General features: G+C 61.4%; 44 protein-coding genes. 35 read left to right on the forward strand and 9 right to left on the reverse strand.

Annotated features, from left to right (window positions below; translation table 11 throughout):
• Window positions 1-286: 286 nt before the first annotated feature.
• The 5 genes from IAE77_RS18525 to IAE77_RS18545 form a co-directional block, all read right to left on the reverse strand.
• The gene (locus IAE77_RS18525; protein WP_294229682.1) at window positions 287-1,690 is read right to left on the reverse strand and encodes a Gfo/Idh/MocA family oxidoreductase; all 1,404 of its coding nucleotides are present in this window, start codon (window positions 1,688-1,690) and stop codon (window positions 287-289) included.
• 120 nt (window positions 1,691-1,810) lie between these two features.
• Window positions 1,811-2,518: an HAD hydrolase-like protein gene (locus IAE77_RS18530; protein ID WP_294229685.1), complete on the reverse strand. Its 708-nt coding sequence runs from the start codon at window positions 2,516-2,518 to the stop codon at window positions 1,811-1,813.
• Window positions 2,515-2,952: a GNAT family acetyltransferase gene (locus IAE77_RS18535; protein ID WP_294229687.1), complete on the reverse strand. Its 438-nt coding sequence runs from the start codon at window positions 2,950-2,952 to the stop codon at window positions 2,515-2,517. The genes IAE77_RS18530 and IAE77_RS18535 overlap by 4 nt, the downstream gene beginning before the upstream one ends.
• Window positions 2,949-3,311, reverse strand: coding sequence for a nuclear transport factor 2 family protein (locus IAE77_RS18540; protein WP_294229688.1), 363 nt, complete (start codon window positions 3,309-3,311; stop codon window positions 2,949-2,951). Before IAE77_RS18540 ends, IAE77_RS18535 begins: the two co-directional genes overlap by 4 nt.
• An 87-nt stretch (window positions 3,312-3,398) precedes the next feature.
• The gene (locus IAE77_RS18545) at window positions 3,399-5,411 is read right to left on the reverse strand and encodes an alpha/beta hydrolase domain-containing protein (protein ID WP_294229691.1); all 2,013 of its coding nucleotides are present in this window, start codon (window positions 5,409-5,411) and stop codon (window positions 3,399-3,401) included.
• Window positions 5,412-5,562: 151 nt separating this feature from the next.
• Here IAE77_RS18545 and IAE77_RS18550 point away from each other — a divergent pair, with 151 nt between their 5' ends.
• The 8 genes from IAE77_RS18550 (at window position 5,563) to IAE77_RS18585 (ending at window position 18,744) form a co-directional block, all read left to right on the forward strand.
• Window positions 5,563-7,740, forward strand: a complete 2,178-nt coding sequence (locus IAE77_RS18550; RefSeq protein ID WP_294229693.1) for a PPC domain-containing protein — start codon at window positions 5,563-5,565, stop codon at window positions 7,738-7,740.
• 134 nt (window positions 7,741-7,874) lie between these two features.
• A complete protein-coding gene (locus IAE77_RS18555; RefSeq protein WP_294229696.1) occupies window positions 7,875-11,042 on the forward strand; it encodes a PSD1 and planctomycete cytochrome C domain-containing protein in 3,168 nt (1,055 codons plus the stop codon).
• Between the two features lie 96 nt (window positions 11,043-11,138).
• On the forward strand, window positions 11,139-12,599 hold the full coding sequence (locus IAE77_RS18560; protein ID WP_294229698.1) for a DUF1501 domain-containing protein: 1,461 nt from the start codon (window positions 11,139-11,141) through the stop codon (window positions 12,597-12,599).
• Complete coding sequence (locus tag IAE77_RS18565; RefSeq protein WP_294229700.1) at window positions 12,596-13,279, forward strand: hypothetical protein; 684 nt, start codon at window positions 12,596-12,598, stop codon at window positions 13,277-13,279. Before IAE77_RS18560 ends, IAE77_RS18565 begins: the two co-directional genes overlap by 4 nt.
• A 56-nt stretch (window positions 13,280-13,335) precedes the next feature.
• Window positions 13,336-13,668 (forward strand): hypothetical protein, encoded by a 333-nt coding sequence (locus IAE77_RS18570; RefSeq protein ID WP_294229703.1) that lies wholly within the window; start codon window positions 13,336-13,338, stop codon window positions 13,666-13,668.
• The gene (locus IAE77_RS18575) at window positions 13,650-14,198 is read left to right on the forward strand and encodes a DUF6036 family nucleotidyltransferase (protein WP_294229706.1); all 549 of its coding nucleotides are present in this window, start codon (window positions 13,650-13,652) and stop codon (window positions 14,196-14,198) included. The genes IAE77_RS18570 and IAE77_RS18575 overlap by 19 nt, the downstream gene beginning before the upstream one ends.
• Before the next feature lie 119 nt (window positions 14,199-14,317).
• Window positions 14,318-17,305, forward strand: a complete 2,988-nt coding sequence (locus tag IAE77_RS18580; protein WP_294229710.1) for a PSD1 and planctomycete cytochrome C domain-containing protein — start codon at window positions 14,318-14,320, stop codon at window positions 17,303-17,305.
• On the forward strand, window positions 17,302-18,744 hold the full coding sequence (locus IAE77_RS18585) for a DUF1501 domain-containing protein (RefSeq protein WP_294229713.1): 1,443 nt from the start codon (window positions 17,302-17,304) through the stop codon (window positions 18,742-18,744). Before IAE77_RS18580 ends, IAE77_RS18585 begins: the two co-directional genes overlap by 4 nt.
• A gap of 88 nt (window positions 18,745-18,832) precedes the next feature.
• Here IAE77_RS18585 and IAE77_RS18590 read toward each other — a convergent pair whose 3' ends face one another.
• The 3 genes from IAE77_RS18590 to IAE77_RS18600 all read right to left on the reverse strand — a co-directional run bounded on the left by IAE77_RS18590 (window position 18,833) and on the right by IAE77_RS18600 (window position 24,017).
• On the reverse strand, window positions 18,833-19,801 hold the full coding sequence (locus IAE77_RS18590; RefSeq protein WP_294229717.1) for a hypothetical protein: 969 nt from the start codon (window positions 19,799-19,801) through the stop codon (window positions 18,833-18,835).
• A gap of 108 nt (window positions 19,802-19,909) precedes the next feature.
• On the reverse strand, window positions 19,910-23,182 hold the full coding sequence (locus IAE77_RS18595) for a protein kinase (RefSeq protein ID WP_294229720.1): 3,273 nt from the start codon (window positions 23,180-23,182) through the stop codon (window positions 19,910-19,912).
• A 121-nt stretch (window positions 23,183-23,303) separates the two neighbouring features.
• Window positions 23,304-24,017 carry a sigma-70 family RNA polymerase sigma factor gene (locus IAE77_RS18600; RefSeq protein WP_294229723.1) on the reverse strand — a complete coding sequence of 238 codons (714 nt, stop codon included), beginning with the start codon at window positions 24,015-24,017 and terminating at the stop codon, window positions 23,304-23,306.
• A 225-nt stretch (window positions 24,018-24,242) separates the two neighbouring features.
• Between IAE77_RS18600 and IAE77_RS18605 the strand changes: the two genes are divergently transcribed.
• The 11 genes from IAE77_RS18605 (at window position 24,243) to IAE77_RS18655 (ending at window position 36,238) form a co-directional block, all read left to right on the forward strand.
• Complete coding sequence (locus IAE77_RS18605; RefSeq protein WP_294229725.1) at window positions 24,243-25,439, forward strand: Gfo/Idh/MocA family oxidoreductase; 1,197 nt, start codon at window positions 24,243-24,245, stop codon at window positions 25,437-25,439.
• A 72-nt stretch (window positions 25,440-25,511) separates the two neighbouring features.
• The gene (locus tag IAE77_RS18610) at window positions 25,512-26,444 is read left to right on the forward strand and encodes a hypothetical protein (protein ID WP_294229728.1); all 933 of its coding nucleotides are present in this window, start codon (window positions 25,512-25,514) and stop codon (window positions 26,442-26,444) included.
• Window positions 26,441-26,641, forward strand: a complete 201-nt coding sequence (locus IAE77_RS18615; protein WP_294229731.1) for a hypothetical protein — start codon at window positions 26,441-26,443, stop codon at window positions 26,639-26,641. The genes IAE77_RS18610 and IAE77_RS18615 overlap by 4 nt, the downstream gene beginning before the upstream one ends.
• A 102-nt stretch (window positions 26,642-26,743) precedes the next feature.
• Window positions 26,744-27,586 carry a sugar phosphate isomerase/epimerase family protein gene (locus tag IAE77_RS18620; RefSeq protein ID WP_294229734.1) on the forward strand — a complete coding sequence of 281 codons (843 nt, stop codon included), beginning with the start codon at window positions 26,744-26,746 and terminating at the stop codon, window positions 27,584-27,586.
• 98 nt (window positions 27,587-27,684) lie between these two features.
• Window positions 27,685-28,347, forward strand: coding sequence for a pyridoxamine 5'-phosphate oxidase (pdxH, locus tag IAE77_RS18625; RefSeq protein WP_294229739.1), 663 nt, complete (start codon window positions 27,685-27,687; stop codon window positions 28,345-28,347).
• Between the two features lie 89 nt (window positions 28,348-28,436).
• Complete coding sequence (locus IAE77_RS18630) at window positions 28,437-30,707, forward strand: c-type cytochrome domain-containing protein (RefSeq protein ID WP_294229741.1); 2,271 nt, start codon at window positions 28,437-28,439, stop codon at window positions 30,705-30,707.
• Between the two features lie 43 nt (window positions 30,708-30,750).
• Window positions 30,751-32,046 carry a S41 family peptidase gene (locus tag IAE77_RS18635; protein WP_294229744.1) on the forward strand — a complete coding sequence of 432 codons (1,296 nt, stop codon included), beginning with the start codon at window positions 30,751-30,753 and terminating at the stop codon, window positions 32,044-32,046.
• 54 nt (window positions 32,047-32,100) lie between these two features.
• Window positions 32,101-33,525 carry a DUF1501 domain-containing protein gene (locus IAE77_RS18640; RefSeq protein ID WP_294229747.1) on the forward strand — a complete coding sequence of 475 codons (1,425 nt, stop codon included), beginning with the start codon at window positions 32,101-32,103 and terminating at the stop codon, window positions 33,523-33,525.
• Window positions 33,526-33,566: 41 nt separating this feature from the next.
• The gene (locus IAE77_RS18645) at window positions 33,567-34,943 is read left to right on the forward strand and encodes a hypothetical protein (RefSeq protein WP_294229749.1); all 1,377 of its coding nucleotides are present in this window, start codon (window positions 33,567-33,569) and stop codon (window positions 34,941-34,943) included.
• Window positions 34,944-34,997: 54 nt separating this feature from the next.
• The gene (locus tag IAE77_RS18650; protein WP_294229752.1) at window positions 34,998-35,390 is read left to right on the forward strand and encodes a RidA family protein; all 393 of its coding nucleotides are present in this window, start codon (window positions 34,998-35,000) and stop codon (window positions 35,388-35,390) included.
• Window positions 35,391-35,395: 5 nt separating this feature from the next.
• Window positions 35,396-36,238: a M15 family metallopeptidase gene (locus tag IAE77_RS18655; RefSeq protein WP_294229754.1), complete on the forward strand. Its 843-nt coding sequence runs from the start codon at window positions 35,396-35,398 to the stop codon at window positions 36,236-36,238.
• A 19-nt stretch (window positions 36,239-36,257) separates the two neighbouring features.
• Here the strand turns inward: IAE77_RS18655 and IAE77_RS18660 are convergent, their stop codons facing one another.
• On the reverse strand, window positions 36,258-37,034 hold the full coding sequence (locus tag IAE77_RS18660; RefSeq protein ID WP_294229756.1) for an AraC family transcriptional regulator: 777 nt from the start codon (window positions 37,032-37,034) through the stop codon (window positions 36,258-36,260).
• Window positions 37,035-37,105: 71 nt separating this feature from the next.
• Between IAE77_RS18660 and IAE77_RS18665 the strand changes: the two genes are divergently transcribed.
• The 16 genes from IAE77_RS18665 to IAE77_RS18740 form a co-directional block, all read left to right on the forward strand.
• On the forward strand, window positions 37,106-38,062 hold the full coding sequence (locus IAE77_RS18665; RefSeq protein ID WP_294229760.1) for an NAD(P)-dependent oxidoreductase: 957 nt from the start codon (window positions 37,106-37,108) through the stop codon (window positions 38,060-38,062).
• A gap of 6 nt (window positions 38,063-38,068) precedes the next feature.
• A complete protein-coding gene (locus tag IAE77_RS18670; RefSeq protein WP_294229763.1) occupies window positions 38,069-38,407 on the forward strand; it encodes a hypothetical protein in 339 nt (112 codons plus the stop codon).
• Window positions 38,408-38,411: 4 nt separating this feature from the next.
• Complete coding sequence (locus IAE77_RS18675; RefSeq protein WP_294229766.1) at window positions 38,412-39,182, forward strand: SDR family oxidoreductase; 771 nt, start codon at window positions 38,412-38,414, stop codon at window positions 39,180-39,182.
• A 25-nt stretch (window positions 39,183-39,207) separates the two neighbouring features.
• Window positions 39,208-40,308, forward strand: coding sequence for a DUF4432 family protein (locus IAE77_RS18680; RefSeq protein WP_294229769.1), 1,101 nt, complete (start codon window positions 39,208-39,210; stop codon window positions 40,306-40,308).
• A 23-nt stretch (window positions 40,309-40,331) separates the two neighbouring features.
• Window positions 40,332-41,330, forward strand: coding sequence for a Gfo/Idh/MocA family oxidoreductase (locus IAE77_RS18685; protein ID WP_294229772.1), 999 nt, complete (start codon window positions 40,332-40,334; stop codon window positions 41,328-41,330).
• Window positions 41,331-41,356: 26 nt separating this feature from the next.
• Entirely contained in the window at window positions 41,357-42,463 is a 1,107-nt protein-coding gene (locus IAE77_RS18690; protein ID WP_294229775.1) for an SUMF1/EgtB/PvdO family nonheme iron enzyme, read from the forward strand.
• A gap of 22 nt (window positions 42,464-42,485) precedes the next feature.
• The gene (locus IAE77_RS18695; protein WP_294229777.1) at window positions 42,486-46,016 is read left to right on the forward strand and encodes a PVC-type heme-binding CxxCH protein; all 3,531 of its coding nucleotides are present in this window, start codon (window positions 42,486-42,488) and stop codon (window positions 46,014-46,016) included.
• A gap of 10 nt (window positions 46,017-46,026) precedes the next feature.
• A complete protein-coding gene (locus IAE77_RS18700) occupies window positions 46,027-47,076 on the forward strand; it encodes a Gfo/Idh/MocA family oxidoreductase (RefSeq protein ID WP_294229780.1) in 1,050 nt (349 codons plus the stop codon).
• Window positions 47,077-47,120: 44 nt separating this feature from the next.
• Window positions 47,121-48,479, forward strand: a complete 1,359-nt coding sequence (locus IAE77_RS18705; protein ID WP_294229782.1) for a Gfo/Idh/MocA family oxidoreductase — start codon at window positions 47,121-47,123, stop codon at window positions 48,477-48,479.
• Between the two features lie 22 nt (window positions 48,480-48,501).
• Window positions 48,502-49,254, forward strand: coding sequence for an SDR family NAD(P)-dependent oxidoreductase (locus IAE77_RS18710; protein WP_294229784.1), 753 nt, complete (start codon window positions 48,502-48,504; stop codon window positions 49,252-49,254).
• A 71-nt stretch (window positions 49,255-49,325) separates the two neighbouring features.
• Window positions 49,326-51,716 (forward strand): PVC-type heme-binding CxxCH protein, encoded by a 2,391-nt coding sequence (locus tag IAE77_RS18715; protein ID WP_294229788.1) that lies wholly within the window; start codon window positions 49,326-49,328, stop codon window positions 51,714-51,716.
• Window positions 51,717-51,766: 50 nt separating this feature from the next.
• A complete protein-coding gene (locus IAE77_RS18720; protein WP_294229791.1) occupies window positions 51,767-52,030 on the forward strand; it encodes a UPF0175 family protein in 264 nt (87 codons plus the stop codon).
• 3 nt (window positions 52,031-52,033) lie between these two features.
• Window positions 52,034-52,501 carry a DUF3368 domain-containing protein gene (locus IAE77_RS18725; RefSeq protein ID WP_294229794.1) on the forward strand — a complete coding sequence of 156 codons (468 nt, stop codon included), beginning with the start codon at window positions 52,034-52,036 and terminating at the stop codon, window positions 52,499-52,501.
• A gap of 40 nt (window positions 52,502-52,541) precedes the next feature.
• Entirely contained in the window at window positions 52,542-53,459 is a 918-nt protein-coding gene (locus IAE77_RS18730; RefSeq protein ID WP_294229796.1) for a S8 family serine peptidase, read from the forward strand.
• A 219-nt stretch (window positions 53,460-53,678) separates the two neighbouring features.
• On the forward strand, window positions 53,679-54,632 hold the full coding sequence (locus tag IAE77_RS18735) for a sialidase family protein (RefSeq protein ID WP_294229800.1): 954 nt from the start codon (window positions 53,679-53,681) through the stop codon (window positions 54,630-54,632).
• A gap of 274 nt (window positions 54,633-54,906) precedes the next feature.
• The coding region (locus tag IAE77_RS18740; protein WP_294229803.1) for a hypothetical protein at window positions 54,907-55,599 on the forward strand (693 nt) is incomplete at its 3' end.

The following is a 55,599-nucleotide window of genomic DNA, read 5'->3' on the forward strand; positions in this document are numbered from 1 at the left end:
ATCCGTTATCCAACCCGTGAGTACAACTTCTTTCTCTCGCCTTTTGAGGTTTTAAAACACTGCCTAGACGGCTCTCATACCAATGAACGAGAGCGCGATGCAGCAGCCGCGCGATGGGTTCGCGGTCGGCGGTGGTGAGAGGGGTGAAGTCGATGGTTTCGCTCATGCGATGCGTTGAGGGTTAAGGGGGAAGCAGCAGGCAGTAGAATGGGGGCAGTAGAATTTTTGCATTTCTGTTTCTGCCTCTTCAATTCTACTGCCCCATTCTACTGCCTTCAATCACGGCTCAGACGACTTCCCAGCCTTTGCGATAGGTTTCCTTAATGAATGCATCCGCAGCGGGCAAGCCTACGGCCTTCATCGCGGGCGCATCCCATTCGATGGGCTTTTGCGTGCGCAGTGAGAGCAGACCCAGCAGCGCAATCTCCGTGAGATGCGCGGCGTAGGCGAAGGGACTCGTTGCAGGCTCGCCGCCTTTGCAGGCATTGATCCAGTCGAGATGATGACCATCGGATCGTTTGAGACGCGGCTCCGGTTTCTTGAAGCCCTCGCGCAGCGCGGCGGGATACAAGCGTGGCTGTCCACCACCGCCATCACATTGGATGACGCCTTTTTCGCCGATGAACAAACAACCGCGCCTCGGCAGCCTCACATCGCCCATCGCCTCCGGAGTGGGCGGCATCAGGCCGCCGTCATACCACGTCATGCGGATCTCTGGTCGCGTGCCCGCAGCCGGGAAGGTGTAGTAAATGAGCGAGCCATGCGGCGCGATCTCGCTGTCCATCTTGCCTGCCGCATGAGCTTCGATGCGAGAGGGGACGGGCAGGTCAAAGGCACGCACCGCCGTGTTCATGTCGTGGCAGGCGAAGTCGCCGATGCCCGTGCAGCCGAAGTCCCAGAAATCACGCCACGCGACAGGGAAGTAAGCCGGATGAAACGGACGCTCCTGACGCGGCCCGAGCCACAGGTCCCAATTCAGTCCCGCAGGCACCGCTGGCGTGTCGGTGGGACGTCCGGTGAGCGTGGGATTCCATCGACCCGCACCGACCCACACATGAATCTCACGCACCGCACCGATGGCCCCCGCCTGGATGTATTCGATGGTCTCACGCGTGCCGAGCGAGGAATGCCCCTGACTACCGAGTTGCGTGGCCACGCCAGTCTCCGCAGCCACTTTCGCCACATGACGCGCCTCCCAGATGTTGTGCGTGAGCGGCTTCTCACAATAAACATGCTTCCCGGCCCGCATCGCGACCACCGAGCAATACGCATGCAAATGATCCGGCGTGGCGATGAGCACCGCGTCGATGGCTTTCTCCTTCTCCAGCATCTCGCGGAAGTCGATGTAGTCCGCGCAGCGGAAGTTCGGCGTCTTCTCCGCATAGTGTTTCTCGATCTCCGCCTTCACCGGCAGCCGACCGCCCATGCCTTTGAAGTAAAAGTTCTCCAAACTGAACGACTCCGCCGGATCAGCCACCGCGATGATCTGGCATTGATCGACCGGGAAAAGATTCCGCACATTCGAGCGCCCCTGCCCGCCCGTGCCGATGATCGCAACATTCACTTTCTCACTCGGCGGCACAAATCGCGGCCCACCCAGCACATGCCGAGGCACGATGTTGAACGTGGTCACCGCTGCGGCGGCGGTTTTGAGAAAGTGTCGGCGTGAGGAGATCGGGGCGGGATTCATGCGGTGAAACGATACGCTGGTGGTGGCAAAACTCTTCGTCTCGCGAAGCAAAGTAGCCCTCTCGCTCCGCGAGAGGTGCCGACGAAGGAGAGATGGTGGAGCATGTTCATGGGTGTCAGTTCATGTGGAGGCGGCGTGAAGGATGTCGCGCACGCGCCAAAACTCGGCTGGTCGCAGATCATCGAGCACATGCAGTGCTCCAGCTTTTCGCAGGCGCTCCTTCCGATGGCCGACACCGATGAAGGGAATCCCCAGCCGCACGCAGGCCCGTAGATCCCACAGACCGTCGCCAACATACACGGCTTCATCCAGCGATCCGCCCGCCTCGGTCACAGCGGCGCGGATGATGTCGGCACGCGAGTAGTGCTCCGAGGAAGTCACGATGGGGATGTCCTCAAACGGAACGCCAGCGGCGCGGAGCTTGAAGGTGATCGACTCACGCCAGTCACCAGTGGCAATGGCAACGCGAAGTCCCGCTGCCTTCAATTCGTGCAGCAACGCCACAGCACCCTCAACTGCCGGGAAACATGCACGGTCTTCGCTGTGCGCGGACTTCAACCGGCGCAGGAAGCCTTCGGCAACCGCCTGTTCTTTGAGAAGACGCTCCTCATATTCGATGTCCGCCAGCGCCTGATGCACGAGGGCCTTGGCAGTGACTTCTTCGATGCGGTCGTAGAACTCACTGGTCAAAGCAAAGCCTGCCACCTCCAGAAACGCCGCCTCAAAACTCGCCCAGTCGGTCGGCTCTCCGCCGATCAAGGTGCCGTCGGCATCGAAGATGATCGTGCTTCGTGGGCGTGGATCAGAAAGCAGATGCTCAGTGATCATGAGGTAATGTTTTCCTGGATGCGCTTGCCCATGCTCACCCGCTGCTCAACAGCGTAGCCGAGTGATGCATAGAAGGCCGCCACCGACTCGTTGCCAGCCACGATCTGGAGATTGATCTTCATGCATCCCCTCTCGGTCAAAGCGCGCTCGGCGTGCGACACCAACAGCGATCCAATGCCCTGCATTCGATGCTCAGGATGCACCGCCACGGAGTAGATCCAGCCGCGATGGCCGTCGTAGCCGGCCATGATGGTGCCGATGACTTGGCTCGCGTTGAGGGCGACAAAGAACAACCCATCATCGGCCGCCAATTTCTTGTCGATGACCAGCGATGGCTCGTTGTGGGCCGATTCGTAGCCGAAGACGGCATTCCACAACGCGATGACTTGATCGCGATGAACTGGGTTGTCGAAGAGTGTGATCGTGGTGTTCATGTCAGTGTCCTTTGGCCGGAGATAAATCGCGCCGTGACGATCTTCCCATGGCGCACCTCGTAAATCGCCACCAGCTCGATCTTGCCCGTGCCATCCGGGAACGTGCGGGTCACTTCCTCATGGTCGATGACCACACTTCCCGTCACGGCGCGATGAATGAGCCGCGCGTGGAGATAGGGATCGCTCAAACGCGCGGTCATGCGCTCCCTCAACTGCGCGGCACCGCTGCACAGTAACGTATCAGGATACTCAAACTGCTGCACGTCCTCCGCATACGTCGCCATCAACCCCTCGACGTCGCGGGCGTTGTAGGCATCGAGCTGGCGCTGGACGATGGATTCGGGTGTTGAGGCTGACATAGAGTGCCGAGAGTATTCGTGATTACGAATGCCTCAAGCATCTGCGGGTACCCGAGAGCCCTCAGCTCATCTTGCAGAGCAAGATGGCTACTTTGCTGACGCGCGTTCGATGATCCTCGTGACATCCTCCTCAAGCAGAAAACCCTCTGTCTGGAGTTTCTTGGCAGCATCCGTGAGTCGCGAGAGATAGTCGGCAGGCGTCGGATAGCGTTCTTCGAGGGAGGGACGCGGGTCGCCGGTCTTTTCGCGTTCGGCTTTGGTTTTGGCGAAGGGGATGAACATGCCATCCAGCGGCGAGAGCATCGTTTCGGCACCGACTTGAGGGGAGCGGAGGTTCCAGCCGGTGTAGGTGCCGAGAGGGACGGCGATCTCGGGGAGCACGATGCCGCTAGTTTCATTGCCGTCGGCATTCACGGCGGGCACGAGCGTATGGAATGGCTTGCCGATTTTTGGCGGGATGATGTCGGCGATGCCTTCGCTTTGGAAACGCGGGCCGAAGTCGAGTCGCGGAGGCTGGTAGGCATGGGTGGGCAGGTTGTGGCCGGGAATCTTCGGAAACTGCGATTTCCAGGTGTCAAAGGACACGAGCGTTTGGTCGGCGAGACGCGGGTGACGGCTCGGCGGCGGTGCTTTTCCGCTTTTCACCCACTCGACGAGATGCGTGAGCATCGCACGCAGCACGGGGCCGCGATCATCGAGCGTGTTGCGCGGTTGCTGGCAGATGCCGGGTGTGCCGTCGCTCTTGCCGAGATGTTCGGCACCGGCCACGAGATACACACGCACGTCGTCGGGCAAGGTGAGGTCAGTTTTACCTTCGACATCGGTGTGCAGCAGCGAGGCAGCGCGGCTCCAGTATTCGGTGGAGGATTGCGTGAAGAGCATGCGCGGCGTGTGGCCGGACTTCCGCGAACGAGCGAGCGAGTCGCCGGACTCGCCGGTGATGGAATCGGTTTGCGGCAGCGGAGCGAGCGGGAAGAACTCGCTGCCGGAGAGATGGCCTTCGTGCTGCGTGCCATACTCCGTGCTCATGCGGAAGCGATGGTTGAACATGCCTTTGCCGGAGCCCGCGACGTGGATCAAGGCACCGTCAAAGACGATGCGGCCCTGCTCATCGCCATTCAGGCCTTCATAGAGGAAGTGATGAATGACACGGCCCGACTGCGAGATGCCGAAGACGCAGGCTTTTTGCAGCGCGTCGGCCAGCGGATTCGTTTTGGCATCGCCGTGACGAAAGAACGCCACGCAGTCACGCATCGCGGTGAGGCCGAGACCGGTCACGCGAGGCTCTTTGGCCGTGTAAACGAGGTCGTAGAGCCAGCCAGGCCGCAAACCGGCCTTCACATAGACGTGCGTGGCATCGGGAATGAGCTTCTCATTCTCCCAACGTCCAAACGCCCACTCCTCACGCGGCACCTCAATGCCATCCACGCCGCGATGCGGCCGCATCGTGAGCGTGGCGTCGGCATTGTCGAGACTCACGGATGGAAACGCAGCGCCGATGCCCCACGGGCTCCACGAGAAGGCCCGGCTGAAGACTTTCTCCGTGCTCGTGATCTCCAGATGCGCTTTGCCGGTGATCGTCTTGACATTGTCCGTCGCGATGGGGAGACCGCACAGCAGCCGCTGCGTGTCATCCGCCTGCACCTCCCCGTTCCAACCGCACCACAGCACGGAGAAACCCTGCTTCATGAGAAAGCCATGGCCGGCATGCGCCTCCGTTTTCGGATCGTTCGTGCGCTCGCCATCGTTGAAGGTCCACAGCGCCAGCATGTTGCCGCGATTGTTCACGTCGTAGAGCAGCACGCCGTTGCCCTTGGTCGCATCGACCGGCTTCAGCAGAAAGAAGTCCGTCCAACTCTCCACCATGCCGCGAGCATTGCGCGGAGCCCGCTGGAGGTCGCTGATGCGGGCGTTGGCCCCGTTCGCGGGCTCAGTCTCGATGAACATCCGGCCCTTGAGGCGCTCGTAGGCACCCGAGGGGCCGAAGGCTTTGCCTGCGGCAAACGAGGAGCGCTCGCTGATCTCGATGCGCGTCACCTCGGCATGAGCGAGAGTGGCCAGGCTGAAAATGAGGCTGAGTCGGAAATGGCGGAACATCATGGTCAAAGGCGGCTTGTCACGGCCAAGGCAGAGAACGTCTGGCCGGCAGGAGGCTTTCCTGCGTCCAGAATTGCCTCATTTGTTTTTCGATCCCCTCGAAACCAAGGAATGGTGAAACAGATCGGCCATCTCGATGCGTAGGTTTTTAGTCATGTCCCCGCGTCTCTTCTCACTGCTCTCCGTTTTTGCCGTCTCCTGCTCTGCACTGGCGCAGCAGGTCACGTTGCCGTTGCCGCGCCTGCTCACGATCATGCCGATGGGTGGCCAGGCCGGTCAGAATGTCGAAGTCACGATCACGGGAGAAAACATCGAGGATGTGACCGAGTTGACCTTCTCAACGCCGAAGATCACGGCAAAGCCGGTCGCCGGTGCCACGAACAAGTTCACCGTCAGCATCACCGCGGATGCGCCTGTCGGCGTTTACGATGCTCGCGTTATCTCGCGGCTCGGCGTGTCTTCGACGCGGGCCTTTTCGGTGAACAAGCTGCCGGAAGTCGTTCGCGCCAAAGCAAACAACACGCTCGAAACCGCCCTGCCGCTCGCGGTGGGCTCGATCTGCAACGCGACGATGACCAAACGCGCGGTGGACTTTTATTCGTTCCAGGGTGTGAAGGGCCAGCCTGTGGCGATAGATTGTGCCGCCGTCGGCATTGATTCGCGGCTCACGCCAGTCCTCATCCTCGCGGACGGCAAAGGGGCTGATCTCAAGGTGAACCGCACCGGTGGCATGATCGACTTCACGCCTCCCGCAGACGGCACTTACATCATCAAGGTCAGCGATCTCACCTACCAGGGTGGCGAACGCCACTTCTACCGTCTTGCCTTGCAAAAAGGTCCTGCCGAGCCGCAACCGCAGACACAGATGGTCAGCGCGATGTCCTGGCCGCCAGATGGACTCGCAGCCACGGCCGCGGCCAAGGAAACCGAGCCGAACAACAAGGAGGCACAGAAGATCGCTCTGCCCGCCGACATCAGCGGCGCATTCTTTCCGGCTGCGGATGTCGATACCTATGAGTTCGCCGCAAAGAAGGGCGAGACGTGGTGGGTGGAGGTTGCCAGCGAGCGCCTTGGCCTCAACACCGATCCCTTCGTGCTCGTGCAGCAGGTGAAGGACGGCAAATTCACCGATGTCGCTGAGCTCTACGACATCGCACCGCCGATGAAGGTCACTAGCAATGGCTATAGCTACGACGGCCCTCCCTACGATGCCGGCTCGCCGGACGTGCTCGGCAAATTCGAGGTCAAAGAAGACGGCACGTACCGCCTGCAGGTGCGTGACCTGTTCGGCGGCACACGCACCGACCCACACAACATCTACCGCCTCATTGTCCGCCAGGCCGCGCCGGATTTCTCGCTCGCCGCCTGGGCTGTGCACATGACGCTGCGCAATGGTGACCGCGCCTCACTGTCCAAACCGATGGCCCTGCGCCAGGGCGATGCGCGTGCGTTTGAGGTCGTCGTGCAGCGTCGCGATGGCTTCGATGGCGAGATCGAGATATCGATGGAAGGGCTGCCGCAGGGAGTGAGCGCCACGGGTTTGAAGATCGCCAAGGGCAAGACCTACGGCCATCTCATTCTCACCGCAGATGAAAAGGCGCCGCGTGGCTTTTCGCTCGCCAAAATCACCGGCAAGGCCGTCATCGGCGGCAAAGAAGTCGTGCGGCCGGTGCGGCTCGCGAGCATGGAATGGCCGGTGAAGGACGCGAAAGGCGAAATCCCCGCCCCGCGACTCGTTGCTGACATCCCCGTCTCGATCACCGACTCCGAACAAGCGCCGCTGACCATCTCCACGGCCGAAGACAAGGTCTTCGAGGCCAAGGCGGGAGAAACGCTGAAAATCCCCCTCAAGCTGACCTGGCGGAACGAGTTCAACGGCACCTCGATCAAAGTGAAGGCCTACGGCGAAGGTTTCAGCGCCATCAAGGAGTTCGACATCCCGATGAAGGCCGCCACGCACGAACTCGCCCTCAATCTGGCTGAGTTAAAGATCGCACCGGGCGATTACACCTTCGCTCTGCAAAGTCTGGGCATCTGCAAATACCGCTACAACCCTGCCGCCGTGCCTTTGGCGGAAGCCGAACAAAAGCAAGCTGAGGCTGCGCTGGCCTCTGCGGCAGCGGAAGCAAAAAAAATCGCCGCCACCGATGCCGAAGCAGCAAAAAAAGCCGCTGAGAAGCAAAAGCAGGCCGAAGCTGCCATGACAGCAGCGACGAGCAAGATGAAGTCGATCTCCACTGCCGCGAATCCCACGGACACGGTGGAGATCCTGATCTCGCAGCCGATCCGCGTGAGCGTGAAGCCGGCGGCCGTGACCACGGCGGCAAAGTGACGCGGGCTTCGAAGGCTCGCAGACAAGATAAACGTAAGCCGGAGCAAAGCCGGTGTGGTATCCGTCCGTGGATGCGGGGATTCGCCAAACCAAAAGCCTGAATCCCCATCGCGTGTGGCGTATGTATGCCACGCATGATTCGTCCCTCCGTCCTTTTTGTCGCTCTTGCCGCTGCTGCCGCCGCGGAGGAGCCGCTCAGCTTCAATCGCGACATCCGCCCGATCCTCTCGGAGAACTGCTTCGCGTGCCACGGCTTTGATTCGAAGAAGCGCGAGGCCGAGCTGCGGCTCGACACGCCGGAAGGTGCCTACACGGCGAAGGACGGCGCGTTTCCCATCAAACCGGGCGATCTGGCGAAGAGCGAGGTCTGGCAGCGCATCATCACGACCGACGAGGACGACCTCATGCCGCCGCCGAAGTCGCACAAGAAGCTCACGCAGAAGCAGAAGGACATGTTGAAGCTCTGGATCGAGCAAGGCGCACCGTATCAGAAGCACTGGGCGTTTGAAAAGCCGCTCGAAACGTCCGGCACGAGCATCGATGCGCTGCTCGCCGCGCGTCAGGCGAAGGACAAGCTCGCCTTCGCCGATGAAGCAGACAAAGAGACGCTCATCCGCCGCGTGTCGTTCACCCTCACCGGTCTGCCGCCGACGCTGGCGGAGGTGGATGCCTATTTAAAAGACGGCAACTACGAGGCGATGGTGGACCGCTACATGAAGTCGCCGCGCTTTGGCGAGGAGATGGCGCGGCATTGGCTGGATGTGGCGCGCTACGCGGACACGCACGGCCTCCATCTCGACAACGAGCGCAACATGTGGGCCTACCGCGACTGGGTGGTGCGGGCCTTCAATGAGAACCTGCCCTTCGATCAATTCACCGTGTGGCAGATCGCGGGCGACCAGCTCCCGAATGCCACGCGCGATCAACTCATCGCCACCGGCTTCTCGCGTTGCAATGTGACCACCAGCGAAGGCGGCGCGATCGACGAGGAATACCGCCATCTTTATGCGGTGGACCGCGCGGCGACGCTCACCACCGCGTGGCTCGGCCTCACGGGCGGCTGCGCGCAGTGTCACGATCACAAATACGATCCGCTCACCACGGAGGAGTTTTATTCGCTCTACGCCTTCTTCTACAGCAGCGCCGATCCGCCGATGGACAAGAACATCAACACCACCGAGCCCTACCTGCGCCTGCCGACGCCCGAGCAGCGAAAAGCACTCGAAGTCGCGACAAAGGCCGAGGCGGATGCTCTGAAGCAGCTCGAAGACTTCATCAAAGAGGTCGCTTACACGGACCCGGCGATGGTCAAACCCTCAGCGGCGGCACAGACGACCACTCAGGTGATCTTCGATGATGAATTCGCCCTCGGTTCCGAGACACGGAATACCACGCGCAATGCCAGCGCCTGGCTGAAGGAGCCTGCGTTCAGAGCAAAGTCAGGCCAGCGGGTGTTGCAGCTCAGCAACGGCCAGTTCAGCCAAGAGACCATCACGCCGACGCTTCAGCCGATCATTTTGGGTGATTCGCCACGAGTCAGCGCCTGGGTGCGGCTTGATCCGCTAAACACGCCGGGAGTGATTAGCATTGAGCTCAATGGCCGCCGCATTCTGTGGGGCGATGCCAAGGTCTTTGAAGCGACGACCTATGGAAAAGAAGATGCCGTCACCGCCGGTCCGCTGCCAAAGCCAGGCGTGTGGACTTTGCTGAGCTTTGATCCTGCCGCGCTCGGCCTGAAAGGGGGAGGTCGCATCAGCAGCATCGCCGTGCAGCAGGTCGGTGGCACGGTCGTGTGGGATTTGTGCGCCGTCACTAGCCAGATCTCGTCGTCGGCAGATTTGCTGGCGTCGTTCACGGCTTGGTGGAAAGCGGTGAGCGCGGGCAAAAAGCAGCCGACCGAGTTGCCTGGGGCGCTGGTGGGCACTCTGATGACTGATCCCGCCAAGCTGCGCCAAACCCGCCTAGCCGCCTTGAAGGCAAAATTGCCAAAGCTGGAAGCCAATCCGACACCTGAAGCCACTGCTGCCTTTGTCAAAAAGCAGGCCGATGCCGAACAAGAAGCCAGTGCTGCTGAGGTCAAAGAACGCGAGGCTTTGTTGCACTTCTACCTCGCCCGCATCGTCCACCCGCTCTCCGATGAACACGCCAACCACCGCACAGCTTGGGAGGTGGCACGAGTCACTCGTTCCGCGGCCGATTTGGCCATTCCGGGCACCTTCATCTTCCGTGATGAAGAAAAGCCGCGCGACACCTTCATCGCCATGCGCGGCGCCTACAACAAACTCGGCGACAAAGTCGAGCCCACCACGCCCGCCGCGTTTCATCCGCTGAAGAAAACGGGTGCTCGCGCCACGCGTCTCGATCTCGCGCAGTGGCTTGTGGCTCCTGAAAACCCGATGACGGCCCGAGTGACCGTGAATCGCTTCTGGCAGCAGGTTTTCGGCATCGGTTTGGCGAAGACGAGTCACGACTTCGGCTCCCAGGGCGAGCCTCCGAGCCATCCTGAGCTGCTCGATCATCTCGCGGTCACTTTTCAAAAGAGCGGCTGGAATGTGAAACAGCTCCTCAAAGAGTTTTTGATGACCAAAGCCTTCAAACAGGCCTCGCCTGTCGAATCGAACCTCCTCAGCCTCGATCCCGAAAACCGTCTGCTCGCCCGCGGGCCGCGTGTGCGGCTCGATGCCGAGCAGATCCGCGACAATGCGCTCTTCGTCAGCGGCCTCATCAATCTCGAAATGGGAGGTCGCGGCGTGCGCACCTACCAGCCGCCGAACATCTGGGAGCCCGTCGGCTATGGCGACAGCAACACGCGCTACTACCTGCAAGACCACGGTCCGTCCCTCTATCGCCGCAGCCTTTACAGCTTCCTCAAGCGCACCGCCCCGCCGCCCTTCATGAGCAACTTCGACGCGCCCAACCGCGAGCAAAGCTGCACCCGCCGCGAACGCAGCAACACCCCGATGCAAGCCCTCCAGCTCCTCAACGACGTCCAGCACTTCGAAACCGCGCGAGCGCTCGCCGAACGCGTCATCGCCGAAGGCGGCTCAGAAGACGAAAAACGCCTCCACTGGCTCTTCCGCATCGTTTTGAGCCGCAAACCGGACGCGAAGGAGTTTTCGATGCTCACCGCCGCCTTGGCGAAACAACGGGCGCTTTATCAAAAGAACCCACAAGCCGCCGAGAAAGCGATTTCGGCCGGAGAATCCACTCCGAAGAAAGTTGCCGCACCTGCTGAAACTGCCGCGTGGACCTTGATCGCGAATTTGGTGCTCAACCTCGATGAAACAGTCACCCGCAACTAACGCCACTGACTCACCACAGAGGTCACGGAGGAACACAGAGTTCTGATCTCTGTGCCTCTCTGTGAACTCTGTGGTTAATCCCAGCTCCCTTTTCTCATGAATCCTCTCTTTAAATCCCATCTCCTCCAAACGCGCCGTCAGTTCTTCGGCCATAGCGGCCTGCGCCTTGGCGGGCTCGGTTTGACGTATGCGATGGGCCGGGAGGCTTTCGCGGCGTCCAAAACGCAGGTGCATGAGCCGTTGCCGGGGCTACCGCACTTTGCGGCGAAGGCGAAGGCGGTCATTTACCTGCACATGAACGGTGGGCCGTCGCAGCTCGATACTTGGGATTACAAACCGGGCTTGCAGCAGTGGTATGACAAGGACCTTCCCCCGAGCGTGCAGGGCGGGCAGCGGCTGACGGGCATGACGAGCAAGCAGGCGCGTTTTCCGGTGGCTCCGAGCCTTTTCAAGTTCGCGCAGCATGGGCAGTGCGGGCGCTGGGTGAGCGAGTTGTTGCCGCACACGGCGAAGCACGTCGATGACATCGCTTTGATCAAAACGGTGCACACGAACGCGATCAACCACGACCCCGCGTGCACCTTTGTGATGACCGGACGCGAGGTGCCGGGCTTTGCGAGTCTCGGCTCGTGGCTGGCCTACGGTCTCGGCAGCGAGAGCAATGATCTGCCGGCCTTTGTGGTGCTAACGCCGACGTGGAGCGCGAAGGCGATGGCTCAGGCGCTTTTCACCCGCATGTGGAGCAGCGGCTTTTTGCCGAGCCAGTTCAGCGGTGTGGCGCTGCGTGCCGTGGGCGATCCGGTGCTCTATATTCAGAATCCCGATGGCGTCTCGCCTGCCAATCGTCGTGCGATGCTCGACACGCTGGCGCAGATGAACGCGCACAGCTTTGAGAAATTCGGTGATCCGGAGATCCAGGCGCGCATCTCGCAGTATGAGATGGCCTTCCGCATGCAGACGAGCGTGCCGGAGCTCGTCGATCTGAAATCCGAGAGCCAGGCCACGCTCGACATGTATGGCCCCGAGGTGCAGAAGCCGGGCACCTTTGCCGCAAGCGCCCTCCTCGCGCGTCGTCTCGTCGAACGCGGCACGCGCGTGGTGCAGGTGCTGCATCGCGGCTGGGACCAGCACGGCAATCTGCCGAGCGACATCCGCCTCCAATGCCGCGACACCGACCAGCCCATCGGCGCTCTTTTGACTGATCTCAAACAGCGCGGCCTGCTCGACAGCACGCTCGTCATTTGGGGCGGTGAATTTGGCCGCACGGTCTATTCGCAGGGCGGTCTCTCGCAGACGAACTACGGTCGCGATCATCATCCGCGGAATTTCTGCATGTGGATGGCCGGCGGCGGCATCAAAGGCGGCACCAGCTACGGCGAGAGCGATGACTTCAGCTACAACATCGCCACCGACCCCGCGCACCTGAACGACATCAACGCCACGATCTTAAACCAGTGCGGCATCGACCACGAGCGCCTCAGCTACAAATTCCAAGGGCTGGATGCACGACTGACCGGTGTGGAGAGGCAGCATCCGATCAAGGAGATCATCGGGTGAAACTTCATATCGTCATTTTTGCCGGATTGGTCGCAGTTGCAGGCTGCGGAAGAAAACCCGCCGCTACAGCGTGGCCTCTACCCGTTGTGAGGATCGAAGATGTGCCGGCACCCGCAACGGCCTCGGTCGTCGTCAAGAAGGGCTCGAATCTGCAAACCATCGCTACTGATGCTTATGGGCACGAGGACTTCAGTGGTTTCGTTGCGAGTTTGAACGGCATACCGGATCCTGCCTTGGTAATGGCGGGCAAGACGTTGCAGACCCCTTCCCTTGCTATCGGCATTCGAGATGCCGGGCTCGATCCGCTCTATCAGCCAGCCGTCAACGTGCTTGCCAAGACCTGGATGGATATCCGGTCATTTCTGCCCGAGTATGAGAAGCAGCGCCGCGTGAGTGGCGTGCGTGATGGCGGCACCTTTGTGCTCGGCCCGTCACTGAGAGACCAGATGCTGCGCTACGCGGATTCTATCGACGCAGCCTGCCACGTGCTTGAGTATCCGCATGCCAATCACACGGCTCCCAAGAGCACCCTTGGAAAGTTTTCAGGCTGCAGCGATTCGTTGCGTCGATTTGCTGGCGGACACGCGGACAGCAATGATTACGATACTTTTCTTCTCCAGAAAGGATTCGGTCATGGGTTCACCTATTTGCTGATCTGGATCAAGGCAGGCCATCGCTGATCAATGGCGCTAAACCGGCACTTGGCAGGAAGCTTTGGAGAGATAAACTCCACCCCATGTTCAAAGAGCACGATGACACTGGCGACAAGCTGGAGCACGCTTACTTCTGCTACCTGGCAGACAAGTTTGAGCGTGAGCCAGCGCTGCTGGACATTCCCCTCGAAACCATCTCCCGCTGGAGGAAGCGTGGGTCATGGGGGCTGGATCAGCTTGCCCGATGGGAAGGATTGATTGAGGCGGCCAAGCAATCTCGTGACGGGCTGCTCAAGCTGGTAGGCATCCTGCGAGCAGATGACGAGGACACACGCTTCTTCAAAGGCTTTGATCCGTTTCCTGGCGTGCTGGGCCCATCTGAAAAAAGGCAGTTCATATGCGCGTCGAGGCACTGAAACATCTGGCGAGTTCCGCGGCCGCTCTGGCTCCCGATTCGACCATTGTGGTTTTCGGTTCCGCATCCGTTTTCGCCACTTACCCGGAACTCGGCATCGAATGCGATCTTTACCGACAAACGAAAGATGCCGACTTCATCTTTGAGCCATGGGAGCAGAGCCTTGGCAAGGCGTTGAACAACGCTGTGGGCAAAGAGAGCCTGTTCTACGACCACTTTGGCTACTACGCGGACATCATCTCTCCCGCCGCCTTTGACTGCTTCCCGCCAGACTTCCGTGATCGTTTGGTGCCGCTGGAGGGCTGCCCGAGGGTGTTTGCGCTTGATCCGCATGACATGGCGGTGGCTAAGCTGTTTGCGGGGCGGCCGAAGGATGTGAGGTTGCTGGCCTTTCTGCTGGCAACGAAGCGGCTGGATGAGCAAAAGGTTCGCAAGCTGCTCTGGGACACGCCGATGGAGGAAAAGTGGATCGTGCGAACCCATCAGGTGCTGGAGCAGGCGGTGGCGGAGGCAAGGAAACCAGCGGCGTGACACGGTCAAGATAGTCGCACTGCTGCGCAAGCACGGCTCAGCCGTGCGAAGCCTTCGGCGAGAAGGGAGTGATGCGATGAACGTATTTCATCATCGCCGTCCGCAGGCGGTGCACACCCATGAAACGATTCCTTTTCACCGGACTCCTCGCGCTCGGATTCACACATGCCGGCGCGGCCACGGTCGATTTCGCTCGCGACATCAAGCCGATCTTCAACAAGCACTGCAATGCCTGTCACGGCGGGGTGAAGCACTCGGGGGATCTCTCGCTGGTGTATCACAACAAAGTGCTGGAACCGGCGAATTCGGGCGAGTTCCCCGTCGTGCCGGGTAAGCCGGAGAAGTCGGCCATCATCGCGCGGGTGACGACCTCGGACACGGACGAGATCATGCCGCCCCCGAAGCATGGGAAGCCTTTGTTGGAGAAAGAGGTCGCTTTGCTGCGGGAGTGGATCGCTCAGGGAGCGCCGTGGGATGAGCATTGGGCCTTCATGCCGCCGAAAGAACCAGCGAAGCCCTCGCTGAAGGAGGCAAAGTGGCCGAAGCAGCCGCTGGATGCCTTCGTTTTAGCCAAACTGGAGAAGGAAGGGCTTAAACCATCGCCGGAGGCTGAGGGGAGGCAGTGGCTGCGGCGCGTGACCTTTGATCTCACGGGCCTGCCACCGACGCCGGAAGACCTGCAGGCACTCGAAGTGATGCCGTATGAGATGATTGTGGACCGTTTGCTCAAATCGCCGGCCTTTGGCGAGCGCTGGGCGAGTGTGTGGCTTGATCTCGCGCGTTACGCGGACTCGCAGGGCTATGAGGCGGACAAGCCGCGCATCATCTGGCCGTATCGCGACTGGTTGGTGCGGGCGTTCAATGCGGACATGCCTTTTGACCAGTTCACGATCAAGCAGCTCGCCGGTGATCTGCTGCCGAAGGCCACGCTGGATGACCGGATCGCCACGGCGTTTCACCGGAACACGCCGACGAACTCCGAAGGTGGCACGGATGATGAAGAGTTCCGCGTCGTGGCCGTGGTGGACCGCATCGCGACGACGTGGCGCACGTTTCAAGGCGTGACCTTCAACTGCGTGCAGTGCCACTCGCATCCTTACGATCCCTTCGAGAACACCGAGTTCTACAACTACATGGCCTTCTTCAACACGCAGAAGGACTGGGACCTGCCGGAGGACGAGCCAAAGCTGCGCGTGCCGTTGAAGGAGGCAGACTTTGCGAAGGCGCAGCAGCTTGATTCACGACTGCTCGCGCTGCGCTCTGCGAAGGTGGCAGAGATGGAAAAGCGCTCTGCGGAGTCGAAATGGTCCGCGCTGGAGCCGTGTTGCGTGCAATCCTCCGGCCAAACAAAGCTCACGACGAAAAAAGCGGCCGATGGCGTGATGGATGTCGTCGCGGAGGGCACGGTGTCGCACTACTCGGTGTTCACGATTGATGCGCCGGTGCCGAAGGGCATGAAGAAGCTCACCGCGCTGAAGATGGATGCGCTGCCGCTCGATCCGGCGAAGGCGCAAAGCAGCGCAGAGCTGGGTTTTGTAGTTTCGCTGCTGCGGGCCATTGTGGTGACGCCAGAGACGGAGAAGGCTGTTTATGCCGCGACGAATGCTCCGCCGGAAAAGGAAGTGGATGTGGCCGTGGATGCCAGCGCGAAGAAAAAAGTCTCCTCGCCGCCCGCACCGAAGGGCGTGCCAAATCCGCCTGCACAGCCCGGCGAGATCACTTTCTCCTATGCGCTCGGCGATGAGGCTGATCCGGTGTTTGACGCACAAACGACGCTGAATGCCGACAAAGGCGGCTGGGGTGCGAATCCGCGCATGACACATGCGCGACGCCTCGTGCTCATTCCCTCGAAGCCTGTCGATCTGCCGCCGGGTGCGAAGCTGCGCATCCTGATGCGTCATGATGAAGGCGGCTTCGGCTACGCGCCGCTGGTGACGAATCGCAGCCGCTTCGCCATCAGCGACAGCGATGAGTGGACGAGCTACGCGACGAGCAAGGCCTTCGCGGATCGCGAAACGGAGCTGGCGAAGCTCGAAAAAGATCGCGCAGGCATCGCGAATGCCTTGATGCCCGTTTTGCAGGAGCAGGACCGTCATTTGCGCCGCGACACGGCCGTCTTCATGCGCGGCAACTGGCTCGACAAAGGCGACCACGTCACGCCAGCTATCCCGGCGGTGTTTGGACGGCTTCCTGAGTCGAAAGAGCCGCCGCGCCTCGCTTTGGCGAAATGGATGGTTTCGTCGAAGAACCCGCTCACCGCCCGTGTGGCCGTGAATCGCGTGTGGGAGCAGCTTTTCGGCCTCGGCCTCGTTGAGACGCTGGAGGACTTCGGCAGCAGCGGGCAGGCTCCGTCGAATCAAGCGCTGCTGGATCATCTCGCGGTGCGTTTTCAATCCGAACTCGGCTGGAGCATGAAGAAGCTGCTGCGTGAGATCGTGCTCAGCGCGACTTATCGTCAAGGCGCGAAGACAACGCCCGAACTGCGCGAGCGTGATCCACGCAATCGCCTGCTCGCCCGCGGGCCACGCACGCGACTCACCGCCGAGATGGTGCGTGACAATGCGCTCGCGGTCGCCGGAGTGCTCTCGCCGAAGATGTTTGGCCCGCCGGTGATGCCTGTGCAGCCGGACGGCATCTGGCGTGCGGCCCGCAGCGGCGCGAAATGGAAAAACGCCGAGGGAGAGGATGCGCACCGCCGCTCCATCTACACCTACTGGCGTCGTTCGAGCCCGTATCCGAGCAGTTTGACCTTCGATGCGCCAGATCGCCTGCTGTGCGCCGCGCGACGATCCACCACAAACACGCCGCTCCAGGCACTCGTCACGCTGAACGATCCCGTCTTCATCGAGGCTGCTGTGGCACTCGCGAAGCGTGTCGAGCCCTGCGGCGATCTCGCCAAGCAGATCACGCTGGCCTTTGAGCTCGCCACCGGCACGAATCCCTCCTCCGCCGATCTTCGCGACCTCACCGCGCTGCACGCCGCTGCTCTCACCGAATACAAAGCCGACGCCAAACTCGCCCAACCGCTCGGCGGCACGCCAGAGCAGGCTGCGATGGCCGTCGTCGCGAACGCGATCCTCAACCTCGACACCGTCCTCACTAAATGAACGCGCTCCACCACCTCCAGCACGACACGTTGCAGCAGTTCACGCGCCGGCATTTCCTCCAGAAGTGCGGCGTCGGCCTCGGAGGCGCGTGGATCGCGCAGCAGGGCCTCGGTGCCGAGCGCGATCCCGCGAGGCCGAATGCGGCGCAGTCGCCCGCGTTGCCTGCAAAGGCGAAACGCGTGATCTACATGCACATGTCCGGTGCGCCGAGCCAGCTCGAGCTTTTCGATTACAAGCCCGTGCTGCAGAAGCTCAACGGCAAGGACTGCCCGAAGGAGTTTCTCGAAGGCAAGCGCTTCGCCTTCATCCGCGGCACGCCGAAGCTGCTGGGGCCGTATTACCCCTTCCACCAGGAGAGAAAGACCGGCCAGTGGGTGAGTGACAAGCTCCCGCACTTCGAGTCCGTCATGGACAAGGTGTGCATCATCAAGTCGATGCAGACGGACCAGTTCAACCACGCGCCTGCACAGCTCCTCGCGCTCACGGGAAGTCAGAATCTCGGCCACGCCAGCATCGGTTCGTGGTCGCTCTACGGCCTCGGCAGCGAGAGTGAAAACATGCCTGGCTTTGTCGTGCTGCTCAGCGGCGGGCAGAATCCGGACGCGGGCAAGGCCGCGTGGGGCAGCGGCTTCCTGCCGAGCGTGTATCAGGGCGTGCAGTGCCGCAGCGAGGGCGATCCCGTTTTGTATCTCTCGAACCCGCCGGGCATCAATCGCCACCTGCGCGGCGGCGTGATCGACGCGGTGAAAAAGATCAACCAGCGTGCCTACGAGCAGCTCGGTGATGTGGAGACAGTCACGCGCATCGCGCAGTATGAGATGGCCTTTCGCATGCAGATGAGCGCCAGCGAGGCCATGGACATCACGCAGGAGCCGAAGCACATCCACGAGATGTATGGCACGGAGCCGGGCAAGGAGAGCTTCGCGAACAACTGCCTGCTCGCGCGGCGTCTCATCGAGCGCGGCGTGCGCTTTGTGCAGCTCTTTGACTGGGTATGGGACCACCACAGCGGCCTCGACGATGCCTTCCCGAAAAAGTGCCAGCAGGTGGACAAGCCGATGACCGCGCTGCTGCACGATCTGGAGCAGCGCGGCCTGCTGGAGGACACGCTCGTGGTGTGGGGCGGTGAGTTTGGCCGCACGCCGATGCAGGAAAACCGTGGCGGCGTCGCCGCGAAGTCCCCGGGCCGCGATCACCATGTCGATGCCTATTCCATCTGGATGGCCGGTGGTGGCATCAAAGGCGGCATCAGCCACGGCGAGACCGACGAAATCGGCTACAACGCCGTGCTAGACAAAGTGCAGGCCCGCGATCTCCACGCCACCATCCTCCACCAACTCGGCCTCGATCACCTCAAGCTCACCTACCCCTATCAAGGCCTCAACCAGCGCATCGTCGGCGTGAAGCCGTGCCGGGTGCTGAAGGAGATCCTGGCGTGATGTCGCTCAATCACCTCTTTTGTGCACCGTAGAGGTGGAAAGAACGCAGAGATCTTCTTTGGGCGGGCAGAACAACGCCACCGCGGCTTCATGGTGGCGAGGGCAACCATTCCGCGATCAGTTCATACAGCCCAAGGTCGTAGGCCTTGAGTTCATCATGGGTGTTGATCTGGTTGTGGATGCCGTTGGTTGGAATGGCTTCGAGGTTTGCATTGAACCAGCTCTGTACACCTTCGGCCCAGTATTCTTTGTGGTCCGTGGCGGCGTAAGTGCCCTTCCAGAGATCCGCCGCCATGGCCTCTTTGTAGGCCTTTTGCAGCTTTTGATCGAAACGTGAGTCCATGTCGTTGATGGCCATCAGGTGCAACGTGTGCGCGAACTCGTGCAGGAAGATGTTTTCTCCTTTGTAGCGGTCTCCGGGCAGTTTCAGGAGATTCTCCTCGGCCCCGGAGGTGGCCGGGCGTGCCGAGGTGGCCCCCACGCCACGTGCCCGCTTGTCCCAGTAGTCCTTGGGCGTGAGATCGCTGTGCTCAGGGATGTCGGTGGTCACTTCCGTGCTGGCCATGATGGCAGCCCTCACCTTGTTCTTCGCCAGGGTTTTGAGCATCTTGGGCTGCTTTGCCACCATCATGAGGATGATCTTTCGAGCCTCCAGCAGGGCGGCATCCGGCACCTTGCCGGAACTGACCACCGGAAAGTCCTCCACCATCACGCACTTCGCATAGAAGTCGGAGAGATTGAGGCGCTTGGGCACAGGAATGATCTCCGCTTCACCAGCCGTGGAGGGTATCTGGGAGGAAGTCGCGGGCGTTGAGGGCTTCCAGGTTTTCAGGTAGGCCTGATCCTCGACTGACAGCGTGCTGATGGCGACGGTGAACTGCTTTCGATCCGTTCGTTCTATGACGACCTTGTCACCGGTGATGGTGACCACCTTGGCTTTGATGACAATGCCAGCGGCATTCTTGAAATCACGCATGGTGTCCTGAGCCTGAGCTGCCGAGACGGCAAAGCCGAACAGGAAGGTGAGCGCGAAGTGAAGGATGGAATGACTTTTCACAGGGGCGGTTGGTGAAGGAGGATAACTATCCGATCTAACGCGAGAAGTCAGGCGATGTGTCAGTGGGTGAGCGGTTGGAGCTGGGGATATGAAACCGCCGTTTCTGCCTCAACGCCACATCTCCCGCAGAACCGGCTGGTTGCTGCGCAGGGGGTGATGCGACTGGTAGAGCTTCAGGCGTTTTTTGGATTCATTGGTCTCCTCGCTGTCCTTGGGAAGCGAGTCGAGATGGCGTTGTTCGAGCCTGATGGCTTCAGCGTAGGCCTGCGCCTCCGCATGAGCCGCAGCGTGAACAACAAGGACGCGATACATTGTGCCGTTGTCATCCCCGATTACGAGCCTAGCCAGTTGAAGAGCTTTTTGCCCGTCACGGATCGACGCATCAGGGCAGGTGGCCAACAGCCAGGCGAGGTCGAGAAAGTGCAAGGTGTAACCTGGAGTCGCCTGCATTCCCTTCTCATAGTCAGCGAGTGCGGCGCGATAATCTCCCTTGGCGTGGTGGGCACGTCCGCGAAGGTCAAAGTTCACTCCTTCTGGCGAGGACTTCACGGCGATGTCCAGATCAGCGATGGCTTCATCGTATCTGCCCATTTCATACAACGCCATGCTGCGAGCACGGCGAATGTTCTCGTTGGAAGGGGCAAGCCGCAAGGCTTCCTGGTAGCCTGTGAGTGCTTTCTCATATTGTTTGAGAGCTGCGCAGGCATTTGCCCGGTTCAGATGAAATCCCATCTCGCCTGGATGAATCTTGATCGCCTCATCATAGACATGGATTGCTTCCTCATAGTCGCCTCTGTCCCATTTGGCATTAGCCGCCTGGAGGAACTCTTTTTTCGTCTTTGGCGACCCTGAGAGCTTGTTGATCAGCTCGTATTCAAAGGACAAATCAGCGAATCGGCCATCTCCAATCTTTGTATTGGTCACAGTCAATACGCCCATCAGCCCGCGAGACGTTCTGAACAGGCATGACACCGGCCACTGGCCCTGAATGAGCGTCTTCTCGTCATTGGAAACCACCAGATCACTTGCCAGTTCCCGTGCGCGATCGGCGGAGAACCTCCATCGTAGGTCGGTGTCAGACCAAGCACTGAAAGCGCATTGATGGGGGCGGATGTAAAGCGTGTCAGCCTCTACGCGGACGCTGAAATCAAATCCACCTGCCGCATTGGCTTTTTCAAGGTCTGCCTTGATCTCCTCGTCCTTGGCTGCTCCTGCCTGACGGACTTCGAACACCTTGTTTCCTGCAAACTGGAAGTGCGGCTTTATTCCGGTTGCTGAGATACGGAGTGTTTTGCGGTTAGGGTCGCTAAACACAGGTTCGCTCTTTGAGTGCACCGTTGGATCTGTTGGCTCGCCTGAGCGATTCTCCACCTCCTTTGGCCGGGCTGTCGGCTGCGAATCGGAGTTCATTGAGGCCTGGGTGGCTACTTCGGCAGGCGTGAACCCAGCGCGGAAGGGGCCATGGATTTGGATCTTGCCATCACTGGTTAGCATCATCCTTGTTTCCCCAGGCTGGGCTACGAGTTGCTTGCCGGGGCCAGATGTGAGGCTCGGCAACTGGGTGAATAGGAGCTTGCCAGACTGGGCATTCCAACGGGCGTCGCCGCTGCTGACATGGGTTGGCTTGCCGTCAATGATAGGCTGCCCCTGATAGGTAACTGGGCCTGATGCTTCGATGTCGCCATTGGGCTTTCGCTCCACCCGATCCGCGAACAGAAAGCCTCTATCGAGAATCTCTACCGACTGACGACCTGTCCGAGGGGTAGGGGGAGCTGGCTCTCGTGCTGCAGGTTGTTCCATCACCGCCACCACAGCTTTCTCCTTTTGCATGGAATCGCTTCCAGCGGGAGCCCTGGAAGTGTCTGGCACTTTAGACTGCTTCGACCACTCGACATGAACCGCATTGGGCACAGGTGGCAACAAAGACGCCACGCCGCGGATGATGAAGAACAACGTAGCTACAATGATCAGGCTCCTAGTAATAATCGGCCACCAGCCACGCGGTTTGGCATTTGGTGGAGGCATTGCGGTTGTTTGTAGCAGGCTGGGATTAAGTCCCAACTTTCGGAGGATCAAGGCACTCCACATGAGCCAGACCGCGCCAGCCAGTGCAACGACGCTGGCTGGGAGCCAATAGGTATTCACGCTGCCCCTAATGGCACTTCTGACCACCATCTCTGCCTTTCCAGCCCCGGTGTAAAACATCGTCACTGCCCCAAGCGCACAAAGTCTGAACCAGCATTTGAACCACTGGACACTGCCTGTCGCCGCCCAAGATGCCGCATGTTTTCGCGCGAGGAGGAGGCCCGACCATTTCTCCAAGAACGCTCTAGATGGCCTCAATATCCAATACGCCAGCACCAGCACAATACCGCTGCCGAGCCATTCCTCCCAGCAAGGGCGAAGCCCATAAACCACAGCCCACACGATTGCGAACCACCACGGAGCAAGCAGAGCCATCGCTGCTTTGTTGGCGGTGATGACGTTCGAGGGCGCAGGAGCAGATTGATTGGAGTCAGCGGCCGCCGCCTCCACCTGCGTGCGAAACTCCGCCGCCGTGGCGAATCGCAGCTCGGGTGTCTTCTCCAAGGCTTTGAGCACGATCTCATCAATGCGGATGTCCACCTGCACGCGTTTCGAGGGCGGGGTGATGTCTTCCTTTGGACGCTCGCCAGTCAGCATTTCGTAAAGCACCACGCCGAGGCTGTATATGTCCGCGCGATGATCGGCGGTGCCGTTGGCTTGCTCGGGGGCCGCGTAGTCGGGGGTGCCGAGCGGGAACGTAGCCCGACTTTCCAAAGTCGGGTCTTCTACGGCCGAGGGAACGAACTCGGAAGTTCGTTCTACGATCTTCGCGATGCCGAAGTCGGCGATCTTTACCGTGCCCGCTTTGTCGATGAGCAGGTTCTCCGGCTTGATGTCGCGGTGGACGATGCCGTGGTCGTGGGCGCATTGCAGGGCTTCACAGACGGGCGGCACGATGCTGAGCGCTTCCTTCGGTGTGAGTCGCTTGGTTTGGAGCAATTGGCGGAGGTTCACGCCATCCACGAACTCCATGAGCAGGTAGTAGAAGCCGCCCGCCTGCCCGAAGTCATGTACACCGACGATATTCGGGTGATTCAGCACCGCGAGTGCATGAGCTTCCTTTTCAAACCGCGCGGCAAACTGCGGATCGTCCGCACGCTCCGGCGCGAGCAGTTTCAGAGCGACGAGGCGATTCAGCGACTTCTGCCGTGCCTTGTAAACCACGCCCATGCCGCCGCGGCCGAGGCATTCGAGGATTTCGAGCTGCGGGAAGCGGGGAGCGAGTTCTTCGGGCGTGAGCGGCGGTGCCGCAGGCGTGGCATCGTCAGGCTGGGTGGGCTGCATCAGCTCAGCCATGAGGTCTTTGGCCGAGAGCCCCTCCAGCAGGCCCTGAGGGCGTGCGGTGGAGTCCGTGGTGGTGGAAGAATCGCTCATGCCTGTGTTCTGATGAATCGACGGCGAATGCTTACACCCATTTTTATCCACCGAGTGCCTCAAAGAGGATTTGCATCTCGTCGGTCACGCTGACGTCATCCTCCAGAGTGCCGGCAATTTCCGTCTTCATGCACTGGCGGAGCTGCTTTTTCATGCGGTGCAAAGCCACACGGAAGGCTTCAATGCTCATCCCACAGGCCGTCGCCGCCGACCCCTGATCTCCGTAGGCCGAGTCTCCGGTGAGGAACGGCCGTGCCTGGTCAAAAAAGCGCACTTTGCCTCCCGACAGACATTCCGCACGCAGGGCCTCCAGGCTGCGCTCCAGCACCGTGAGCGCCCATTGACGGTCAAAAGCGGCATCAGGTGAGATCACGCTGCCGTCGCAAAACTCGGCCACGCTTTCCTCATCCATGGAGATGGTCTGCAAGCCTGCGCCCCGCTTCAAACTAAGCTGCATCTCCCGCTGGCGTGAGACAAAGTGCTTCACGGAACCGAGCAGATAGGAGCGAAACCGCCCCCGCTCCCGGTCCGCCGAGTCCATGCTGCCTCCTTGGAGCATCATGGCAAAAAACGCATGGCTCATGTCCCGCGCCGCGTCCGCATCCCGCAGCACATGACGGAGGTAAGCCACCACCGGCTCGTAGTAGGCATCGCAAAGGTCCGCGAGCGCCCGCCGCCCATCTTCCGAGTCCGCCTTGGCAAGGCAGACCCGCGTCCATCGGGTGGTGTGAAACGGCGAGGGCGGAGAGACGGGCATGGTGTGTCGGCTGATGCTGCCACAGATGCCTGACGTTTTGCACGGGAAACGTGACAGCAAAGTTTGCCGCCGCAGAAAGTCATCGGACGGATGGCACCAGCTTGGAGTCAAACTGAGAGCATCTGGTGGAAAAGACTGCATTGCTTGTCTTTTGCGATGCCGCGGCTGGAAGGGCGGGAAACCGGCGTTTTCTGCGCTGTCATCGTCAACCTAACGGACCCCAACATGAACACCCGCCGCCACTTCATGACTGGCCTCGCCGCCGTCTCCGCCATTCATGCGCGGACTGCGCTCGGCTCGCAGGCGAACAGCCGCGTCAAAGTCGGCCTCATCGGCTGCGGGCAGCGTGGGAACCTCATCGCGAACCTGTTTCGTCAAAACGGCTACTGCGAGGTCGCGGCGGCGGCGGATTACTTTCCTGATCGTGCCGAGGCCATCGCGAAGGAGCATCAATTTGGCCCGGAGCACACGCACAGCGGCCTGAAGTGCGCGGAGAACCTCATCGCGAAGGGCGGTGTGGATGCCGTGGCCATCATCAGCCCGCCGTGGTTTCATCCCGAGCAGGCAAAAGCCGCCGTGGAGGCCGGATTGCACGTCTATCTCGCCAAACCGATGGCTGTCGATGTGCCGGGCTGCCAGTCCGTCGAGGCGAGTGCTGCGAAAGCGAAAGAAAAGGGCCTCACCTTCCTCATCGACTTCCAGACGCGCACCGATCCGCATTTCATCGAGTGCATGCGCCGCGTGCATTCCGGTGTGATGGGCAGACTGGGGCACGGCGAGTCCTCGTATCACGCCGGACGCCTCGGCGCGAAGGGCGATGACAAGACCGCCGAGGGCCGCCTGCTGAACTGGGTCTTCCACAAAAACCTCTCAGGGGACATCATCGTGGAGCAAAACATCCACACGCTCGATGTCTTGAACTGGGCCATGAACAACGCCGCGCCCACCCGCGTCTCCGGCATGGCAGCTCGGCTCATCCGCACGGATGTCGGCGACAACAGCGACACCTACTCGCTCGTCTATGAATACCCCGGCGATATCGGCATCACCTTCAGCAGCCGCCAGTTTGAAAGCCGCAGCGGCGCACCCGGCGGCATCGTGAACCGCATGCACTATGAAAACGGTGCCCTGCTCACCGAATACGGCGGTCTCACCATGATCCGCGGGCCGAAGGAGGTGTATTACGCCGGTGGCAAAAGCCCCGGCATCTACAAGGATGGCATCATCGCAAACATCGCCACCTTCCAAAAGGCCATCGCGGCCAAGGACACCTCGAACAGCACCATCACGCCGAGCATTCGCAGCAATCTCATCGCCATCATGGGCCGCCTCACCGCCGAGCGGAAGACACCCGTCACCTGGGATGAACTCATGGCAAGCCCCGCGATGCCTGCGCCGGACCTGGGAGGTTTGCAGACGTAGTCCACGGCAGGCGGTTTGCATCCACTCCGGTGGGAATGTTGAACCTCCTCCTCGACTGCTCTAGTCTGCCGCATGGGCCAGTTTGAAATCATCGAGTTTTATCTCAGCCTCGTGCGCCGGGCGCAGGAGCGCGGCATCTGCTGCGCCATCACCAGCGGCATGGCCTGTGTCGCCTATGAGGTGGCGGATGCGACGAAGGACTGCGACCTGCTTTGCGATCCCGACATGGACCCGGCTTTTCTGGAGCTGCTCGCGGACAGCCCGCTCGGCGATTCTCCATGCCAGTACCGCGGCAATATCAGCCCACCGCTGGATGCCCGCTGGCATCGTGGCGGCTGGACGAGCCACTTCGAATGGCCAGGCACGGAGGCGTATCTGGATGTCTTCGGCATCGCACCACGCGCCCGCAGCCCGTGGCAGCAGGAGATGCAGCCGCCCTACGCCCACCCGCATGTCGTGGCGGACATGAAGCGCACCACCCGGGACAAGGACTGGCCGTTCATTTCCGCGCTCGGAGTCAAACTCGTCGAAAGCGGCGATCCTCGCGGCTGGCTGCACATTTATGATGAGGAGAGAATGAAGGATTTGAGGGCCAGACATCCCGACATCCCGGAATCGTTTCTCAAAGCACGTCCTTTGCTGCGGCTGTTGTTGGAGGATGCCTCTGCGCTGGCTCCTGCGCTCAGAATCGAGCGTCTATTCTGGGAGCAGTTGTCAAAACGACGTGTGAAGGAGTATGAGCATGCTTTGCGTCCCTATTTGGTCGCCGTCAGAAGAGCCTTGGTCGGGAAACAACTGTCCCTGATGGAAGACCACGCCTTGAGGGTGGCGTGCGCCGAGGAGCATCTCCCGCAGCGTCCGCTCAGCGCCTCTGCCCTCGATCACATGATCGCAGAGGCCCGCGAGGAGGCCGTGCGGTGGATGAATCCCGGATTGGAACGCTGGCTGCCGGATGTGATTCCGAATTTCTCTTTGCTCATTCCGGGACTACATTCCGTGCCATGAACTCAGTCCGTGAATCAGCTTCCAAACTAGATCCCTCCGTCTTCGAGGAGCACCTCCGCCGCCAGTTCGGCGACGAGATCGCCCGTGTGAGCAAGCTGCCGCTCATGGAGCGCTACCGCTACGTCGCCTGGATGATCGACAACGGGCGCAAGCATGGCGTGAAAAACAGCCGCGTGCCCCGCGGCGTCACGGAGTGAGGCCTCTTCACGCCGGCAGCATACAGAACAGCAACAGGAGGCCACCTTTCTGCCAGCCGCTCCGATGAAGCGGCTCCGCCACGCGCGTTTGAAGTCATCATCATGAAACGCCGCCGCTTTCTCCAAACCACCGCCGCACTCGCCGCCTGCGCCGCACAGGGGGCGGACAAGCCACGCATCCGCTTTGGGGCGTGCGATTGGACACTGAAACTCGCCACGAATCCCGACTCGCTCGATCTCGCCAAACGCATCGGCCTTGATGGCGTGCAGGTGGACTACGGCAGCGAACCCACCAGCAACGGCCTGCTGCCGCTCTTTGATGAGGCTTTGCAGGATCGCCTGCTGCAACGCGCCGCGGACACCGGCGTCGCCATTCCATCGCTCGCCATGGGCGTGCTGAACAAACACGGTCTGAAAAACTCGCCCGAGGCGCTGCGCTGGACGCTCGAAGGCGTGAAGGTGGTCAGGCGCATGAAGACGCCCGTCGTGCTGCTCGCCTTCTTCGGCAATGGCGACCTCCGCAACGACGACGCGGGCACTCAGGCCGTCGTTGCCGCGCTGAAAAAGCTCGCGCCGCTCGCTGCGGATGCCGGGATCACCTACGGCATCGAGTCGTGGTTGAAGGTGGATGCCTTGGAGCGCATCCTCGACGCGGTGAAGTCGCCCTTCATCCAGGTCTATTACGACGTCGGCAACATGCAGAAGGAAGGCGAGGACTATGCCGCCGCCATCCGCCGACTCGGTCGCGAGCGCATCTGCGAGACGCACGCCAAGGACTACGCCGACCTCTATGGCAAAGGCAGCACCGACTTCATCCAGGTGCGCGATGCTTTGCGGGACATCGATTACACCGGCTGGATGCATCTCGAAGGTGTCAAAGTCCCCAACGGCATCGAACAAGACATCGGCTACGATTTGAAATACCTGCGCGGTGTCTTCGGCTGATGGATGGCCGGACTCTCCCATTGGATCGAATTTTAGACAGCTGACCTCTGCACATGATTTGCGCGGCGTGGCTGCCGCGCTTCATTCAGCGTCCATACATGAGCAGCCCAGACACTCCATCCTCCGATCTTCCTGACATGCGCCGGCATTACACCCGCGCGATCCTCACACGGGAGTCGCTGCTTGCGGATCCCATCGTGCAGTTCGAGGCCTGGCTGAAGGACGCGGTGGATGAAAAGGTGATTGAACCGAATGCAATGACCCTGGCGACCGCATCACCCGATGGCCGTCCGCTGGTGCGCACGGTGCTGCTGAAGGCGCTCGACCAGCGGGGTTTCGTGTTCTTCACCAATCTCGAAAGCCGCAAAGCCGCGCATATCACGGCGAATCCGCACGTCTCGATGGTGTTTCCATGGCTAGCGCTGGAGCGGCAGGTCATCATCACCGGCACGGCGTCGCGCATTTCGACCGCGGAAACGCTGAAGTACTTCCTCAGCCGCCCGCGTGACAGCCAGATCGCCGCCTGGGCCTCGGCGCAGAGTCGCGCCATCTCGTCACGCAAGGTGCTGGAAATGGAGTGGGCGAAGATCAAGGCGAAGTTCAGCGCTGGCGAGGTGCCGCTGCCGTCCTTCTGGGGCGGTTTCCGCGTGGAACCGGCGACAATCGAGTTCTGGCAGGGCGGACCGCACCGGTTGCACGACCGGTTTCAATACACACGCGATGGGGACGGCGGGTGGAGTGTCGAGCGTCTCGCGCCATGAATTGACTGCTTGGAATGACGACACTGGCAGCGTTGGGCTGAATGGTTTCTGGATCTGGGACCGTAGGTTTCACTGATCCCGTTTCTCCAGTGAAAAAGCTCCTCCAGACCGCCCTTCTCATCAGCCCGGCCTTCGTTCTGGCCGACGATCTCGAGTTCTATCGCGATGTTTACCCCTTCCTGAAAGGGAACTGCATTTCGTGCCACAACAAGACGACCACGAAGGCCGATCTGAACATGGAGACGCCGGAACTGATGATCAAAGGCGGTGAGTCGGGGCCGTCGATCATCCCGGGCAAAAGCGCCGAGAGCCTGATCGTGGCCGCGTCGTTGCATGCGAAGGACATGGAGATGCCGCCGCCGAACAACAAATCGGGCGCGGTGAATCTCACGCCCGAGCAGATTGAAACGCTGAAGCTCTGGATCGACCAGGGAGCGAAAAGCACGAAGCCGCAGGAACGCACCATTGTGCTGCAGGCCTTTTCGGCGAGCGTCGATCCCATCTACTGCCTCGCCATTTCGAAGGATGGTCGTTACGCGGCCTGTGGGCGCTCAAATCGCATCTTTGTCTATGATCTCGCCACGCGTCAGCTGGTCGCGCAGGTCGGCGATCCAGCGGAGAAAAACGGAGCGGCACACCGTGCATTGGTGCAGTCGCTTTCCTTCAGCCCTGATGGCACGCGGCTCGCGAGCGGCAGCTATCGCGAAGTGAAGCTGTGGAAGCTCGACATGGCAAAACCGGCGGCGAATGCCCCGAAATCGTCGTCGTCACCAGCCAGCCCTGATTTGGTCAAGAAGATCGCAACAGCGGGCAAGGTGGTCATCTTGAGCAGTGCGATGTCGGCAGATGGCAAACAGGTCGCCATTGGCTGTGACGATGGCTCCGTGCGCATCTGGGATGTGGCGACGGTGAAGCCCGTGATCGAACTGCGCGGGAGTCTGGCCGCAGCAAAGAAGATGGCGGAATTTGACTGGACCATCGCAGCACAAACGCTGGAGCAGTCGTTTCAGAAGAGTGAGATCGCCCGGATCGAGTCCCAGGACAAGGCGCTCGACATCCTGCTTGGCAAGGCAAAGGAAGCCATCACCACGATGAGCAAAGTGCTGCCCGAGAAGCAGAAAGCCGTGCCGCCAACCACCGAGGCGAAGAACACCGCGCAAAAGGCAGTCGATGAATTGACCGCAAAACTTGCCGGCAAGAAGGACGTGGCCGTCGAGAAGGAACTCAAGACCGCGCAGGACAAGCTGATCACGGTCAAGATGACGGAGGTTTCCGCCCTGGCCGCCGTTTCCGCTGCCGAGAGCAACGTGAAGGATGCCGAAGACGATGTGAAACGCATCACGGCTTCAAAGGCGGCCAATGCAAAGGCTGTGGCGGCCGCCAATGCGGCCATCGCTGCTGCCAAGGCTGCCCAGGACAAGGCTGCGGCGGAACTCGTGGCATTGAAGCAGTCGCTGACCAAAAGCTCCGTCAAACCTGTCGCCGTGAGCTTCTCAGGCGCCTCCCAGCGGGTGGCCTCGATGTTTGAAGACGGCACGCTTCGCGTTTGGGCGGCGGCGACTGGCACACCGATCGAGGAGAGCGGAGCAAGCACGGCCACGACGACGATCACCTCCTCGCCCGATGGAACTTTCACCGCCAGCAAGTCAGTCACGCAAACGGCCGGCACGGCACCGCGGTGGACCCTGGAGCGCAAAATCGATCAAAAGGGTCTGTTTGCCGACCGTGTGAACGCCGTGCGTTTCAGCCCGGACGGGAAGACGCTCGCGACCGGCGGCGGCGAACTGTCACGCAGCGGGGACATCATTTTCTTCGACGTTGCGACCGGAAAAACCACGCAGACGTGGAAAGAGAAGCACAGCGACGTGGTGCTTTGCCTCGATTTCTCGCCCGACGGCAAGAAGCTGGCGTCCGGAGCCGCAGACAAGATCGTGCGCGTCTCGGAGACGGCCACGGGGAAGCAGTTGAACCTGCTCGAGGGCCACACGCATCACGTCACCAGCGTGGCTTTCCGCAATGACGGACGCGTGCTGGCCACCGCAGGCGCTGAAGGCACCGTGGTGACCTGGGACATGATCATTGGCGAGCGCAAGAAGAAGATCGAAGGCTGGACGAAGGAAGTGACCTCGCTGCAATTCATCGGCGCGACGAACCAGATCATCACCTCCGCTGGCGACAACCGCGTCCGCATCGTCAACGACGAGGGCACCGAGATCCGCAACATCACCGACCTCCCTGACTACATGCAGGCCGCCGTCAGCACACCAAATGGCGGCATGCTGATCGCCGGTGGCGAAGACAGCCTGCTGCGCGTGTGGGATGCCACAGGCAAGGCAGTGGCCTCGTTTGGCGCGAAGTAGGCCGCGCTCGACAATCCGGCGGCGTTCATGCTAAAACGGCGGCATGAACGGGCGAACGATTCTCTCTTGCTTGACCGCCATGGTGCTGGCGGGATCTCCTGTGCTCACCGCGGCACCCTACGTGGAGGACGTCGAGTTCCTGCTGCGTGAGTTTGAGGCGAAGGCCGGAGCTTTGATGAAGGTGAAAGGCATCGACTGGCCTGCGGTGGCGGAGGAATTCCGCCAGGAAGCCGCCAAAACAGCAACGGATGAGGCGCACCTGCGTCTGGTCGCCCGCCTGACGGGTTGTCTGCGGGACGGACATGCGGGTATCGTCAAATCGAAGATCCAGTGGCCGGATGAGTCGAAGGGACGGCGGTTCACCGGCCCACGCGTGGCATTGATGACCCTGCCGGACCGGGTGCTCGTGCGGGCCGCCTTCAAAGATGCGGCCGAAGCCGGACTGCATGCCGGCCAGGAAGTGACACGCATCGACGGCATCCCAGCGCTCACGTGGCTGACGAAGAAGGTGGAATCCCTGCGGGAGCGCGGCCAGGGCTTCTCCACGGAGCAGATGGCGCTCTATTCGGCCTGCCACTGGGGGCTGGCGGACTATGAGGGCACGCGCATCACTTTTGAGATCAAAGATGCCAAGGGCACCGTGCGCAGCATCGAACGCACCAGAAACGGCGGCCCGAACTACGCGCCGTTCGGGCCGCTGTTTCCGCCGGAGAATCTGCAGTACATCGGACGGCAGTCATATGGACGCACTCGCCACGGCCTCGGCTACATCCATCTGCGCGATGTGCCGGAGAATCTGCCCACGCAGTTGCAACAAATGATCGCCACGCTTGGCGAGGTGTCGGGATTGATCCTCGACATGCGGGCGAATGGAGGCGGCGGTTGCGACCACGAGGCGGTCTTCGGCCATTTTCTTGCCAAAGGGCAGCGCTGGCGGGGCTACGAGGGCAAGTATGACGGCGGCTACACCGGGCCGCTCGTGGTGATCGTGGATGCCGGCGTGCGTTCGGCAGGCGAGACGATCGCCGGCATGTTCAAGGAGGATGGCCGCGCCTACATGATCGGCGAATCGGCCACAGCGGGCATGTCGTCGCAGAAGGCGGAGGTGACCACGCCGAGCGGTCTCTTCACGATCCGCTTCTCAGTGGCCAGCAACAAGGGCCGCTTCAACGGCGGACGCGGGATCGAAGGCATCGGCGTGCCGCCACACGAAGTGGTTCTTCCTTCGGCACAGGATTTATTGTCTGACAAGGACACCCTCATTGAACACGCGGCCGGGCTGCTCAAGACCGGCTTTCCCAAAGGCGCGGTGCCTTATCAGGGCGTGAATTCACGCTGATCGGCCTCACAGTCGCAGATAAACATCCGGGCGGTGGCCCGTAGGTTTCACCGAATGTCCTCCATCATCCAGCCCCCTTCCCTCGTCCGCTGCGCAGGTCCGCTGACGCGCCGCAGTTTCATGCAGTTCGGTCTTTCCGGCATGGCGACGCTGAGCTGGCCCGGTTTGCTGAAACTGCGCGCTGAAAACGCTGCCAAGCCGAAATCGGAGCGCAAATCCATCATCATGGTCTGGCTGCCGGGCGGACAGTCGCACATCGACACCTACGATCCGAAGCCGGACGCGAGCAGCGAGTATCGCGGCCCCTTCAAAACGATCAGCACCAAGGTGCCGGGCACCATCTTCACGGAGCTGCTGCCGATGAACGCGAAGATCGCGGACAAGTTCACCATTGTGCGCTCCATGAACCAGTCGGCGGGTGGTCACCCGGCCGGAACGATGCAGATGTTCTCCGGCGACAAGGACACGCGCGACAAACCGAAGCCACGTCTCCCCGACTGGATGTCCGTGGCGCATTACCTGCGTGCCAAGGAAGGCGGTCGCGCCAATCCGCTGCCGAATTACATCGGCGTCCCTGCTGCATCGCCGGAATACTCCAGCCCAGCGTATCTCGGCGATGCCTACGCGCCCTTTGCCGTCAGTGATGATCCAAATCGTCCAAACTTCCAGGTGCCGAACATCGGTCTCGATGACGAAGCCGAGACCCGCCGTCTGAGCGACCGCCTCGCTCTCCGCCGCAGCCTCGACAAGATGGAGCGGGCCTTCGATCGCGAAGGCGAACTGGGTGCGCTGGATGAATTCGAAGCCCAGGCCGCCACGCTGCTCACGAATCCGAGAACGCGTGATGCTTTCGACCTCAGCAAGGAAGAACCGGCCACCCGCGACCGTTACGGCCGCAATCGCTGGGGCCAGCAGCTCCTGCTCGCCCGCCGTCTCGTCGAAGCCGGTGTGGAAATCGTCACCAGCAGCCTCAGCGGTCCGCTTTGCGGTCGCGTGAACAACTGGGACGACCACGCGGTTAACCAGCATCAGTTCGAGGCCCTGCGCTTCCGCATGCCCACGTATGACCGCTGCGTGTCAGCTTTGATCGAGGACATCTACGCCCGTGGCCTCGACAAAAAGGTGCTCGTCGTCGTTACGGGTGAATTTGGTCGCACGCCGAAGATCAGCTTCGATCGCAGCACTGGCGCGGGCGACGCCAGCGGCCCCACCGGCACCTTGCAACCCGGCCGCGACCACTGGCCGCGTGCCTTCACGAACGTCTGGGCTGGCGGCGGCATCCAGACCGGCGGCATCATCGGCGCCAGCGACAAACGCGGCGAAGACGTCGTCGAACGCCCCTGCAACGCTGCGGACTTCCTCGCGACGATCTATCACCACCTCGGCATCGACTACCAAAAGGTCACCATCAACGACCTCAACGGCCGTCCGGTGCACATCGTCGAGAACGGCCGGCCAATTGCCGAGCTGATCGCGTGATGGGATGATGACTCGTCTGTTCTGAACGCGTAGAAGGAGCCATGCAATCTCGCCTGGCTCTCTCACTTGCTTGTTCTCTCACCCTCGCGGTCGTTTCTGCGCAGGAGATCAAAGACGGCCAGTTCGCGGTCACTTCGAACTTGAGGGCCGGTGTGGCGAAGATCGACATCACACCACCCGATGCCGCAGAAACCAAGATTGCCGGTCATGTGCGCCAGGTCTCAGGCGTGCGCGATCCGTTGCGCGCCGGCGTCTTGATCCTCGACGATGGCGAAACAAAGGCCGCCATCGTCACCATGGACACCATTGGCGCGTGGGATGACATGGTAAAAGACGCACGCACGAAGATCGAGACCGAAACCGGCGTGCCCGCGGCAAACATCCTCATCGCAGCCTCCCACAATCACTCCGGGCCCGGTTATATCGAAAACATGCGCTGGGCGGCCGATTTGATCAAAAAGCTCGGCGCAGCGGCCAAGCAGGCCGCCAGCGCGATGAAACCGGTGAGCGTCGGCTACAGCGAGGACCGCATCAGTTTCGGCATCAACCGCCGCAAAACCTACGATGGCCGTGCGGTCGTCAGTTTGAACCCTGACGGGCCGAATGACCCGCGTGTGAAGGTCCTGCGCTTCGACGACGGCACCTCCCTCACGCCGCTGGCCGTCATCATGCATGCCGTCTGTCATCCCTGCTTCTTCACCTGGGGAGACAAAGGCTCGCAGCCGTATCCCAAAGGCTATCCCAGAATGAGTGCTGACTTTCCCGGCGAGGCGCAGACCTTTGTCGAGATGTGCTACGCGCAAAAAACGAGCGCCTTGTTCATGCAAGGCTGCGCGGGTGACATCCGGCCCAATCTACCCGGCTACCCTTATCGCTGCGCCGATGAAGCCGACATCCAGTGGGCTGGCCGCGATCTCGGCGGTGCCGTCGCTCGTGCGGCGTCCTTCAGCGTCACTCGCGAGCAACTGCGCAAACGCCAGACCTACTACCCGCTCCGCGTCGCCAGCGAAGTCATCGAGATTCCCGGCAAAGAAGGTCTCGTGCGCTCCGAACTCATGGCGATGAAGATCGGCCCCTTCCTCCTTCTTACCATGCCCGGCGAGCCGATGGTCGAATACGGCTTCAAACTCGAAAAGGCCATCGCAGACCGCGCCACGCCCATCATCATCGGCTACGCGAATGGAAACATCGGCTACATCGCCACCGCCGAGGCTCACACCGTCGGCGGTTACGAGCCGAACCTCTCTAAACTCAAGCCCGAGGCCGAGCCGATCATTTTGAAGAAGCTCGGTGAACTTGCCGATCGTGTCGTCGGTGATGTGTTTGCTTCCTTCTCCAAGCATCCCAAGGACATGCAAAAACGCGAGGCGGAAGAAAAGGCCCGTCTGGAATCCAAATCGGCCACTTCAACCCGCTAGACCCCGCTAGACCTCTCTTCTCTTCGCTCTCAGCCTTCTGCTCTCCGCCTTTCCATGAACCACCCGCTCGTCTCCTATCCCCAGCTTCCCGACACGCCCACGTCTCATCTGCCCTTCAGCCCTTGCGTGGTCGTTGGCGATCTCATTTTCGTCTCCGGCCAGGCTTCCGTGGATCAGCAGGGCAACATCGTGACCGACACCTTTGAAGGTGAGTTCCGCCGCAGCATCGAAAACGTGCGCAAGGTGCTCGAAGCCGCCGGCAGCGACCTCGCTCATGTCGTGCAGACGCGCAATTACGTGCGTGATGAGGCCGACTTGCCGCTCTACAACAAGCTCTACCGCGAATACTTCCCGCAGCCCTCGCCCGCACGCACCACCATCACGAACTGCCTGCCGCCCTCGCTCAAATACGAGGTCGAGGCCGTCGCCGTCCGCAAACCTCAGTGATCGCCATGAACCACGACGAAAGCGCCCGCCGGGCCTACTGGACGGAGCAGATGGAGGCGGGTTACGCCATCGTACAGAAGCTCATCAAGTTTCCCGTGAACGAGTGCGGTGAACGCTTCGCCTCGATCCCCGATGCCGCGGCCGCCGCAGGCGTGGAGATGCTGTTCTCCACCTCAAAGATCGCCGGCGATCTCGACCGCGTTTACTTCCTGCGCGAGAGCCTCGTGCGTGATGTCATCACCATCGGCCGCGAGATGAACGAGCGCGGCTGGATTTTGAAGATCGAGGACGGCTTCCGCTCGCTCGACATGCAGCGCCAGCTCGTGCGCAAGCCTTCTGTCTTTGACACCGTGCTCAAGAAGACCATGTGGGAGCTCGGCGGCCAGATTCCCACGCCGGAGATGATGTTCCGACGCGCCATCGTGCTGACGGCGAACATGCCGAAGATCGGCGCGCACATGTCCGGTTCAGCCATCGACATCTCCGTTTTCCATCGCGATGACGGCACGGAGGTCTGGCGCGGCCATCCCTATCTCGAAATGAGCGAATGCACGCCCATGCGTTCACCGTTCGTCGCGCCGGAGCATGTCGCCACACGTTTGGAAATCTGCGCGATGATGGAGAAGCACGGCTTCATCCACTTCCCGTTCGAGTTCTGGCACTTCGACAAGGACGATGCCGGCATGCACATCCTCACCGGCAATCCCGCGCCCTGTCACTTCGGCCCGGTGAACTGGGATCCGCGCACCAACGAGGTCACACCGGTCGAAAACCCACTCACGCTGCTCAATCCTCTGTCCGTCATCGAAAGCGAAATCGCGGCGGCCTTGGAGCGGGCAAAGAATTGAGATTGCGGAAACAACCAGGTCACACTCCGCCAGTCATCAACTCATCGAGATGCCGCTGCCGATACGCGGCGGGAGTCAGCCCCGTGTGGGCACGGAAGGCGCGGGTGAAGGCGCTCTGGTCGTAGAAGCCACATTCGAGGGCGATGGCTCCTGCGGTGTGATCCGTGGCGATGAGGTCCTGGCAGGCGGCATGGACACGCTGGCGGATGAGGTAGCGCATGGGAGGCTCGCCGAGCAGCTTGTGAAAAAGGCGGGTGAACTGCCGTTCCGACAGATGCGTGAGCGCGGCGAGCTGTTTCGTCTCGATGGGCTCGCGAAAGCGCGTGTGCAAATGGCGCAACGCCGGTTCCAACTGCTGGAAGGGTTGCGCCACGCCGCCAACTTCGTGCATGTCGTAGAGCACAAGGGCGACGCCGCAGATGTGTCCGCGCGTATCCCGCAGCGGTGAGACGGAGACGACATACCAGTTCAACGGGCCGCTGATGTCAGGCACCATTTGAGAGTAATAGGTGCGCGTCTTTCCGGTGCGCATCACACGCCGGTCCTCGTCCACGAAACTGGCCGCCAGCTCGCGCGGAAAGAAGTCACGGTCCATCTTGCCGAGCATCTGCCATTCATGCTCCAGGTTGAATATCTTCAGCGTGCGGGCGTTGGCACTGACGAAGCGGCTGTCCTTGTCCTTCGCCAGAAAAGCAATCATCGGCAATGTGGCAAAAAGCGCGGAAAGCTGCAGCCCCCCGCCCATGCGCTTGAGGAAAGCCTGCTGAAACTGCTGGGCTCGACGCTGTTCGCTCATGGCCGGAAAATACCAAAGGTTGACGCTCCCGGCCAATGCTTTGATCCTTCATGCGGCGTTATATTTGTCTCATGAAAAAGACTGCCGCCATCTTTGGAGCCAGCGGAAAGCTCGGTCGCCACGCGTTGGCGGTTCTGGCCCGGCGCGGGTTTGCGGCCAGAGCGCTCGTGCATCGCACGCCGTTGGCGGGCGGGAACATCTCCTCGGTGACCGGCAGCATCACGGATGCGAAGGCCGTGGACGAAACGGTGCGCGGCGCGGACATCGTGGTGCAGCTCGCCACCACGAAAGAGGACGCGGACACCTTCTTTGACGTGAGTGTGCGCGGCACTTTCAACATTCTCGAAGCCTGCCGCCGCCAGAACGTGAAGCAGTTCATCCTCTTCGGTGGCGATGCGGCGCAGGGCATCTGGTTTTATCCGCAGCCGGTTCCCATCGACGAAAATCATCCGCTCACGGCCTATCCAGGCTACTACGCCTTCTCCAAAGTGATGGAGGAGACGATGGCCGCGCAGTATGCGATTCAATATGGCGTGCCGATCACGGTGCTGCGCTCGTCGTGGGTGTTTGAGCACGACGATCTGTTGAATCACTTCTCGCTGCTCAACAACGTGAACCCAGCCGAGCCAGGTCACGGCTTTGGCGAAGTGAGCGAAGATGTGCTCGCGCTTGTGCGGGCCAAACAGGAGCGCATTCCCATCCTCACGGACGCGAACGGCGCGCCGCTGCGTCGGCACATCGTGCATGTCGATGACGTGATGCAGGCTTTTGATCGCATGATCGACAATCCGTCCGCATTCGGCCAGGCCTTCAACATCGCCGGGCCGTCGGCCTTCGATTACCGCGTCGCGGCGGATTACCTGTCCAAACAGCTCGGTGTGCCGACGGTGGAGATTCCGAACCCGAAGTATCACCCGTTTGAAATCAACATCACCCGTGCCCGCACGGTGCTCGGATACGCCCCGGAGAATGATTTCTTCCGCATGGCGGACCGTGCCATCGCCTCGCGCCAGTCATCCAGCCCATAAACAACCATGCGCCAGTTCCATCACATCGGTCTGCCGACGGACGAGAGTCATCCCGGCGAGTATTTCGTTGAAGACACCAAGGTGTGGGTCACAGACCCACGCAAACATCCCTACAAGGTCGAGTATCTGCGCTTTGAGCCGGATAGTCCTGTCACCGGCCCGGTGCGTGACCTGCCCCACGTCGCGTATCGCGTGGACGACATTCATGAAGCGATCAAGGGCGAGGATGTGATCCTCGAGCCCTTCCAGCCTTCGCCAAACTTCACCGTGGCCTTCATGCTGAAGGACGGTGCGGTCATCGAATACATGCAGTTCGAGAACGAAGACGATCTTCCCTGGAGGTAAAATTATGAACATCAAGGACAAGGTCATTCTGGTCACCGGCGGCACGTCGGGCATTGGCGAGGCGTGCAGTCGGCATTTCGCATCGCTCGGTGCGCGAGTGGTCATCGCATCGAATCAACAGGAACGCGGAGAAGCACTCGAAAAGGAGCTGCGCGCCGCTGGTCACGACGTTCGCTTCGTTTTCGCTGATGTGTCGCGAGAAGACAGCGTGAAGGCGATGGTGAAGAGCGCGCTGGATCACTACAGCCGAATCGACGGCGTGCATTGCAACGCCGGGGTCTGGGGCAAGGGGAAGGTCACGGAGTTTGATGACGCGGCGTGGGACAAACTCATGGGCGTGAACGTGAAGAGCGTGTTCTGGACCGCGAAACACGCCATCCCGGTGATGGAACAGCAAGGCCAGGGCGTGTTTCTCATCACGACCTCCGTGGCGGCGTTCATCGGCTTCCCGGCGCACGCGCTTTACTGCGCGTCGAAGGGCGCGCTCGAATCCCTGGTGCGCTGTCTTGCGGTGGATCACGCGGGCAAGGTGCGCGTCGTCGGCATCTGCCCCGGCACCATCGACACACCGATGCTCGCAGCGAGCTGCGAGGGCTGGGACAAACCCGTCGCCGAGCTTTACGCCGACGTCGCGCGCCGCATTCCAGCACGCCGCCTCGGCCAGCCCATAGACATCGCGCAGACCGCCGCTTTTCTCCTGAGCGACGATGCGGGCTACATCAATGCCACGTCCATCGTGCTCGATGGCGGCACGATGGCGCTGCCGCCGTGGTGAAGTGAATCATGACGAGAACCAGACGATGAAACCAGACCTCGCCAAATTTGAAAACGCGCTGCAACTCGGAGGCATTCGCACCGGCACGCTCGATTCGCCTGGCGCGGGCGGCGGTTGTGCGACGCGCGTGGCGTTTTTCGACACGGGCGCGGGTTTGCGTTTCACCGTCGCGCTGGATCGTGGCGGCGACATCGTGGACGCGAGCTTCAATCAGTTTGCGCTCGCCTGGCTCTCGCCGAATGGCCTCCTGCCGCCGAGTCCGGCGTATCACACGGGCATCGAGTGGCTGCGCGGCTGGGCGGGCGGACTGGTGACGACTTGCGGCCCGGAATACATGGGCGGTCCGCGCGAGGAGGATGGCGTGAGGACCTCGCTGCATGGCCGCTATTCCGGTCAGCCTGCGCGGATCGAGACTTTGCGAAATCCAGATCCGCATTTTGGCCGTCACGAAATGGAACTCGGCCTCGTGATTCGCGACTCGCGCTTCTTCGGGCCGGTGTTCGAGATTCGTCGCACGATCCGATGCACCCTTGGCGTGCCTGAGATTCACATCGAAGACGCTGTTACGAATCGCGGCGACATGCGCGCAGCGCATCACTGGCTCTACCATTGCAATCTCGGCTGGCCGCTGCTCGATCAGGGCGCGCGCTTTGTTTATCGCGGCAAGTCCGAATACTGGATCGTGCCTCCGCCGCCGGGGCAGGACATCGTGCAGCCGCTTTCTGCGGCGGCGATGAACAAGCTCAAGCGGGTGCCCGCTTCACTGCCCGAGCACGCGGGCATGGGCGAGCGCGGATTGATCGTGGACACGGCGGCGGAGCGCGATGGCTGGTGTCGCGTCGGCCTCATCAACGACAAGCTTAAGCTCGGCCTGGAGATCAGCTATCCGAAGAAGGCGCTGCCGCGCATGGCGAATTGGCAGCACTACGGTCCACGCGGCTCTTATGTCAGCGGCCTCGAACCGTTCTCCGGTTCCTTGCTGGGCAGCGCGCGTGACAAGCACAAGCTCGCGAAGCAGTTCGTCGAACCGGGCGAGACGAGAAACTACCAGCTCAAGCTCCGCGTGCTCGCGAGTGCCGGTGGTTTCGCCGCTCTGGGCAAATGCGACGGTCCCGTTCATCCCTGATATCCACCCTTACTCATCACACCATGAAAAAAGTGAAACACGGCATCCTCGGTCTCGGCTGGTTCGGCGAGAAGCATTGCGAAGCGCTTGCGGCGATTCCCAATGTCGAACTTTACGCGGTCTGCACGCGCAACTCCGAACGTCTGGCCGAAGTGGCAAAGAAGTTCGGCGCGAAGAAAATCTTCACCGACTACCACGCGATGCTCGCCGATCCTGAACTGGAGTCCGTGAGCATCACCACGATGTGGGATCAGCATGCCGCGCCCGCCGTCGCTGCGCTTCAAGCCGGGAAGCATGTCTTTTTGGAGAAGCCGATGGCTTCGACTGTCGCTGACTGTGACGCGATCGTGAGCGCAGCCAACGCCGCGAAGGGCTTCCTCATGGTCGGCCACATCTGTCGCTTCAATCCACGCTACGCCGCCGCGAAGCAGGAGATCGAGGCGGGGAAGATCGGCAGGATCATTTCGATGTATGCGCGACGGAATCTGCCCGCGTGGGTCGGTGCATCGGTGCTCGACAAAATCGGCCCGATCATCGGCGATGGCGTGCATGACACTGACTTGATGTTCTGGTTCAGCGGCTCACGCGCCGTGTCCGCGTATGCGCAGACGGTGCAGTTCCGCCAGCACGCCAATCCCGACCTCGGCCACGTCATGTATCGGCTGGAGAGCGGCGCGTCGTGCATTTTGGAGTCCGTGTGGTGCCTGCCGGACACGACGCCGTTTCAAATCGACGAGCGTCTCGAAATTGTCGGCACTGAGGGCTCGATCTCGATTCACGACACGCATCCGAATCTGATGATCGTGGACAGCAAAGGCACCCGCTGCCCCGACACGACCTACTGGCCCACGATCCACGGCCAACTGCGCGGCGCTTTGCGCGATGAACTCGCCTACTTTGTGAACTGCGTCGCCATCGGCGAGAAACCCACCGTCATCACGCCCGAGGAATCGCGCGAAGCTGTTCGCGCCTGCCTCGCCGCCGAAGAATCCGCCCGCACGGGTCAGGTGGTGAAAATTTGAAATCTCAACGCTCAAGAATTCTTTCCATGAAACCGAATCGCCGCCTCCTTTTCATCCCGACGATCACGGCTGCCAGTTGCAGTCTCTTCTTGTCCATCGTGGCGCTTCATGCCGCCGAACCGGCCAAGGGTGAGGCGAAACGAGCGGACCTCGGTGGTGGCGTGACGCTGGAGGTCATCTTCATACCGCCCGGCGAATTCATGATGGGCAGCACGCCGGAGGAAAAGCAGTGGGCTACGGGAATCGAAGGTGGCGCGCAGCCAGGGACGACGCGCGAGTCGTTCGAGGGCGAGCAACCGCGATTGACGCGCGTGAAGAACGGCTTCTGGATGGGCCGCACCGAGGTCAGCGTCGGACAGTTCCGGCGTTTCGTGGAAGAGTCCGGTTATGTGACCGATGCCGAAAAGCCCGGCGGAGAGACTCAGGTGTTCGATCCAGAATGGGATGGCTATCACGTCACGACGAAGGTCGTGCATCCGTGGAAATCAATGGCAGGCAAGAGCTGGCGTGATCCGAACTGGGGATTTCCGAACAAGGATGTCTTTCCCGTCGTGTGCGTGAGCTACAACGACATGAAGGCGTTTTGCCAATGGCTGACACAACAGGAAAGCAAAGCAGGCCGTTTGCCAGACGGCCTCGAATACCGTCTGCCCACGGAGGCGGAGTGGGAGCATGGATGCCGTGGTGGGAGCAAGGAGAGCCGCTATTTCTGGTGGGGAAATGAGATCGAGGAAGGCGAAGGCCGTCTGAACATCTCCAGCATGGATGTCCTGCCGGGCCGCACGAAAGCATGGCCGCTCGCCAAGGTGCCGTGGAGCGATGGTTTTCCTTTCATCTCACCCGTGAATCACTATGGCGAAAAGGGCCGCAATGGTTTCGGTCTGGCCGACATGTGCGGCGGCGTGTGGGAGTTTGTCATTGATCACTTCGACCCGAAGGGCGGGCACGAGGAGGTCTATTATGAAAATGCGGCACAACGCACCGTGTCACGCCCCGTGTGCCGGGGTGGAAACTACTTCGATGTTCCGGGAAACGCGCGCTGCGCCGTCCGGCTGGGAATCCGGAGCGTGACCTATTCCGACTCCCGCGACGGCTTCCGCATCTGCCTGGGCCGGCCAGTGCCCGGGAAATAGCCTGCATTTCTGCACACACCTTATGAAAAACCTGCTCCGCCTTCTTCTGTCACTGGCCTTCGTCGCCAGTGCTCACGCCGCCGACTGGCAGACGGTCCAAGTCCCCGGCAAACAAGATTTCACCGGCACCGCATGGCTGCGCGCCTGGGTGAAGGTGCATGACAGCTTCTTCGCGAAGCACGAGCGCAACTTGTTTGAAGAATCCGTCGGCGTGAACATCCGTGATCTCGCGGGCGCGCATGAAGTGTGGGTGAATGGGAGGAAGATCGGCACCGGCGGCGCATTTCCGCCGAACTACCAGAGCGCGGGAAGCACGCTCTTCCGCCACAAGGTTCCCGTCGGCACGCTGCGCAAGGGCGAGTGGAACGAAATCGCCATCCGAATGCATGTGACGTCCGGCCCTGGCGGCTTCCTCGGCGACGCGCCGTTCATCATGAACTACGAGCAGGAATGCATCTTCGAGGGCGAATGGGAATTCCGCGCCGACGATGACTACAAGCCGGGCGACGCGCTCGCACAAAAACCCGCGCGCGCGGCGTTCGACAGTTTCCACGAGTCGCAACGCGTGCTGGGCCGCACCGAGCAGGTGCATGGGCCGAAGCTGCCGCCGACGGAATCCGCGGCGAAGATGAACGCCTTCGATGGTCTCAAGGTTGATCTCGTGCTGAACGATCCACAGATCGCGCAACCCTTTCATTTCAGCTTTGACGAGCGCGGGCGCATCTGGGTGGCGCAGACGCGGCAGTATCCGTATCCAGCGGGCCTGACGATGCTGAGCCGCGACAAATACTACCGCGCGGTCTATGACAAGCAGCCCGTTGCGCCACCGAATCATGTTCACGGCGCGGACATCATCTCGGTCCACGAAGACACGGATGGCGACGGTGTTTACGACAAGCACAAGGTCTTCGCGGACGGCCTGAACATGGCAAATGCAGCCGTGCGCGGCCGCGGCGGCGTGTGGGTGATGCATGTGCCATATTTGATTTTCTATCCGGACCAGGACGGCGACGACGCGCCCGATGGTCCGCCCGTGACGCATCTCTCCGGCTTCGGATTTGAAGACACGCACGCACAGGCAAACGGCCTCGCGTGGGGACTCGATGGCTGGCTTTACGGCTGCCAGGGCAGCGGCACCTCCTGCCGCGTGCGCAGGCCCGGGCTCGATGCGCCGGATTCTCCCGGCGCGCATTTCGAGGGCTGCATGGTCTGGCGCTATCACCCGGAGACGCGCGCGTTTGAAATCTTCGCCGAAGGCGGGGGCAACACGTTTGGCGTCGAGATGGACGCGCAGGGCCGCGCCTACTCAGGCCACAACGGCGGCAACACGCGCGGCTGGCACTACATCCAGGGCGGCTTCTACCTCATGCAAGGCGTGACGCCCGGCAAGTTCGGCCCGCCGCGCAATCCGTATGCGTTTGGCGATCTGCCGATGATGGCCACGACCGATCCCGTCGTGCGCTTCACGCACTTCGGCGCGTTCGCCGACGGCAGCGCGATGCCGCCGGCGCTTGCGGGCATGTTGTTCGCCATCGATCCGCTGCACAATGAAGTCATCGCCAGCCAGCGCATCCCGCGCGGCTCGACGTTTGACACGAAGGATCACGGAGTGGTGGTGAAGAGCAGCGATGCTGCTTTCCGCCCCGTGTATATCGCGAACGCGCCCGACGGCTCGATGTTCGTCTCGGACATGTACGAGTTTTACATCGCGCACGGTCAGCATTACCAAAACCAGATCGATCCCACGACCGGACGCATTTACCGAATCGCGGGCAAGGATGCAAAGCTCGAGGCGGACATCAATCTCGCCGCAAAGAGCACGGAGCAGCTTGTCGCGCTGCTCGGCCATCCGAACAAATGGCATCGCCACATCGCCGTGCGTTTGCTTGGCGAGCGCAAGGATCCGAAGGCCGCGCCCGCGTTGAAGGCTGTGATCGCGAAGGACGCCGGTCTTGCCGCACTCAATGCGCTGTGGGCGCTGCATCAATCCAGCGGCCTCGACGATGCGACGGCGGTGCTCGCGCTGAAGCATGTGAATCCATCGGTGCGCTCGTGGGCCGCGCGTTTGCTCGGCGACGAATACGGCATCAACCGCAATCTCGGCCTGCCGCCCGCGCGCAAGGAAGCTCAATTGCTGCCGACCAATGTGTTCGATGCGCTCGTCGCGCAGGCCGCGGCGGAGAAGGATGCCGAGGTGCGCTCGCAGTTCGCCTGCACCGCGCGGCGCCTTGCCGACGTGCAGGCATTTCCGCTCGTCGGTGCCGTGATGGAGCACGACGAGGATGTGAACGATCCCTACATCCCGCTGCTCTGCTGGTGGGTGTTTGAGGCGCGCATTCCGTCTGCCACCAGCGAGGTGATGGACGTTTTCAAAACGCGCGCGCTGTGGGACGAGCCGCTTGTGATGCAACAGGTGCTGCCGCGTGTCGTGCGTCGTTTTGCCGTGGATGGGAAACGGCGGGAGCTGCTGCTCATCGCGCAACTCCTCAAGCTCGCGCCGGGAAAGGAGCAAGCCGCGCAGTTGCTCAAGGGATTTGAAGAAGCGTATCGCGGACGCGCCATGACCGGTCTGCCCGAGGAGTTGATCGCCGCGATGGCTTCGTCCGGCGGTGCATCGCTCGCGATTCGTCTGCGGCAAAGCGATGCCGCCGCCGTGAAGGAGGCGCTCGCCATCGTTAGCGACGCCAAAGCGAAACCCGAAGACCGCCTGCTTTACGCGCGCAGCTTCGGCGAAGTGCGCAGCGCCGATGCCGTGCCGGTGCTGCTAAAGGCCGCCACCACGGATCGCAGCACGGAATTGCGCAAGGCCGCCTTTGCCTCGCTCAGCGCGTATGACCAGGACAGCATCGCCACAGGCACGATCGAGTCTTTGCCCAAGCTCCCGGAAGATGCGCGCGCGGCGGCCTTCACGCTGCTTTCGAGTCGCGCGAAGTGGACGCAGTCGCTCATGGCAGGTTTGCAATCAGGCAAGCTCAGCCTCTCGCTCGTGCCGGGCGACATCGCGGATCATCTGCGCATGAACCGTGACAAAGCGATCAGCGAAGCGGCGGCGAAACTTTTCCCGAAAGCGACGACCACCGGCTACGATTTCAAGAAGAAGCTCGTGGACGTCGAGACGGCGTTGACGCGCGGCGCTGGCAATCCTTATCAAGGCGAGGCCACCTACATGCAGCGGTGCGCGAGCTGCCATAAACTCTTCTTTAAGGGCGGCGCCATCGGCCCCGAACTCACGACTTATCAGCGCGACAATCTCGGCACCATGATCATCAGCATCGTGAATCCCAACGCCGAGATTCGCGAGGGCTTCCAGTTCATCACGATCGAGACGAAGGACGGCCGCAGCATCGGCGGCTTCCAGGTGGATCGCGACAATCAAGTCACCGTGCTGCGCGGGCTCGACGGCCAGGATGTGACACTCGGCGCACAGGACATCAAAGCCGTCACTCCCATGGGCCGCAGCCTCATGCCCGAAGGATTGCTCGAAGGGCTCAGCGAGCAGCAGCTCCGCGATTTCTTCGCCTACCTCCGCATCTCGCATCCGATCACCAAGTAGCTCAACAATCATGAATACACTGCTCGACCGCCGCTCGTTTGTTTCCCGTTCCGCCGGTGCGCTCGCCGCGATGGCTGGCACTCCTCTGCTCGCTCAATCAGCGCCGCTGAAGCTCGGCATCATCTCTGCGGCGACGTATGCCCCCACTTACAATGACCCTGCCGCGCCGCGCATGCCCGGCTCGCATCACGGCACCGCGTTCTCCACCACGTTCAATGGTTGGGATGAGGAGAAGGCGAAGCAGCTCAAAGGCACCTTCGTCAAATCGGGCCGCAGGCTCGAAGGCGCACGCGTGGTGAAGATCTGGGATGTCGACAAAGCCGCCGCGCGCGCGCTGGCGGATGTCTGTGGCATCGAGACCGTGACCGACACGCCCGAGCAATGCTGCGATGGCGTGGATGCCGTGCTGATCGTCGATGACGGCAGCGGCGCGCAGTGGAAATGCGCGGAGCATCCACTGCGCAAAGGTGTGCCCACTTTCTGCGACAAACCGCTCGCCATGAACGCGCGCGAGGCCGCCGCAGTGGCAAAGCTCGCACGCGAGACCAAAACGCGCTTCATGTCCGCCAGCAGCCTGCGTTTCGTGCCCGACATCATCAAGCTGCGTGACGAACTGCCGCAACTCGGCGAGGTGCATCTCGCGAGCGTCATCTGCGGCAACGAACTCGTCTATTACGGCATCCACGCGCTCTCGATGGCCTACGCCGTGCTTGGCAAGGGAGCCGTGAGCGCCATCAACGTCGGCAAGCCCGGCGCGAACATCGCGCGGCTGCGCTTTGGCGGGAAGCGCGATGTCGTGCTCATGGTCGCCGACAAGGAAGTGATGCGTGGCGGCTACCAGATCAATCTCTACGGCGAGAAGGGCTGGCGAACGATCACGCCCGATTTGACGAACCTGTACGCCTACCTGCTGGAGGCATTCCTCGATCTCGTCATCACTGGCAAGGAAAGCGTGCCAATCGAGGAGGAGGTCGAGGTCATCGCCGCGCTCGAAGCCGCGAAACGCTCCCTCGAAATCGGACACGAGGTGAAGCTCAGCGAGGTGCTCGCGGACCTCTGATGATTTGATCCAGACAAACAATCCCATCCAACCCCAATCCAGCCATGAACCCAACCAGCCAAGCCCATCTCACTCGCCGTGATTTTTTCCAGCAAAGCGGCAAAGCCGTCGCCGCATCCGCACTGGCCGGGATCGCGATACCGCACGTTCATGCAGCCGGCAGCAATACCATTCAGCTTGCCATTGTCGGCTGTGGCGGGCGTGGCAGCGGTGCCATTGCCAATGCGATGGAGGCCGTCGGCAGCACCACAAAGCTCGTCGCCATGGCCGATCTGTATGACGACCGGTTGCAGCGGTCGCACACGGCTCTCTACGACAAGTTTCAAGAGCGCATTGACGTGCCCTCGGAGCGCCAGTTCATCGGCTTTGATGCCTTCAAGAAGGCCATCGACGTGCTCCGGCCCGGCTCGGGCGACATCGTTTTGCTCACCGGCTATGCGGGTTTCCGTCCGCAGCAGCTTGAGTATGCCGTGGAGCGTGGCGTGAATGTCTTCATGGAAAAATCCTTCGCCACCGACCCCGTTGGCGTGCGTCGCGTCATCGCCGCCGCCGAGACTGCTGAGAAAAAGGGCTTGAAGATCGCAGCGGGGCTCATGTGCCGTCATTCGCCGAACCGCGAGGAACTCATCCGCCGCCTCCGCGCCGGTGAGCTGGGCGATCTGCAATACACCCGCGCCTACCGCATGGGACCGGTGGGGCCGCTCGGGCCGAAGCCTGCGGAGAAAAGCGAGCTGGAGTGGCAGTTGCGCAACTTCACAAAGTTCTACTGGGTCTGCGGCGGTCTTTGGGCGGAGATGGACATCCATCAGATCGACGAGCTTTGCTGGCTGCACGATGCGCTGCCCGTCTCCGCACAGGGTGTGTGCGGACGAGTCGCGAACAGCCAGGATTGCAGCCAGAACCTCGATGCCTTCAATGTCGAGTGGACCTTCCCCAACGGCACGCGGGCCATGCACACCGTGCGCTACATCTCGAACACTCAGAGCCAATTCGCCACCTATGTGCATGGCAGTAAGAAGGCCGTGCAGTTCTCCGGCAACACGCATGCCGCCGATGTGGAGATCTACAAAGACCAGAACACCAACCGCAGGAACATCGAATGGCGCGCGCCGAAGGAAAAGCACACCGTGTGGCAAAACCAATGGAATGACTTCCTGGAGGCGATCCGCACGAACAAGCCCTTTAACCAGGCAAAGCGTGCCGCGCATTCCAACCTCGCCGCCATCATGGGCCGCGCCGCCATGCACATGGGACGCAGCGTGACATGGGAAGAGGCGCTCGCGTCGAAGTTCGAATGGTTCCCCGGCATCGATCAGCTCACATATGAGAGCGAGCCGCCGATCAAGTCCGATGACAAAGGCCGCTACCCTGTGCCCGTGCCCGGTCAGTGGACGGAGATTTGATTGATCCAATCACCAACCATTCATGAACCTGATCGACCTCAACAACCGCAACGCCATCGTCACCGGAGGCGCGCGCGGCATTGGCCGCGCCATCGCCGAACGTCTTCTCGCCTCCGGCGCTCGTGTCTCGCTGTGGGATGTGGACGCGGCGGCGCTCGCGCAGGCTTCGGCGGAGATGGGGACGCCGGACACGGTGCATACCGCCACGGTGAACCTCGCTGATCTCACCTCCGTCCAAGCAGCAACCGAGGCCACGGTAAAGGCCTTTGGAAAGCTCGACATCCTCGTGAACAACGCCGGCATCACCGGTGGTAACGCGAAGACTTGGGAGATTGATGCCGCTGACTGGCAGCGAGTGATGGACATCAATCTTAACGGCCCGTTCTACTGCTGCCGCAGCGTCGTCCCTCATCTGCTGAAGAACGGCTACGGCCGCATTGTCAGCATCGCTTCCATCGCCGGAAAGGAAGGCAATCCGAATGCCGCGCACTACAGCGCCTCGAAAGCCGGCGTCATCGCACTGACCAAATCGCTCGGCAAGGAACTCGCTACCTCGAATATCACCGTCAACGCCGTCACGCCCGCCGTCATCGCCACGGACATCCTCGCGCAGATGCAGCAGTCGCACATCGACTACATGCTCTCGAAGATTCCCATGGGCCGCTTTGGCAAAAAGGAGGAAGCCGCCGCGCTCGTCGCCTGGCTCTGCTCCGAAGACTGCTCTTTCACCACCGCCGCTGTCTTCGATCTCTCCGGCGGTCGCGCGACTTACTGAACTCAAGCACTCGCATGTAAAGCGAGCCGCAACCGCAAACTGAGTGGTGCCAGTCCGTATTCCAATTCTCCATGCACCGATCCCTTCTCCTTTTTCTCCTCCCCTTCGCCGCCCTCGCCCAGTCCGGCCCGCCGCCAAAGGCCCCCGTCGTCCCCACCGACCTCGCGCCACAGATCGAGACGCTGAAGCCCGGCGTGAAGATGACGCTGCTTGCCGAGCACCCCGCGCTCGTCACGCCCACGGGCATCGATGTGGATGAGAAAGGCCGCATCTGGCTCGCCGCGTGCCACACGCACTTCCGGCCGGAAGGTTACGAAGGCCCGCAGCATGACGAGATTCTCGTTTTCGATGCCGACGGCAAAAACCGGCGCGTCTTTTACAACAAAACCGATGCCACCATGCATGTCGAGGTCGGCCCCGATGGCTGGATCTACCTCGCGGAGCGCGATCGTGTGCTGCGCGTGAAGGACAGCGATGGAGACGGTGTTGGCGACACGGAAGAAAACCTCGCCACGCTCGACACCGTGGCCGATTACCCGCACAACGGCCTCAGCGGCATGGCGTGGCATCCGGATGGCGGCCTCGTCTTCTCGCTCGGCGAAAACTTCGGCAAAGACTGGACTCTCACCGGCACCGATGGCGCCAAGGTGAGCGGTCGCGGTGAAGGCGGCGTCTTCCGCTGCACCGCCGATGGCAAAGGCCTGCGCCGCATCGCCCGCGGCTTCTGGAATCCCTTTGGCCTGCTCGTGCGTGCCGATGGCGAAATCTTCGCTGCGGAAAACGATCCCGGCAGTCGTCCGCCGTGCCGTTTGCTGAACATCGTCGAAGGCGCGGACTATGGCTTCCAATGGGTCTATGGCAGCGCGCCGGTGCATCCCTTCGTCGCGTGGAATGGCGAGCTGCGCGGCACGCTCGGCATGGTGCATCCGAGTGGTGAAGGCCCCTGCGCCGTCGTGGAGCTCGGCGGCGGTGTCATGATCCCGAGTTGGAGTGATCACAGCATCGATTACTTCCCGCTCACGCGAAAAGGCGCGGGCTACACCTCCGAGCGCATCCCGCTCGTAAAAGGCAGCGACTTCTTCCGCCCCGTTTGCATGGCCCAAGGCCCAGATGGCGCGTTTTACCTCACCGACTGGGTTTTCAGCTCCTACCCGATTCATGGCCGCGGACGCTTGTGGAAACTCGAAATCGAAAAACAGCCCTGGATCGCCAAAAAGCAGCCCGAAACGCCCGAAGCCGCTCTCGCCAAAGAACTCCGCGAAGGTCGCGAAACACCCGAAGTGGCCGAATTACTCCAACTCGCCCGTGGAAGCGACAAATACCTCGCCGACGCCGCTTTGACCGCGCTTTCGAGATCCAAACTGAGCATCGAAGCCGTGAAAGCACTCACGCCTCAAGATCGCGTGTGGGCCTTCGTCGCGATGCGTCGTGCTGATTTGAGTGATGCGAAATGGGTGCGTGCTTTTTTCGACGATTCCGATTCCGAAATGCGCTTCGAGTGCCTGCGCTGGATCGCCGATGCCGTGCTGAAAAACTTTCAGCCGCAGGTCGAGGCCATGCTCAGCGATTCAAAGCTCGACTTCCGCCTCTTCGAAGCCGTGCTCGCCACCTGGAACACGCTGCGCGGCGAACCCGGTGCCGGCGTCACCAACCCCGAAGTGCTCGTCGAGCGCATCACCGATCCCAAAACGCCCGCCCGCCTCAAAGGCTACGCGTTGCGCCTCGCGCCGCCGACGCACAAAGCCCTCACACTCGAACTCCTGCGCGACTTCGCGAACAGCGACGATGAAGTCCTCCAACTCGAAGCCGTGCGCACCCTCGCCGCTCGCCGCGCCAGCGCCGACATCGCCGCCGATGACAAACGCAGCCCGCAACTCCGCGCCGAGGCCATCCTCGGCACCGACGACACCGCGCTGCTGCAAAAACTCGCCCAAAGCGACAACGCCATCATCCGCGATGAAGCGCAGCGTGCTCTTCCACGCTCTCTCACCATCAACCGGACCGCATTCGACGACACCGCCGCCTGGCTCAAACTCCTCGAAGGCCAAAGCGATGCCGAGACTGGCCGCCGCATCTTCTTCAATAGCAAGGTCGCTCTGTGCTCGTCCTGCCATCGCCACAGCGGTCGCGGCAACGTCGTCGGTCCCGATTTGACCCTCATCGCCCAGCAGGGCGACCGCGCCGCCATCCTCCGCTCCATCCTTGAGCCGCATCGCGAGGTCGCGCCGCAGTTTTATCCCTCCGTCGTCGAACTCAAAGACGGCACCACCTTCACCGGCATCCTGCTGCGCTCCTCCAGCACCGAAGTCTTCCGCGACCTCACCGGCAAAGAAAAATCCTTCCCCGAAGCTGACATCGTCAAACGCACCGAACTCCGCACCTCGCTGATGCCGCCCGGTTTGGTGATGTCACTAACGAACGAAGAACTGCGTGACCTGCTGGCTTTTTTGACGGCTCGCTGACAGCCATCACAAGACTTGATCCCATGAGCGGCGGCAGTTAGTCTTCTTTCATGACACTTCAGATTCCAGACTCACTCGCCACGCAGTCCGGTTGTGGACCGCAGGACATGCTTTTTGGACTCGCCATCGGCTTGTTCATGGATGGTCGGCTCACGCTCGGGCAGGCTGGGAGTGCTCTTGGGCTGTCGAAGCCGCAGTTTGTGGATTTGCTGGGACAGCGTGGCATCCCGATGCCTTATGATGTGGACGACCTTGAAAGCGATCTCAAGACGCTCGACAAGCTCTTCCCCAATCAACCTGCGATGCCCGCCTGAGCCGTGATCGTCGTCAGTGACACCACCGCGCTCACGACGCTGATGAAGGCCGGGCTGGAGTCTTTGCTGCAGCGCTTGTTTGGCACGGTGGTCATTCCCGAGATGGTGGCCACTGAGTTGCGGCAGTTTCACGACAGCATTCCGGAGTGGTGCGAGATCCACTACATCCACGAGCATCCGCTGCTGCCTGTCGTTTCGCAATCCATCGACGCTGGTGAGGCCGAGGCCATCTGCCTGGCCTTGGAGTTGAACGCCGCCGCGATCCTCCTTGATGACCGCAAAGGCAAACGCGAAGCGGAAACCCGTGGTCTATCATGCCTGGGGCTGCCCGCCGTGCTGCTCGAAGCAAAGCGGCAAGGTCTGATCTCCTCTCTTCAAGTCGCTCTCGACCTGCTGCACGAACGAGGCAATTACCGGCTCAAAGCTCACACTCGTGAAGCATTGCTGCGATCTGTGGGTGAGCTCACTTGATTGGTGAAATGCCGGCTTGATGCACGTTTTTGGGTGACAGATGAAAACACTTCTTTTCCTCATCGCCGCCCTCGGAGCCGCCGCACAGGAACCTGCGCAGCCTGCCGAGTTTGAGCATGCGGGCGTCACGGCGGCTTGGAAGGCTTACGCGGAGGTTTTGAGCTTTGGAAGAGGTCAGACGCTCGCGTTGCTCGATGATGGCTGCACGATGTCGCGACCGGAATGGCAGGGGGACAAGGTGAAGGTCACTTACGACGCGGTGGATGGTGACAACGATCCGAAACATGAGGGCAAAGGCTACCATGGCAGCACGATTGGCATCCCTTCATCGGTGAATCACGGCGGCAAGCGGGGCGTGGCCTACAACAACCAGCTCGCCATCGTGCGCAGTCTCGAATGCTGTCACTGCAAGGTCGCGGACAGCGTTTCGCTGGCCAAAGCGCTGCAATGGGTGATCGATCATCATGCGGAGCATCGCATCACGACGGTGAATCTCGCGCCAGTGGATGATCAGGAGCACGCAGAGCCCGTGCCGACCGAAATCGACGCCAAACTCGCGAAACTCCGCGAGCTCGGCATCTGGGTGAGTGCTCCGGCGGGCAATCACCACTTCACGAAAGGCATCTCGTGGCCTGCGAGCCAGCCGAACTGCTTCGCCATCGGCGCGGTGAAGCCGGGGAAGGATATCGTCACGCTCGACCGCAGTGCCAAAATCGATCTTCTCGTGCCTGCACTCGCCACCAGCAGCTCAAACGCCATCCTCTGCGGCTCCGCGATGATCCTGCGCGAGGCGATCGAGAAAAGCGGCTACGACTGGAAACCGCACGGTCCCGATCTCGCGAGTGCGATGATGAAAATCTTCCAAACAACCGGCGTGGAGGTGAAGGACGAGAAAAGCGGTCTCAGCTTCCGTCGGCTCGATTTGATGGCGGCGCTGAAACACGTCATGGCACGATGACAAGAACATCTGTCAGACAAAGAGAGCCCTGTTCGTTCCAGCCACGCCCATGAAAAAGTCGCTTCTATTGCTCTTCCTTCTCCCTCTGTCCGCTATCGCCGCCATTGAATCCCCGGAGGATGTGAAGCGGCGTGAGGCGATTCCTTTCGGCGGTGACTTCAAACCGAACCCGAAAGTCGGCGCGTTTGTCGTCGTGGGGCATGGGGCGCGCATTTTTTGGTGTCGAAGGACGATGGCAAAACGTGGACGCAGAGCTTTTTCGCCGCGCCAGGGGCCGATCACGGGCCGTGGGCCACGAAGGCGGTCGCGTACACGGGTGGAGTGTTCGTCGTGCCCGTCGGCTGGGGGGCGCCGACAATTTATCTGGCCTCCGATGACGCGCTGAACTGGCGTCACCTCACGAAAGGCACCACGCAACTGCCGGAGGGTAAGGGCGATGCTCGCGTGATGCCCGGAACCTGGGGCATCGCGGCCGGAAAAGGCACCTTCGTCGGCAGCGGCTACATGACCTTCTGCGCCACGAGCGATCTCGGGCAGAGCTTCACCTCCTTCGGCATGTGGGGCGCGTTCAAAGGCGATCCGCGTGGCAAATTGAGCACGCATCACGTCGGCGCGGTGTATTGCGGCGATGCCAGCGGACGCTTCCTCGCGCTCGGTGACAATCGCGGCGACTCCGGCGCGAAGTTTGGCAACCTCTTCGCCAGCGATGACCTCGGCAAGACGTGGAAATGGCTCGCGCCGAAGAGTCTCGATGCCTCCACCGGTCGCGGTGAAATGCTCTGCAACGGCCGCCTGCTCGTCATGACCGACAAGGACGCCGCGAACGCCTGCACCAGCACCGACGCCGGAGAAACCTGGACCGGCCCGCACGCCACCGGCACGCAACGCGCGAGTTTGAGCGTCGTGGGCAACGAGTTCTGGCTCTGCGGCAAAAAATCCCGCGCCAGCACCGACGGCCAAACCTGGCGCGACCTCCCCGCCACCGTGCCTGAAGGCAAAGTCATCGCCAGCGACTCTGGAACGCTCATCAGCATCCAGACGCAGCGCACGAACATCCAACGCAGCATCGACGGCGGCAAAACCTGGCAGGAAGTGCATCAATACACGCCCCCTGACATCAAAGGTGGCGCTCAAGGCCTGCGTGCCGGCGCTTGGGGCTTGGCGGCTCCGTGAGAGCCATCACTTGGACTGCGGCAGCCTGCTGCCGCTTTTCCGAGACAGCCCTGCTGCCGTCAAAGTCTCCCGGCTCCCGAAAAACACCCCACGCTGGCGCAAAGGCGATAGCCCCTGAGTCATCGAAGCCCAAGACACGCCCGACGGCCAGCAGGCTGGCCTGCCGAAAGCGGCAGCAGGCTGCCGCAGTCCAAGGAGTCCATGGAGTCCAAGGAATCCCACGAGGTCCGCAGTCCGCGTTGCCACGGTCGAGGGCTGGACTATCCTCGCGGCCATGTCGTGCGCACCTCACGCTCTCTGCCTGCTCCTGCTCGCCGCCCCGGCGCTGCACGGCGCGGAGGTGACGACCTCTTTCAGCCAGACGGGCACGAACACGCAGGTCAACTTCCTCCTCACCAACAACGACCCCGGCGCGATCTACAACAGCGCCGAGCTGCGCCTGGAGGCCACCCTCGCGCCCGTGGTCGATGCCATCCTGCGCTACAAACCCGGCTACACCCCACGCGCCCAGGTGCTCGCGGCCATCAGCGTCACCATCCAGCAGCCACCCTCGGGGGAGGTTTACAGCGGATGGAGCAGCTCGCTCTCCAGCAGCACGGGGGTGATCAGTTTGACGAACAATGGCTTACTCCCTGACATCACCTACACCACCTGGCAAAACACCCTCGCAAACGCCGCGCAGGACCTCATGACGGTGACGCTGAACCTCGGCGGGATGCTCGACTTCGATGGCGACTCGCAGCTCGACGCCGCGGAGCGCCTGCTGACCCTGCCGCCGCTCACCGCCGCCCCAGACGAGGCCAGCGCGGGGTTTCATGCATACGAAGGTGGTATCACCGGTGCGTCTGCCGCCGTGAATCGCTTCGCGGTGGCCGGGGCGTGGGTGGAGCGGGCGCGGGCCGCCGCCGCGCAGGGCGTGCAGCGCAGCGGCAGCAATGCCACGCTGAGCTGGCAGGCCCAGCACAGC

The organism is Prosthecobacter sp., from assembly GCF_014879935.1.
Classification (GTDB): Bacteria; Verrucomicrobiota; Verrucomicrobiia; order Verrucomicrobiales; family Verrucomicrobiaceae; genus Prosthecobacter.

Excerpts from the sequence above, each read along its gene's own strand:
- IAE77_RS18585 (WP_294229713.1), top strand. The coding sequence starts at position 17,302 with ATGAACGCGCTCCACCACCTCCAGCACGACACGTTGCAGCAGTTCACG.
- IAE77_RS18545 (WP_294229691.1), bottom strand. The coding sequence starts at position 5,411 with ATGATGTTCCGCCATTTCCGACTCAGCCTCATTTTCAGCCTGGCCACT.
- IAE77_RS18665 (WP_294229760.1), top strand. The coding sequence starts at position 37,106 with ATGAAAAAGACTGCCGCCATCTTTGGAGCCAGCGGAAAGCTCGGTCGC.
- pdxH (WP_294229739.1), top strand. The coding sequence starts at position 27,685 with ATGAGCAGCCCAGACACTCCATCCTCCGATCTTCCTGACATGCGCCGG.
- IAE77_RS18620 (WP_294229734.1), top strand. The coding sequence starts at position 26,744 with ATGAAACGCCGCCGCTTTCTCCAAACCACCGCCGCACTCGCCGCCTGC.
- IAE77_RS18570 (WP_294229703.1), top strand. The coding sequence starts at position 13,336 with ATGTTCAAAGAGCACGATGACACTGGCGACAAGCTGGAGCACGCTTAC.
- IAE77_RS18700 (WP_294229780.1), top strand. The coding sequence starts at position 46,027 with ATGAATACACTGCTCGACCGCCGCTCGTTTGTTTCCCGTTCCGCCGGT.
- IAE77_RS18695 (WP_294229777.1), top strand. The coding sequence starts at position 42,486 with ATGAAAAACCTGCTCCGCCTTCTTCTGTCACTGGCCTTCGTCGCCAGT.
- IAE77_RS18560 (WP_294229698.1), top strand. The coding sequence starts at position 11,139 with ATGAATCCTCTCTTTAAATCCCATCTCCTCCAAACGCGCCGTCAGTTC.
- IAE77_RS18600 (WP_294229723.1), bottom strand. The coding sequence starts at position 24,017 with ATGCCCGTCTCTCCGCCCTCGCCGTTTCACACCACCCGATGGACGCGG.
- IAE77_RS18660 (WP_294229756.1), bottom strand. The coding sequence starts at position 37,034 with ATGAGCGAACAGCGTCGAGCCCAGCAGTTTCAGCAGGCTTTCCTCAAG.
- IAE77_RS18685 (WP_294229772.1), top strand. The coding sequence starts at position 40,332 with ATGAAAAAAGTGAAACACGGCATCCTCGGTCTCGGCTGGTTCGGCGAG.
- IAE77_RS18690 (WP_294229775.1), top strand. The coding sequence starts at position 41,357 with ATGAAACCGAATCGCCGCCTCCTTTTCATCCCGACGATCACGGCTGCC.
- IAE77_RS18710 (WP_294229784.1), top strand. The coding sequence starts at position 48,502 with ATGAACCTGATCGACCTCAACAACCGCAACGCCATCGTCACCGGAGGC.
- IAE77_RS18675 (WP_294229766.1), top strand. The coding sequence starts at position 38,412 with ATGAACATCAAGGACAAGGTCATTCTGGTCACCGGCGGCACGTCGGGC.
- IAE77_RS18705 (WP_294229782.1), top strand. The coding sequence starts at position 47,121 with ATGAACCCAACCAGCCAAGCCCATCTCACTCGCCGTGATTTTTTCCAG.
- IAE77_RS18680 (WP_294229769.1), top strand. The coding sequence starts at position 39,208 with ATGAAACCAGACCTCGCCAAATTTGAAAACGCGCTGCAACTCGGAGGC.
- IAE77_RS18550 (WP_294229693.1), top strand. The coding sequence starts at position 5,563 with ATGTCCCCGCGTCTCTTCTCACTGCTCTCCGTTTTTGCCGTCTCCTGC.
- IAE77_RS18530 (WP_294229685.1), bottom strand. The coding sequence starts at position 2,518 with ATGATCACTGAGCATCTGCTTTCTGATCCACGCCCACGAAGCACGATC.
- IAE77_RS18575 (WP_294229706.1), top strand. The coding sequence starts at position 13,650 with ATGCGCGTCGAGGCACTGAAACATCTGGCGAGTTCCGCGGCCGCTCTG.
- IAE77_RS18595 (WP_294229720.1), bottom strand. The coding sequence starts at position 23,182 with ATGGCTGAGCTGATGCAGCCCACCCAGCCTGACGATGCCACGCCTGCG.
- IAE77_RS18670 (WP_294229763.1), top strand. The coding sequence starts at position 38,069 with ATGCGCCAGTTCCATCACATCGGTCTGCCGACGGACGAGAGTCATCCC.
- IAE77_RS18580 (WP_294229710.1), top strand. The coding sequence starts at position 14,318 with ATGAAACGATTCCTTTTCACCGGACTCCTCGCGCTCGGATTCACACAT.
- IAE77_RS18655 (WP_294229754.1), top strand. The coding sequence starts at position 35,396 with ATGAACCACGACGAAAGCGCCCGCCGGGCCTACTGGACGGAGCAGATG.
- IAE77_RS18720 (WP_294229791.1), top strand. The coding sequence starts at position 51,767 with ATGACACTTCAGATTCCAGACTCACTCGCCACGCAGTCCGGTTGTGGA.
- IAE77_RS18525 (WP_294229682.1), bottom strand. The coding sequence starts at position 1,690 with ATGAATCCCGCCCCGATCTCCTCACGCCGACACTTTCTCAAAACCGCC.
- IAE77_RS18650 (WP_294229752.1), top strand. The coding sequence starts at position 34,998 with ATGAACCACCCGCTCGTCTCCTATCCCCAGCTTCCCGACACGCCCACG.
- IAE77_RS18535 (WP_294229687.1), bottom strand. The coding sequence starts at position 2,952 with ATGAACACCACGATCACACTCTTCGACAACCCAGTTCATCGCGATCAA.
- IAE77_RS18645 (WP_294229749.1), top strand. The coding sequence starts at position 33,567 with ATGCAATCTCGCCTGGCTCTCTCACTTGCTTGTTCTCTCACCCTCGCG.
- IAE77_RS18540 (WP_294229688.1), bottom strand. The coding sequence starts at position 3,311 with ATGTCAGCCTCAACACCCGAATCCATCGTCCAGCGCCAGCTCGATGCC.
- IAE77_RS18555 (WP_294229696.1), top strand. The coding sequence starts at position 7,875 with ATGATTCGTCCCTCCGTCCTTTTTGTCGCTCTTGCCGCTGCTGCCGCC.
- IAE77_RS18635 (WP_294229744.1), top strand. The coding sequence starts at position 30,751 with ATGAACGGGCGAACGATTCTCTCTTGCTTGACCGCCATGGTGCTGGCG.
- IAE77_RS18610 (WP_294229728.1), top strand. The coding sequence starts at position 25,512 with ATGGGCCAGTTTGAAATCATCGAGTTTTATCTCAGCCTCGTGCGCCGG.
- IAE77_RS18605 (WP_294229725.1), top strand. The coding sequence starts at position 24,243 with ATGAACACCCGCCGCCACTTCATGACTGGCCTCGCCGCCGTCTCCGCC.
- IAE77_RS18715 (WP_294229788.1), top strand. The coding sequence starts at position 49,326 with ATGCACCGATCCCTTCTCCTTTTTCTCCTCCCCTTCGCCGCCCTCGCC.
- IAE77_RS18730 (WP_294229796.1), top strand. The coding sequence starts at position 52,542 with ATGAAAACACTTCTTTTCCTCATCGCCGCCCTCGGAGCCGCCGCACAG.
- IAE77_RS18640 (WP_294229747.1), top strand. The coding sequence starts at position 32,101 with ATGTCCTCCATCATCCAGCCCCCTTCCCTCGTCCGCTGCGCAGGTCCG.
- IAE77_RS18615 (WP_294229731.1), top strand. The coding sequence starts at position 26,441 with ATGAACTCAGTCCGTGAATCAGCTTCCAAACTAGATCCCTCCGTCTTC.